Annotated in this window: 51 protein-coding genes, 2 tRNA genes and 3 pseudogenes (1 of these 56 running past the window's edge); 38 read left to right on the top strand and 18 right to left on the bottom strand. The window is 59.4% G+C overall.

Features of this window, described 5'->3' with window-relative positions; genetic code table 11:
- Window positions 1-161 precede the first annotated feature (161 nt).
- The 3 genes from KUV45_RS07740 to KUV45_RS07730 all read left to right on the top strand — a co-directional run bounded on the left by KUV45_RS07740 (window position 162) and on the right by KUV45_RS07730 (window position 4,778).
- On the top strand, window positions 162-1,649 hold the full coding sequence (locus tag KUV45_RS07740; protein ID WP_222162624.1) for an aldehyde dehydrogenase: 1,488 nt from the start codon (window positions 162-164) through the stop codon (window positions 1,647-1,649).
- Window positions 1,650-1,885: 236 nt separating this feature from the next.
- Complete coding sequence (locus tag KUV45_RS07735; protein ID WP_222162623.1) at window positions 1,886-3,298, top strand: APC family permease; 1,413 nt, start codon at window positions 1,886-1,888, stop codon at window positions 3,296-3,298.
- A 70-nt stretch (window positions 3,299-3,368) separates the two neighbouring features.
- Window positions 3,369-4,778 carry an aminotransferase gene (locus tag KUV45_RS07730; protein ID WP_222162622.1) on the top strand — a complete coding sequence of 470 codons (1,410 nt, stop codon included), beginning with the start codon at window positions 3,369-3,371 and terminating at the stop codon, window positions 4,776-4,778.
- A 941-nt stretch (window positions 4,779-5,719) separates the two neighbouring features.
- Here the strand turns inward: KUV45_RS07730 and KUV45_RS07725 are convergent.
- Window positions 5,720-6,589 (bottom strand): SDR family oxidoreductase, encoded by an 870-nt coding sequence (locus tag KUV45_RS07725; protein ID WP_222162621.1) that lies wholly within the window; start codon window positions 6,587-6,589, stop codon window positions 5,720-5,722.
- Window positions 6,590-6,991: 402 nt separating this feature from the next.
- Between KUV45_RS07725 and KUV45_RS07720 the strand changes: the two genes are divergently transcribed.
- Window positions 6,992-8,155: a metallophosphoesterase gene (locus KUV45_RS07720; RefSeq protein ID WP_222162620.1), complete on the top strand. Its 1,164-nt coding sequence runs from the start codon at window positions 6,992-6,994 to the stop codon at window positions 8,153-8,155.
- Window positions 8,156-8,617: 462 nt separating this feature from the next.
- On the opposite strand, the gene KUV45_RS07715 is transcribed toward KUV45_RS07720, so the two are convergent.
- Complete coding sequence (locus KUV45_RS07715) at window positions 8,618-9,508, bottom strand: LysR family transcriptional regulator (protein ID WP_222162619.1); 891 nt, start codon at window positions 9,506-9,508, stop codon at window positions 8,618-8,620.
- Between the two features lie 291 nt (window positions 9,509-9,799).
- On the opposite strand from KUV45_RS07715, the gene KUV45_RS07710 reads away from it, so the two are divergent.
- The 3 genes and pseudogenes from KUV45_RS07710 to KUV45_RS20455 form a co-directional block, all read left to right on the top strand.
- Window positions 9,800-10,594 (top strand): SDR family oxidoreductase, encoded by a 795-nt coding sequence (locus tag KUV45_RS07710; protein ID WP_222162618.1) that lies wholly within the window; start codon window positions 9,800-9,802, stop codon window positions 10,592-10,594.
- Window positions 10,595-10,714: 120 nt separating this feature from the next.
- Window positions 10,715-11,461: an SDR family oxidoreductase gene (locus tag KUV45_RS07705; RefSeq protein WP_222162617.1), complete on the top strand. Its 747-nt coding sequence runs from the start codon at window positions 10,715-10,717 to the stop codon at window positions 11,459-11,461.
- 101 nt (window positions 11,462-11,562) lie between these two features.
- Window positions 11,563-11,832, top strand: a pseudogene (locus KUV45_RS20455) (tyrosine-type recombinase/integrase); the annotation flags it as partial.
- 135 nt (window positions 11,833-11,967) lie between these two features.
- Here the strand turns inward: KUV45_RS20455 and KUV45_RS07695 are convergent.
- Together KUV45_RS07695 and KUV45_RS07690 are read right to left on the bottom strand one after the other, a co-directional pair.
- A tRNA-OTHER gene (locus tag KUV45_RS07695) sits at window positions 11,968-12,045 on the bottom strand.
- A 938-nt stretch (window positions 12,046-12,983) separates the two neighbouring features.
- Window positions 12,984-14,195: a site-specific DNA-methyltransferase gene (locus KUV45_RS07690; RefSeq protein WP_222162616.1), complete on the bottom strand. Its 1,212-nt coding sequence runs from the start codon at window positions 14,193-14,195 to the stop codon at window positions 12,984-12,986.
- A 4-nt stretch (window positions 14,196-14,199) separates the two neighbouring features.
- Here KUV45_RS07690 and KUV45_RS20450 point away from each other — a divergent pair.
- Window positions 14,200-14,508, top strand: a pseudogene (locus KUV45_RS20450) (DNA adenine methylase); the annotation flags it as partial.
- 834 nt (window positions 14,509-15,342) lie between these two features.
- On the opposite strand, the gene KUV45_RS20445 reads toward KUV45_RS20450, so the two are convergent.
- Window positions 15,343-15,405 (bottom strand): hypothetical protein, encoded by a 63-nt coding sequence (locus KUV45_RS20445; protein ID WP_224851975.1) that lies wholly within the window; start codon window positions 15,403-15,405, stop codon window positions 15,343-15,345.
- A 228-nt stretch (window positions 15,406-15,633) separates the two neighbouring features.
- A complete protein-coding gene (locus KUV45_RS07680) occupies window positions 15,634-16,794 on the bottom strand; it encodes a phospholipase D family protein (RefSeq protein WP_222162614.1) in 1,161 nt (386 codons plus the stop codon).
- A 970-nt stretch (window positions 16,795-17,764) separates the two neighbouring features.
- On the opposite strand from KUV45_RS07680, the gene KUV45_RS07675 reads away from it, so the two are divergent.
- Window positions 17,765-18,040: a hypothetical protein gene (locus KUV45_RS07675; RefSeq protein ID WP_222162613.1), complete on the top strand. Its 276-nt coding sequence runs from the start codon at window positions 17,765-17,767 to the stop codon at window positions 18,038-18,040.
- 93 nt (window positions 18,041-18,133) lie between these two features.
- Here KUV45_RS07675 and KUV45_RS07670 read toward each other — a convergent pair whose 3' ends face one another.
- The 6 genes from KUV45_RS07670 to KUV45_RS07645 form a co-directional block, all read right to left on the bottom strand.
- Complete coding sequence (locus tag KUV45_RS07670; protein ID WP_222162612.1) at window positions 18,134-18,631, bottom strand: RadC family protein; 498 nt, start codon at window positions 18,629-18,631, stop codon at window positions 18,134-18,136.
- An 11-nt stretch (window positions 18,632-18,642) separates the two neighbouring features.
- Window positions 18,643-19,254, bottom strand: a complete 612-nt coding sequence (locus KUV45_RS07665; protein WP_222162611.1) for a lambda exonuclease family protein — start codon at window positions 19,252-19,254, stop codon at window positions 18,643-18,645.
- Between the two features lie 45 nt (window positions 19,255-19,299).
- Window positions 19,300-20,058: an ERF family protein gene (locus KUV45_RS07660; protein ID WP_222162610.1), complete on the bottom strand. Its 759-nt coding sequence runs from the start codon at window positions 20,056-20,058 to the stop codon at window positions 19,300-19,302.
- A 10-nt stretch (window positions 20,059-20,068) separates the two neighbouring features.
- A complete protein-coding gene (locus KUV45_RS07655) occupies window positions 20,069-20,254 on the bottom strand; it encodes a hypothetical protein (protein WP_222162609.1) in 186 nt (61 codons plus the stop codon).
- Window positions 20,255-20,366: 112 nt separating this feature from the next.
- Window positions 20,367-21,335 carry a DUF932 domain-containing protein gene (locus KUV45_RS07650; RefSeq protein WP_222162608.1) on the bottom strand — a complete coding sequence of 323 codons (969 nt, stop codon included), beginning with the start codon at window positions 21,333-21,335 and terminating at the stop codon, window positions 20,367-20,369.
- A gap of 134 nt (window positions 21,336-21,469) precedes the next feature.
- Complete coding sequence (locus KUV45_RS07645) at window positions 21,470-21,802, bottom strand: hypothetical protein (protein WP_222162607.1); 333 nt, start codon at window positions 21,800-21,802, stop codon at window positions 21,470-21,472.
- 611 nt (window positions 21,803-22,413) lie between these two features.
- Here KUV45_RS07645 and KUV45_RS07640 point away from each other — a divergent pair.
- From KUV45_RS07640 to KUV45_RS07630, 3 genes are all read left to right on the top strand, one after another.
- Window positions 22,414-23,559 (top strand): inovirus-type Gp2 protein, encoded by a 1,146-nt coding sequence (locus KUV45_RS07640; RefSeq protein ID WP_222162606.1) that lies wholly within the window; start codon window positions 22,414-22,416, stop codon window positions 23,557-23,559.
- Window positions 23,560-23,715: 156 nt separating this feature from the next.
- Window positions 23,716-24,051 carry a DNA-binding transcriptional regulator gene (locus KUV45_RS07635; protein WP_222162605.1) on the top strand — a complete coding sequence of 112 codons (336 nt, stop codon included), beginning with the start codon at window positions 23,716-23,718 and terminating at the stop codon, window positions 24,049-24,051.
- A gap of 411 nt (window positions 24,052-24,462) precedes the next feature.
- Window positions 24,463-25,917: a YfjI family protein gene (locus KUV45_RS07630; protein ID WP_222162604.1), complete on the top strand. Its 1,455-nt coding sequence runs from the start codon at window positions 24,463-24,465 to the stop codon at window positions 25,915-25,917.
- 48 nt (window positions 25,918-25,965) lie between these two features.
- Here the strand turns inward: KUV45_RS07630 and KUV45_RS07625 are convergent, their stop codons facing one another.
- Window positions 25,966-27,021: a hypothetical protein gene (locus KUV45_RS07625; RefSeq protein WP_222162603.1), complete on the bottom strand. Its 1,056-nt coding sequence runs from the start codon at window positions 27,019-27,021 to the stop codon at window positions 25,966-25,968.
- 300 nt (window positions 27,022-27,321) lie between these two features.
- Here KUV45_RS07625 and KUV45_RS20440 point away from each other — a divergent pair, with 300 nt between their 5' ends.
- A complete protein-coding gene (locus KUV45_RS20440) occupies window positions 27,322-27,699 on the top strand; it encodes a helix-turn-helix domain-containing protein (RefSeq protein WP_374107024.1) in 378 nt (125 codons plus the stop codon).
- A 26-nt stretch (window positions 27,700-27,725) separates the two neighbouring features.
- Window positions 27,726-28,565 carry a site-specific integrase gene (locus KUV45_RS07615; protein ID WP_222162601.1) on the top strand — a complete coding sequence of 280 codons (840 nt, stop codon included), beginning with the start codon at window positions 27,726-27,728 and terminating at the stop codon, window positions 28,563-28,565.
- A gap of 53 nt (window positions 28,566-28,618) precedes the next feature.
- On the opposite strand, the gene KUV45_RS07610 is transcribed toward KUV45_RS07615, so the two are convergent.
- Window positions 28,619-28,705 (bottom strand) — tRNA-Leu (locus tag KUV45_RS07610).
- Between the two features lie 473 nt (window positions 28,706-29,178).
- Here KUV45_RS07610 and KUV45_RS07605 point away from each other — a divergent pair.
- The 8 genes from KUV45_RS07605 to KUV45_RS07570 all read left to right on the top strand — a co-directional run bounded on the left by KUV45_RS07605 (window position 29,179) and on the right by KUV45_RS07570 (window position 38,652).
- A complete protein-coding gene (locus KUV45_RS07605) occupies window positions 29,179-30,633 on the top strand; it encodes a DASS family sodium-coupled anion symporter (protein ID WP_222162600.1) in 1,455 nt (484 codons plus the stop codon).
- A gap of 114 nt (window positions 30,634-30,747) precedes the next feature.
- Complete coding sequence (queA, locus tag KUV45_RS07600) at window positions 30,748-31,797, top strand: tRNA preQ1(34) S-adenosylmethionine ribosyltransferase-isomerase QueA (protein ID WP_222162599.1); 1,050 nt, start codon at window positions 30,748-30,750, stop codon at window positions 31,795-31,797.
- 58 nt (window positions 31,798-31,855) lie between these two features.
- Complete coding sequence (gene tgt / locus KUV45_RS07595) at window positions 31,856-32,992, top strand: tRNA guanosine(34) transglycosylase Tgt (protein ID WP_374107023.1); 1,137 nt, start codon at window positions 31,856-31,858, stop codon at window positions 32,990-32,992.
- A gap of 66 nt (window positions 32,993-33,058) precedes the next feature.
- Window positions 33,059-33,397, top strand: coding sequence for a preprotein translocase subunit YajC (gene yajC, locus KUV45_RS07590; RefSeq protein WP_206941545.1), 339 nt, complete (start codon window positions 33,059-33,061; stop codon window positions 33,395-33,397).
- 191 nt (window positions 33,398-33,588) lie between these two features.
- A complete protein-coding gene (gene secD, locus KUV45_RS07585) occupies window positions 33,589-35,439 on the top strand; it encodes a protein translocase subunit SecD (protein ID WP_222162598.1) in 1,851 nt (616 codons plus the stop codon).
- A 34-nt stretch (window positions 35,440-35,473) separates the two neighbouring features.
- Window positions 35,474-36,397: a protein translocase subunit SecF gene (gene secF / locus KUV45_RS07580; RefSeq protein WP_206941549.1), complete on the top strand. Its 924-nt coding sequence runs from the start codon at window positions 35,474-35,476 to the stop codon at window positions 36,395-36,397.
- A gap of 247 nt (window positions 36,398-36,644) precedes the next feature.
- Window positions 36,645-37,694: a CNNM domain-containing protein gene (locus KUV45_RS07575; protein ID WP_222162597.1), complete on the top strand. Its 1,050-nt coding sequence runs from the start codon at window positions 36,645-36,647 to the stop codon at window positions 37,692-37,694.
- Window positions 37,695-37,806: 112 nt separating this feature from the next.
- Entirely contained in the window at window positions 37,807-38,652 is an 846-nt protein-coding gene (locus KUV45_RS07570) for an ABC transporter substrate-binding protein (RefSeq protein ID WP_222162596.1), read from the top strand.
- 186 nt (window positions 38,653-38,838) lie between these two features.
- Here the strand turns inward: KUV45_RS07570 and KUV45_RS07565 are convergent, their stop codons facing one another.
- On the bottom strand, window positions 38,839-39,663 hold the full coding sequence (locus tag KUV45_RS07565; RefSeq protein ID WP_206941561.1) for an inositol monophosphatase family protein: 825 nt from the start codon (window positions 39,661-39,663) through the stop codon (window positions 38,839-38,841).
- Window positions 39,664-39,912: 249 nt separating this feature from the next.
- Between KUV45_RS07565 and trmJ the strand changes: the two are divergent.
- The 14 genes and pseudogenes from trmJ to der form a co-directional block, all read left to right on the top strand.
- Window positions 39,913-40,641: pseudogene (gene trmJ / locus KUV45_RS07560) on the top strand (tRNA (cytosine(32)/uridine(32)-2'-O)-methyltransferase TrmJ); the annotation flags it as partial.
- Between the two features lie 264 nt (window positions 40,642-40,905).
- A complete protein-coding gene (gene cysE / locus KUV45_RS07555; protein WP_222162594.1) occupies window positions 40,906-41,868 on the top strand; it encodes a serine O-acetyltransferase in 963 nt (320 codons plus the stop codon).
- Between the two features lie 187 nt (window positions 41,869-42,055).
- Window positions 42,056-42,526, top strand: coding sequence for a Fe-S cluster assembly transcription factor (locus KUV45_RS07550; RefSeq protein ID WP_206941566.1), 471 nt, complete (start codon window positions 42,056-42,058; stop codon window positions 42,524-42,526).
- 43 nt (window positions 42,527-42,569) lie between these two features.
- Window positions 42,570-43,730 (top strand): aminotransferase class V-fold PLP-dependent enzyme, encoded by a 1,161-nt coding sequence (locus KUV45_RS07545; protein WP_206941569.1) that lies wholly within the window; start codon window positions 42,570-42,572, stop codon window positions 43,728-43,730.
- An 86-nt stretch (window positions 43,731-43,816) separates the two neighbouring features.
- On the top strand, window positions 43,817-44,143 hold the full coding sequence (locus KUV45_RS07540) for an iron-sulfur cluster assembly accessory protein (protein ID WP_206941571.1): 327 nt from the start codon (window positions 43,817-43,819) through the stop codon (window positions 44,141-44,143).
- 207 nt (window positions 44,144-44,350) lie between these two features.
- A complete protein-coding gene (gene ndk, locus KUV45_RS07535) occupies window positions 44,351-44,776 on the top strand; it encodes a nucleoside-diphosphate kinase (RefSeq protein WP_206941573.1) in 426 nt (141 codons plus the stop codon).
- A gap of 97 nt (window positions 44,777-44,873) precedes the next feature.
- A complete protein-coding gene (gene rlmN, locus KUV45_RS07530; RefSeq protein WP_206941575.1) occupies window positions 44,874-46,001 on the top strand; it encodes a 23S rRNA (adenine(2503)-C(2))-methyltransferase RlmN in 1,128 nt (375 codons plus the stop codon).
- A gap of 119 nt (window positions 46,002-46,120) precedes the next feature.
- Window positions 46,121-46,861, top strand: coding sequence for a tetratricopeptide repeat protein (locus KUV45_RS07525; RefSeq protein WP_224851965.1), 741 nt, complete (start codon window positions 46,121-46,123; stop codon window positions 46,859-46,861).
- Window positions 46,862-46,892: 31 nt separating this feature from the next.
- Window positions 46,893-47,939, top strand: a complete 1,047-nt coding sequence (locus tag KUV45_RS07520) for a RodZ domain-containing protein (protein WP_222162593.1) — start codon at window positions 46,893-46,895, stop codon at window positions 47,937-47,939.
- A 9-nt stretch (window positions 47,940-47,948) separates the two neighbouring features.
- Window positions 47,949-49,064, top strand: coding sequence for a flavodoxin-dependent (E)-4-hydroxy-3-methylbut-2-enyl-diphosphate synthase (gene ispG / locus KUV45_RS07515; RefSeq protein WP_206941579.1), 1,116 nt, complete (start codon window positions 47,949-47,951; stop codon window positions 49,062-49,064).
- 81 nt (window positions 49,065-49,145) lie between these two features.
- Window positions 49,146-50,429, top strand: coding sequence for a histidine--tRNA ligase (hisS, locus tag KUV45_RS07510; protein WP_261315890.1), 1,284 nt, complete (start codon window positions 49,146-49,148; stop codon window positions 50,427-50,429).
- A gap of 27 nt (window positions 50,430-50,456) precedes the next feature.
- A complete protein-coding gene (locus KUV45_RS07505; protein WP_206941583.1) occupies window positions 50,457-51,116 on the top strand; it encodes a tetratricopeptide repeat protein in 660 nt (219 codons plus the stop codon).
- A complete protein-coding gene (gene bamB / locus KUV45_RS07500) occupies window positions 51,113-52,279 on the top strand; it encodes an outer membrane protein assembly factor BamB (protein WP_222162592.1) in 1,167 nt (388 codons plus the stop codon). Before KUV45_RS07505 ends, bamB begins: the two co-directional genes overlap by 4 nt.
- On the top strand, window positions 52,276-53,679 hold the full coding sequence (gene der, locus KUV45_RS07495; RefSeq protein ID WP_206941587.1) for a ribosome biogenesis GTPase Der: 1,404 nt from the start codon (window positions 52,276-52,278) through the stop codon (window positions 53,677-53,679). The genes bamB and der overlap by 4 nt, the downstream gene beginning before the upstream one ends.
- Window positions 53,680-53,737: 58 nt before the next feature.
- On the opposite strand, the gene KUV45_RS07490 is transcribed toward der, so the two are convergent.
- On the bottom strand, window positions 53,738-54,613 hold the full coding sequence (locus tag KUV45_RS07490; protein WP_222162591.1) for an ATP-binding protein: 876 nt from the start codon (window positions 54,611-54,613) through the stop codon (window positions 53,738-53,740).
- A 179-nt stretch (window positions 54,614-54,792) separates the two neighbouring features.
- Between KUV45_RS07490 and KUV45_RS07485 the strand changes: the two genes are divergently transcribed.
- Window positions 54,793-55,596 carry a M48 family metallopeptidase gene (locus tag KUV45_RS07485; RefSeq protein ID WP_222162590.1) on the top strand — a complete coding sequence of 268 codons (804 nt, stop codon included), beginning with the start codon at window positions 54,793-54,795 and terminating at the stop codon, window positions 55,594-55,596.
- A 26-nt stretch (window positions 55,597-55,622) separates the two neighbouring features.
- Window positions 55,623-55,889 carry a hypothetical protein gene (locus KUV45_RS07480; RefSeq protein ID WP_206941592.1) on the top strand — a complete coding sequence of 89 codons (267 nt, stop codon included), beginning with the start codon at window positions 55,623-55,625 and terminating at the stop codon, window positions 55,887-55,889.
- A 197-nt stretch (window positions 55,890-56,086) separates the two neighbouring features.
- On the opposite strand, the gene aroE is transcribed toward KUV45_RS07480, so the two are convergent.
- On the bottom strand, window positions 56,087-56,908 hold the full coding sequence (aroE, locus tag KUV45_RS07475) for a shikimate dehydrogenase (protein WP_222162589.1): 822 nt from the start codon (window positions 56,906-56,908) through the stop codon (window positions 56,087-56,089).
- 78 nt (window positions 56,909-56,986) lie between these two features.
- On the bottom strand, window positions 56,987-57,118 hold the 3' end of the coding sequence (gene hemF, locus KUV45_RS07470; RefSeq protein ID WP_222162588.1) for an oxygen-dependent coproporphyrinogen oxidase. Its footprint extends 810 nt past the window's final position; 132 of the gene's 942 nt are visible here — the last part of the coding sequence; its start codon lies off the right edge, out of view; the stop codon is at window positions 56,987-56,989.

Raw genomic sequence — 57,118 nt, 5'->3', positions numbered from 1 at the left:
AGGCCCCTTTCTCTAACGCTCTTTTGGATAGGAAAAACTGAAGCTGTCGTTAATTTAATAGTATTTTAATTGATCAACAGCCTGGGGATATGGTGCTTGTACAGCCGGGTAGCGGAGTTGCACGGCCAAGATAACAACACTCCGACCGAGGTACCTTCCCCATGACGGAACATGATCTTTCCTATTGGCGTGACTTGAGCGCAAAGCTTGTCCTGCCCCACGATGCGTTCATCGACGGCGCGGCCACCGCTGCCAGTGATGGCGCGACGCTGGTCACCTCCAACCCTGCCACCGGCCACCCCTTGACGGCGGTTGCAGCCTGTAGCGTCGACGATGTGGATCGGGCGGTCGCAGCCGCTCGCACAAGTTTCGAGTCAGGGGTCTGGTCACGCCTCGCCCCGGCACAGCGCAAGGCCACGCTGCAACGCCTGGCGGCGCTGATTCGGCAACACCGAGAGGAGTTGGCGCTGCTCGAAACGCTGGATACCGGCAAGCCCATCCGTGACGCCTATGAACTGGATATTCCAGGCGCAGCCGGGTGTTTCGAGTGGTACGCCGAAGCGACCGACAAGCTCTACGGTGAAGTCGCACCGACCGACGGTGACAACCTGGCGACCATTACTCGAGAGCCCATCGGTGTGGTGGCGGCGGTAATTCCCTGGAATTTTCCCCTCGATATCACCGCCTGGAAGCTGGCCCCAGCGCTGGCGGCGGGGAATAGCGTAATTCTCAAGCCGGCGGAGCAGTCTCCGTTGACCGCACTGCGCCTGGCACAACTGGCCAAGGAGGCAGGCTTTCCTGACGGCGTCATCAACGTGCTGCCCGGTCATGGTCATGTCACCGGACAGGCCCTTGGACTTCACCCTGACGTGGACTGCCTGACCTTTACCGGATCCACCGCTACCGGCAAACGCTTTCTCGACTACGCCTCCCGCTCCAACATGAAGCAGGTCTGGCTGGAGTGTGGCGGCAAGAGCCCCAACCTGATCTTTGCCGACAGCGATATTGACGCTGCGGCGAGAGCCGCCGTGCAAGGCATCTACTTCAATCAAGGGGAAGTCTGCTCTGCCAATTCGAGGATTCTCGTCCAACGTGATATCAGGCCAGCCTTCGTCGACGCCTTCGTGGCCGCCGCCTCGCGGTTGGTGGTGGGGGATCCCCTGGACCCTGCGACAGATGTAGGAGCGCTGATCGACAGCGAGCACGCCGCCAAGGTCCGTGGCTATATTGCTCGCGGTATCGAAGAAGGTGCATCCCTCGCCATGGGCACCGCGCCGAGCGGAGACGAACAAGGCGCCTTCGTCGCCCCTACGCTGTTCGTCGATGTGGCGCCCAAGATGACCATCGCCCATGAGGAGATCTTCGGGCCCGTGGCTGCGCTGATCGACTTCACTGATGAAGACGAGGCCGTGGCCATCGCCAACGACTCCATCTACGGTCTGGCCGCCTCCGTCTGGACGACCGATCTATCCCGCGCCCACCGCGTCTCGCGCCGCCTGCGAGCAGGCACCGTCTCGGTCAACACCGTGGATGCCATCGACTTCACCACGCCCTTCGGCGGCTACAAGCAATCAGGGTTCGGGCGAGACCTGTCGCTGCATGCCCTGGACAAGTTCACCCAGCTGAAAACGACCTGGATTCGCCTGTAGCGGGTGTCTTGAGCAAAGGTCTAAAGCAGAGGCCTTGAGCCAGGGTCTTCGCTCCTTCCCATCCACCGCGGGAGGGCCCTGCGGCTTGCTGGGTGCTCGTCACGGGCGAGCGCCTGCCGAACCATCCACGCTGCGCTCGCCAGCACTCAAATATCTATTCCGAACAAAGGCTTGAAGAACCCTTCTGAAAAACAGCTCCGAATCACAATGTCGAACAACAACAAGAGGATGTAGTGATGCAAACACACTCCCCCACCTCCCACCAGGCAGCGCCATCTGCCTCGGGCTCCTGCCGCAAGGCGCTGGGCCTGAAGTCGTTGATGGCGATCGCGGTGGGCCTGGTCGTCTCCCAGGGCGTCATGGTGATCATGCTCCAGGGCGTCGGCATTGCCGGGGCAGCGTTCCTGCTCCCCCTGGCTATCGCCTGGATACTGGCCATGTGCTACGCCGCCTCGTTCTCGGAACTGTCGCTGATGATTCCCCGAGCCGGTAGCCTCAGTACCTATACCGAGGTCGCGCTCGGTCACTTTCCCGCCATTCTGTCGGTGTTCTCGGGCTACGTGGTCGTCGCCATGTTCGCTCTATCTGCAGAGCTATTACTGGTCGACTACCTGCTCGGTGTGCTCTACCCCGCCCTAGACAGCACTCACTTCATTGCCTTCGGCATTCTTGGCGCCTTTACCCTGCTCAACCTGATGGGTATCGATGTCTTTGCCAAGCTGCAGAACGTACTCGCCTTCGCCATGGTGGTGGCACTCACGCTGCTGGGCATCAGTGCGCTGTCCGGCGGCGTCGCACCCCATGCCTTCAGTGCCAGCCACATCTTCGCCGATCTTGACCTGGGCAGTGGCGCCTTCAGCCTCATGGCACTGGCGATCTGGGGCTACGTTGGGGTCGAGTTTGTCTGTCCGCTCGTATCTGAAACGCGTGATCCGGTTCGTCATATCCCCCGCTCCATGTACCTGGGATTGACGGTTATCTTTGTGGTCTTCTCCCTCTACTGTCTCGGCGTCCTGTTCTACTTGCCGCAGGAAGCCCTGCTGGCGGCCGAACTTCCCCACTTGGAATATGCACGCGCTGTCTTCGGTGACGCCGGGCATCTTGTGCTTGCCGTCGCCGCTGTTACCGCCACCTGCAGCACCGTCAACACGTCCTTGGCATCCATACCCCGTATGCTGCAAGGCATGGCGGAGCAGGGCCAAGCCTTTCCCGCCCTTGGCTGGCTGACGAGCTCCACCAGGGTTCCCTGGGTTGCGGTCCTGTTCATTGCAGCCGTCACGGGGCTACCTCTGCTGGTCTGGGGAAATGACCCTGGCACCGTCGGGCTACTGCTGACGGCGGCGGCGATTGCCTGGCTGATCGCCTACATCATCGCCCACGTCAATGTCATCGCCCTGCGCCGTCGCCATCCCGATGCACAGCGCCCCTACCGCACGCCCTTCTACCCCTTGCCTCAGCTCGTCGGCATTGCGGGCATGGTCTACGCGATCGTCTATGCATCCCCTTCCCCCGACATGACCCAGCAGATCTTCACCAGCGCAGGGGTGGTGCTCGGGCTGGTCAGCCTTGTGGCCTTGGTCTGGATCAAGGTCGTGATGAAAAAACCCCTCTTCAAGCCGGAACCGCTTGACCGAGTCATCAGCCGCTAGAAATAACACCAGAACAGGCCAGGAATGGGGCCAATGCCCTGCCCGGATAGCATCATAAAGGAGAACGACGATGAACAGTTTTCAAGGCTCCCCCTCCCTCGACAAGCAGGACATCTGGGAGAAGGATCGCGATCATTTCACCCACCCATGGACCGACTTTTCCACCTTCAAGGAAAACGGCTCCATGGTCTTTACAAAGGCCGATGGCGTCAGCATCGAAGATGCCGATGGGCGGCGCTATCTGGATGGCATTGGAGGACTCTGGTGCGTCAACATTGGCTACGGCCGGGATGAGATCGCCGACGCGGTGGCGGATCAGATCCGCGCCATTCCTTACTTCTCGACCTTTGGCCACCACACCACGGCACCCGCCGCTCAGCTGGCGGCCAAGCTTGCCGAGCTCGCCCCCGGGGACCTCAACCACGTCTTCTATGGCTGCGGCGGATCGGTGGCCAACGATACCGCGGTAAGGATGATCCACTTCTATTTCAATCAGCTTGGCAAGACCAGCAAGAAACAGATCATCTCTCGTATCGATGGCTACCATGGCAGCACCTACATGGCGATGTCGATTACCGGCGTCAAGTTCGACCATATCGGCTTTGATATCGACGACACCCTGGTACATCACATCAGCTGTCCGAATCCTTACCGGCGCCCTGCGGGCCAAAGCCTGGAGGACTTTTGCGACGACAAGGTCGCGGAACTGGAAGGCAAGATTCTCGAATTAGGGCCGGACAATGTCGCCGCCTTCTTCGCTGAGCCCATCATGGGCGCGGGCGGTGTCATTGTTCCCCCTGAGGGCTATCACCGCAGAACGCTGGAGGTGTGCCGCAAGTATGACGTCCTGTACGTCTCGGACGAAGTGGTCACCGCCTTCGGCCGTCTAGGCCACATGTTCGCCTCGGAGGACGAATTCGGTATCGTCCCGGACATCATTACCTGCGCCAAAGGGCTGACCTCGGGCTACCTGCCGCTAGGGGCCACGATCTTCTCCGACCGCATCTATGAGGTGATCAGCAAGCCCCAGGCGGACGGCGCCCTGTTCACCCACGGTTTCACCTATTCAGGCCACCCGGTGAGCTGTGCGGCAGGCCTCAAGAACCTGGAGATCATGGAGCGCGAAGGGCTGTGTGAGCACGTACAGGACGTGGGGGCCTACTTTGAACGCCGTATCCGCGAATTGTCAGACCTCCAGATTGTTGGCGATATCAGAGGACGCAAGTTCATGATGTGTCTGGAAAACGTCGCGGACAAACAAACCAAGGCACTGATCGACCCCGAGGCCAAGATCGGTAATCGCATCGCCGATGAATGTCAGCAGCGAGGCCTGATCGTTCGGCCCTTGGCGCATATGAACATCCTGTCACCAACGTTGATCCTGACCCGAGAGCACGTCGACTTTGTCGCCACCACCCTGCGCGACAGCATCGAAGCCGCCACCGAGTCCCTCAAGGCCGACGGCTACCTGCCCCGCTAGTCCCGGCACCAACCGATAGGCCCAGCATCGCCCCTCTCCGACGTTGATAGCAGCCCCGTCACAGGCAGCGCTATCGATAACCGAGAGGGGCGATGCCGTTGGACCGGTTTAGGGGGGAAAGGTCAGGCCCACGAAAGTAACTTTCAGATCCACCAGCAACTGGCTCCCCGCGCCCGTAGGCATTTCCGTGTCCGCAGCTCAGCAATACGCTGGCAGATGATTCTGTTAAGCTCCAACAAATGGTCGATGCTCATGTCGCTATGCACATAGACGGAGGCCTTCTGCTAGATGTTCTTCCGATACGGATGGTGCGGATCGATCAGTGGCCGAAATGGATTGTCAGCGAACCGGATTTTCCAGAGTCGTGGGGGCAGGTCCGCTACTTCGCTCTCCAAATGCTGATCAGGCTCTGGTTGATACCCAAATATTCAGTCTCCAGTTCGTTCCAACAGGACCTCCTGTTTTTCTTGCCAAGGAGGATAAGGCAAAAGCTCCGTTACAGGTGATTGAAGCCCGGCTAAACATTCTGGCTTTTGAGAAACACGGCAAGGTTGGCTTTACGGCGAAGTACTTAGTTTAGGGCACTGATCAACAGGTCACTGGGCAGCAAGTCTCCATGCTCCAAATGATCTCGGCACCACAGATAAAAGTAGCTGCCCATCGGCTTCGAGTCGTCGCGCCGGTACTGGCGCTTCTTTTCGGCCCTCGGTCCTTGTCCTTGCGCTTTGATGACCTCTTCGTTCTGGTACAGCTTGGCGGTACGTTGAAGGAATTCGGTGTCCTTCTCTAGATAGTTATTTTAACGATCACGGTGCAACCTGTATTAGGCTTGGGTGTTGCGGTTTTGAGTCTCGGAATAGCGGGTATAGGAGGCATAACCGTCACTGATGAGTTTGCCGATGAACTGCCTATCCAGCGCCTGCTCGATGCATTTCCAGAACTTATTCAGAATGGTCCCAGGACTCGGCGGAGCGAGCGTACGCTTTAAATTTGTCGGCATAGTCTGGATGCCAGCGAGACAGCGCTGGACGATTCTGGATCATGTCGTTGGCCGCCCACTCGATACGCTTAGCATCCATCTTGCTGGTCACAGCATTGTCAGGACAGATGATGTAGAACTCGCCTTTATTGAGCCCTGCCAGGGCATATTGAATGACTTGCTCGGCGGTCCACGCCTCATCGGGCTTGCTGTCGGATTCGGTACGCTGTTCCGCGCCGTTCATGGGCGTCCAAGTGTAACCCGGCACGAGAAGATGCGCGCTCACACGGTCTTGTACAACATTGCGCAGTTCATAAGCGAGCTGCTCGGTAAGTACTTTCACGCCCGCCTTGGACACTGAATAACCGGCAAATCCTGGAGGCGTGGTGATGCCCTCCTTCGATCCGAGATTAACGATCATCGCTGGCTTATCGGCGACTATCAGCTCCGGCACGAAGACGTGATGCATGGCCAGCATGCCGCCGAAGTTCACATCCATCTGCTTCTGCCAGGTATGTGGGGAGTCCCAGGGTCCGGCTTCAACCTTGATCGCCGCGTTGTTCATGACCAGTGCGATATCGCCAAAACGCTCGAGGATCTGATCCTTGAAGCGACGCAAGACATCCACTTCAGATACGTCGCCAACGACGCTCAGCGTTTCTACATCGAGCGTTTTGGCGAACACTTCGAGTGAGGCCTTGTCGCTGTCGAGCAGCGCGAGCTTCATTCCTTTCTGCGCCAATATTCGAGCGGCCGCCGCACCGATCCCTTTTGCTGCACCGGTGATGACAGCGACGCGACCTTGCGTGATAACAGCGTCTCTCTTCGGCATCGTGACTTACCTCCATTCTTAAAACGTTTACCCGCAGCCTTGTTCGATCATGCCAGCACCGACCAGTGTCGTGTCCATAGAGCCAAAGTGAACACAACGTTGACTGAAACTTTACGCATCAAAAGAACGCTCAGGCAGCACTACGCCGACGTTTTATTCAAGCGTTACGAATTATCAACTTAAACAGACACTGCCAAGTTCGACCAATTACAGCCCACCATCGCTTTCATTCGGATAAATCACCTAGGCGTCAAATAGAACTCATCTCCAGGTTGAAAATAAATACTCAGAACAACATTACCGAGACGCTATGATCGGGGGCAGTCGACAACGCCTTGATTGACACCTCCGGGGCGACATCGAACAAGCTGTTCCATGCATGCAAGCTAGTGAGAGACAACCGTGTTCCACGTCTACCTATTCATCGCTTTTCTCTACGTCCTATGGCGTGTCGTTGTTCCTCTGCCACTCTCCAGTACGTGGCGTGTCGTCGTCGCCTTAGTTCTGCTCCTAGTCAGCAAGCATCATCTGATCACGCAGCTGACGACCGGTAACATGTTCTCTCCCGAAATTCCCTTCTGGGCAGTCGCACTGTTGGGCTGGGGGTTCTGCGCTTTCGCCATCCTGCTGGTCATGAGCCTAGCGCTGGATGCCGCCCTGATGCTCCGCTGGCTTCTTAACAAGATACTTCGTGCGAAAAGACCAGCTCGACAATCGCTCACGACAGTGCGCTACGTGATGACCACCGTCGCGCTGACGCTCTCCGGGTTCGGGGTCCATCAGGCAGCGCAGGTGCCGGAGGTGAAGCGCGTCGAGCTAGATATTCCCGGGCTGCCAGCAGGATTAGAGGGACTAAAAGTGGTGCAGCTGACGGATCTGCACATCAGTCGCTTCTTTCAGCATGATTGGGTAACCGAAGTCGTCGCGCGCACTAATGCGCTGGAACCCGATCTAATCCTAATCACGGGTGATCTCATCGACGGCACGCCTACCGCGCGCCTGCACGACGTTGCCCCACTCAAGAATCTGCGTGCCCGTTACGGGGTGATCGCCTCGCCTGGCAATCACGAGTACTACTTCGGCGCCGAACGCTGGCGAGCCGTGTTCGAGAGCCTGGGCATGCAAATGCTCGAGAACACCCACATATCACTCTCCATCGTAGGCCAGCAGCTGGTCATTGCTGGTATTACCGACGAGAGCGCGGAGGATGTCGGCCTGGCGGGGCCCGATCTATCGGTTGCACTTCACGGATCTCCTAACGATGCTCCACTCATCCTGCTCGACCATCGCCCCTCCGGCGCCCGCCAGCACGCCGAAGCTGGCGTCGACCTACAGCTCTCCGGACACTCCCACGGCGGCATGGTGAAGGGGCTGGACTTAATCGCCGCCTACGCAAATGAAGGACATGTGTCCGGTTTTTATCCAATAGATGACATGGCGCTCTACGTCAGCAACGGTACCGGGCTCTGGAACGGCTTTCCCATCCGACTGGGTGTGCCGGGTGAAATCACCGAGTTGGTACTCGGCGTCAATAGCGAGGGATCACACGTCAAGATTCTGAAATAATTTCCACGTCATGGCGTTCCAAAAAGAGCTCGGTGGCGGGACCACGCCAGAAAGCAAGCCTAAAACTTTGCCAAAAGCCTCGAAGCGAAATAACTCACTCGTTCGAGATCTCATCGCGTTATTTTCTCCATAAGGCATAGCCTTAATACATGGCGACATCCAAACGTTAAGTAAAGCCTCAAGCACTCTACTGCCCAGCAAAGAAGTCTACTTCCAAAGTATATACACCCCAGCGCGCGTTTCCGTGATTTGCGGCTCACAGTCCGTCAAAGCTACTGTAGCAACAAATTAATTCTAGTTGGCGCCAAAGAGAGCCCCATCAAGTTCAAGTAGATGTGTAAATTTCTAAAAAACAACGCCTCGAATCGGTGACTGTCCGAACAATCCTCATTCCTGTTTAGTAAGCATCATGCTCATAATTGTCTTAGCGTGGCGCGACTACAGCGCCATAGATTAGAGGCATCACCTCTCCTTGATATGATCCAGAAAGACTCGGAGCACATGTGGAACTCGCTGGCCAACGGTGTAGTAGGCGTAGAAACCCGGCCCCGAAGAGGCCCACTCCGGGAGCACGACCTCGAGCTGCCCGGAGGCTAGCTCGTTGGCCACCCGCTTCTCGAGACAGTAGAACAGTCCGAAGCCCTGCTGGGCCAGCGCTATCGAAGCTTCAGAGTCGCCCAGTATCACACTTCCGGGCACATCGACCTCAACCATGTCGGCGCCGTTACCCAGCTCCCAAGAAAAGAGTTTCCCATCACCCGTTCGAATGCGAATACACTGATGACTCAGCAGATCCTCCGGCGTCCTCGGTCGACCCGCTTTTTCGAGATATGCTGGCGATCCCACAACGACCCAGTTCAACTCCTCTGTCAGCGGAGAGGCGGCCATGCCTTCAGGAACCCGGTCGCGATAGCGAATGCCCATATCGAACCCCGCCTGGGTGATCGCCACGAAGCGGTCGTCTAACGATATGTCGAGTTCAACATCGGGGAAACGCTCGACGAAAGAAGAGATACGATCCTCCAGCACGACGTGCATCGCATCCCGCAACGCGGTTATTCTCAAGCGACCCTGAGGTGCGTCATTTAACTCTGTCACCCCATCGAGCGCCGCGTCGATGCGTTCGAAATTCGGCATTAACTGATCGCACAGCCGATGACCCGCTTCCGTCAATTGCAGGCTATTGTTGAAACGGTGGAACAGGCGGATACCCAGCCGCGCTTCCAGATTCTTGAGACTATGACTGACAGCTGATCCGGTCACGTCCCGGGCCAAGGCCGCCTTGCGCACTCCGCCATATTTGGCGACAGCCAGAAAAACTTCCAGATCCGTGTAACTCGCCCGCTTCTTCATTTCGTTTTAAAAACCTCATCTCCATCATGATAAAAATGCAACACCATCGCCGTTGCGTGATTACAATTCTGTGAGAAACTTGGACACAGATTGAATTAGAGCACAGCTCTCAATCGCTTAATGGCGGATATTGTTGCCTTTTTTTTTCACTAGGTGTGGCCATGATCGTTTTACACAATTTTTTTTGCAATGATCGCCATCATTCTCTCAAATAGCAAGAAAATCATATAGGTAAAACGTTAAAAAACCACTCAATCCGATTAGTCCTAATCAACAAAGGAACACTAACTAATGTTTGATTTTTCCAAAAAATATGCCGTGATTTCTGGGGCTTCCAGCGGTATCGGCTTGGCAATCGCTGAAGGTCTGGCCGAAGGTGGTGCCAATCTGGTTCTGCTTTCTCGAAAGCAAAGCGACAACATCGAGTCAATGAAAAACCAGTACTCGCAACTGGATATCCAATGGCACGAGTGCGACGTAACCGATCATAGAATGATCAAGGACGTCGTTGACAAGCTGGTCGATGCCAATATCGAGGTTAGCTATCTTATCAACAACGTCGGTATCGCTCTGGGCGCGCCAAAGACTTTCTGGGGACAGGATATCGATACCGTCAAGAAAGTCGTTGATACCAACGTGTCGGGTTCCGTTCACCTGCTTCATGAATTTTTGGCGAGAATCTTTGTACCGCAGAACAAGGGGACGATTCTCAACCTCTCCACCATCACGGCGCTGGAACCGACCGTGCTGGGCTCAGGCGAGGTCACCTATCACTCCTCTAAGGCGTTCCTAGAGGGGATGGTCAACTCCATTCGGAATGAGCTGATGGGCACCGACATTCGTATCTTGACGCTGCGTCCAGGCTTCGTGAAGACGAAATTCCACCTGAACCGCGTCAACAATGATGACGATGCCTTCAACGATATCTTCAAGGGCATCGAGCCGCTTGATCCGCAGGACGTCGCGCTGGAGGCGCTTTGGATGATCAGCCGTCCAGACCGTATCAGCGTCAAGGCGCTGGACGTCGTGCCAACGGCCCAGAAGAGCCTGACCGAGGTTGATCGCAGCTGGAACGATCGTCACTGAGCGTCGCCAGACTCGACTGTCTACTTCCAATTCTCTCCAGCGACAAAACGACGGGCGGCATCAAGTGGCCGCCCCCTCCTGCGTCTTGCCAATCTTCATCTGTCAAATTAAGGACCAGTCATGTCAGACAGCTATCTGAAAGATAAAGTCATCGTTCTCACCGGCGCCTCCTCTGGTATTGGTGCCGCCACGGCGGAAAGGCTGGCACAAGAGGGCGCCAGACTCGTTCTAGTGGCAAGAAACTCCGGCAAGCTGATCTCCATCCAGGAACAGATCACGGATAACGGCGGTACGGCCATCTGGATGACAGCCAACGTCGGCGATGCTAGCGAGATGCAGCAGGTAGCGGACAAAGCCGTGGCGGAGTACGGTCAGGTCGATATCCTGATCAACAATGCAGGCGTGATGCTGTTTTCGGACTGGGTCGATACGGCGCTCGATGATTGGCACACAATGGTCAATACCAACATCGAGGGCTATCTCCACTCTATCGCCGCGATCCTGCCACTACTCCTCAAGAACGGTGGCGGCACGATTCTCAACATGAGTTCCGTTGCCGGCATCCATCCAGGTCCGTCGAGTGGCGTCTACAGCGCAACCAAGAGCTTTGTCCGAAGTATCTCCGAGAACTTGCGCATGGAACTGGCCGAAAAGGGCATTCGCGTAGGCATGGTGAGTCCGGGAGTCATTGATACCGGCTGGGCCGACAAGGTCAACGACGAAAAGGGCAAGAAGGTCGCCAAGGAGCTCAACGAGCAGGCTATCTCGCCGGAAAAGGTCGCTGACGCCATCGCCTATGCCCTGAATCAGCCCCACAACGTCGCCATCAGCGACGTCGTGATTCATCCGGTCTCTCAGACATGGTGACGTCGTAAGTCGGGCATCGATGTTACAGCCTTTCATTACCAATGATTACCCGAACATTATGTTCTCAAACAATTCAGTGAATTGGAGCTTTAGCAATAGCTATGCTGCTCCCCTACACGACAGGCGTCTTGGCGCAGAATGCGGCAGCAGAGGGCGCCAGACCAGACCTAGGCTCCAGAGCCTGCTGCTCGATACCACATATGCCACGCTGCAGTGCCTGGGAGAATGTGAGGGGCAATACCGGCCGATCCGACCTGCGTTTTCATAATCTACGCCACAGCTTTGCCGGCAGGCTGGTCCAGGCCGGAGAGAGCATGACCACGGTGAGGGATCTGCTAGGGCATCCCAGCCTGATCATTACCAGCCGCTACTTGCACATTTTGGATGCGGGTCTGGACGATATTGGCGCGCGCCTGCCGAGCTTAAGCGGGGCCTTCTGCGAGCACACACTAGAAAAAAGGAGGGTAAAAACGCAAACAGCCGCTCGTAAGCGACTGTTTTCTAAATGGTGCCGGTGGTCGGACTCGAACCGACACACTGTTTCCAGCGGCGGATTTTGAATCCGTATTTCGACAACACCAGGCCGCGCTTGCTACGGGCTTTTGTCGATAAATCAACAGCTTGTAATTTTACACTGGTTACGCACAACACCTGGATACGCTACGATCTGCGACCAAACTGCGACCACATCGCGCCAGCCACTGTAGCGGACGAGCGTCCGCTGCATAAGCGAGGGCACCCAATCAAGACATTCCAGCGCAGGGATGCGTTTCCAGCCGGCACTCGACCACGAAGTCCTAGACCGCGACAACGGCCGGCTCGTCCGGCTGTAGAGGGGCGGAAATCTCCGGGTCAAGGCCTGCGTCGAGGATATGGACTACCGCCCACCGCTGGCGTACGGATCGGACAAGTACTCAACCTGTATATCACCGGCCTCACGGGGTGAGACAAGACCTGGCAGGCCTGCCTGCTGGGCAACCAAGCCTGCCGGCAAAGGTACTAAGTGCGCTATCTGGGGGTGCCGCGCCTGTTCAAGCAGCTACGTATCGCCTAGGAGGATGGCTCCTACGCCAGGCTGACGGACCAGCTGAGAAAACCGTCCTGCTCATCCTCGGCGACTGGACATGCAGAAGATGACCGCCCCGCAGCGGCAAGACCTAATAGAGTTAATAGAGGACCGGTACGGCCAGGGCTCGAAACTAATCACCAGCAAGCTGACCATCGAGCACTAATTCAGAGGACGGTGGCCGACGCCATCCCGGATCAGCTACTTCACAGTGCTCCCCAGCTGACACTCAGAGGAGAATCAATAAGTCACGAGAATCGCGAGCCGCCCTGGCTGGCTGGCGGGCGGGCATCGGGAGAGTGCCTGCGTGAGGTACGACGTATTCAGGTTTAAGACGGAGAATTCGATACTTTACCTTACACTTGGGCCGATTGCATCAATTATAAAAAGGGAAACCAAACGCACTCAGTCATTTAAAAAGGGTTAATAATCGCGCTGGCCAAGACACTAGAGAGACTATTTTTTCAAAAAAGTAAAGCCTCCTCCTCCGGACCAACCAACATCCTTGGATATGCCTAAGCTTTCGCCCTCGATAACGGCTTTGAGTCGTTGAGCACAATAAGACATAGCGTGCTCACCATTCTCAATACCGATATACTTCCTTTTCATCTTATGCGCCACGGACGCTGTTGTGCCGGATCCTAAATAAGCATCCAAAACCAAATCACCGGGATTTGTGCTTATGTGAAGTATCCTTTTAATAAGACTTTCCGGCTTAGGAGTGTCAAAAGGTATTTTACAGTCAAATATTTTTTTTAAATGCTTTTTCGCATGATCTGTGGTTCCCACCTCATCCGCCAACCAAAGAGTAGATGGAGTTAATCCAGCACCAGCAGACTCACTTGTAAGAAACTTCTTTACACGAGGAACACCCGCCCCACTTCTACCAAACCAGATATTATTTTGGGAAATTTCAAATTCCATTTTTTCTTTAGAATAAATCCAGCATCTACCGGCTGGGGGGGTGTGAACTTTGCCAGTTGGGCCAACTATTTCATAGAACTGGCTGGCAGTAGCGTGCCCAGCTTGTACATTAGCTGACACGGATTGCCAAGGGCCTCGAGGATCGTTGTCTGGATTTTTATATCTTGACAACACCTCCTCTGTAAGCGGAAGCTTATTTCTGGCATTTTTAAATGCTGAATAATTTTTCGCATAAAGCAAAATATATTCGTGATTGCTAGATAATACTTTTCTATTTTCTCTCGTTGTGCGATGCTCCCATGCAATGGTGCTAACAAAATTTTCCCTGCCAAAAACCTCATCGAATGCAACTTTTAAATAATGCATCCCACCATCATCAATTGACACCCAGAAACTACCGTCCTCGGCTAATAGCCGTCGCACAATTTCAGCCCTTTTTTTTAATGAGGAAATCCATTCATCATGACTCATTCGGTCTGAGTAGTGAGTGAATATCTCCCCATTATTGTACGGGGGGTCAATATAGATACATTTTACTGCACATTCATAAACAGTGAGCAAAGACTCCATCACAGATAAATTGTCACCGTGAATGACCAGGTTGCCTGACTCCTGCTCACCGTGCGAGAATCCCGGCACCACATCCAAACCGTGAAGAGAGTGTGGAACAGGATCCTTGGCGGAGCTGGTCGTGCGCTCAGCAGCATCAACATCAGCAAAATCAATAGATTGGGCGAATTTCATAGTTATGACAGAGCAACTTGAGTTTGAGTGCGTAGAACCAAAGGCGAAGGTAGCGCCAGGCCTTTCCGAGGGTAGCACACCCATGCTTTGTAGGAAAGCCGAATCGAAAAAGAACGTTTTTCGCTCAATCCACTATCTCGGAAGTAAGCAGAGGTTACTGCCCGCAATCAGGGAAGCCGTAACCCAAATTGCCCCTGAAAGCTCAAGGATGATCGATTTGTTCTCGGGATCAGGCATAGTTTCACATGAGTTTTCTAGTGACAGACCGGTGACAGCAGTTGATATACAAGAATACTCGCGCGTCCTTTCCTCTACGATGCTAAACGGCCCTATTGAGTCGGATTTAGATATTACTCAGATTCCATACTTAATTCAAAGCTCAGAAATAACAAAAAAATTACTATGGGCATTCGAGCCTTTAATATCAATAGAAGAAGAGGTTATAAAAAACTCAGCTCTTGGCAATTTAAATGATTTGTGTTTCTTGCTAGAAAACGCCTGTTTTCTTGAATACCAACTGGGATTAAATAATCCTGATCACTTCGAATTTAGAGCCGCGCTAGAAAAAACTGAACAGCGCTTGGCTTTGGCAGACCTTCTTGAATCAAAAAGATCCGTAGTTACCAGATATTACGGAGGAATATATTTCTCCTACATGCAAGCAGTCTATATTGATGCGACCCGAACTATAATAAGCAATCACTTTCCGTCTTATGATCTCCCCATAGCAGCACTGTTAAGCACAGCTAGCGATATATCGAACACTGTTGGCAATCAATTTGCACAGCCTCTACGTCCGAGAGACAAAGAAGGAAGACCGAAAGCATCCCTAAGCAAAAAAGTAAAAACCGATAGAGAAAGGTCTGTGGTTGATACACTTGCAAAATGGTTAGTTAAGTATAGCAAAATCGGCAAGCCGGCTTTTAAACACAAAACAGTAAGAGCTGATTTTATCGAGGCACTGCAAAAAACTACCGACGAGATCGGTGTGATTTATGCTGACCCACCCTATACACGGGACCACTATAGCCGCTTTTACCATGTTTTAGAGACAATTGCTCTCCAAGACCGGCCATCTATAGTAAGATTTTCCACATCGCCTAACTCCAGGTTTAGCAGGGGAATCTATCGAGACGATCGGCATCAGTCACCTTTCTGTATTAGGTCTACTGCACCTGATGCGTTTCGCTCCTTGTTTAGTTTGTCTCAAAAGCTTTCTGCACCGCTCGTACTTTCTTATTCACCTTATGAAGCGACCGATGGAACTCATCCGAGGGTCGTATCAAGATCCCAACTAGTGAATATCGCATCGGAGTTTTTTGAAAACGTAGATTGTATTGAATTAGATAATTTCAATCACAGCATGCTCAACAAGTCAGATAGCAAATTAAAGACTAGAGCTCAGTCTGAAATACTCCTAATATGTCGGTAATTTTCACTAAACCTCCGGAAGCACCTCTTCTGAAGGTAGAAGTTCAAGAGGCACGGTGGACCACTGGGTTTTCAAATAATCAATAGATACGAAGGTTTGACGCATTAATATTCTGCCACTCTCACTACGAGGACCCAATATTGTAAGAACCTCTTGATACCCCTGCTCTCCCGGCATTAACAAACAATATCTAAAAGCCATAGCATCTATTCGAACAAAAACAACCACAGGCCTATCACCTAGTTCTGTTGTACTATAAGCAACTCCTCTTCCGGCTCCAAGCTCAACTCTGAAGTTTCTACTTTTTACAACTACAGGGCGACGAATTTCTACCTCACCAACCTCCCCGCTTGCTGTCACATGCTGAGTAACAACCTCTGCATCCTGTCCAGCTCTCGCTTCAAATCCAAAAAAATCTTCGAAATCATCTTTTCTAAAGTTTGCTTGATTCCACCTGCCTTTACCACTAGGAATTTCACTAATAAATACTACAGGAACTGATTTATCAGAAGCCATGGCTAGTTCTGCATGGGGCTCAGGCTCTACTTCGTCATCATTCTGTCCAGCTGCAGGACCAGGCTTCACTTGCCAATTAAAACGGCTATTCTGCATTGCCCTTGCGATCACATCTTGATCCCGCAGCAACCTCAAACGATGGGCCATTCTATGTGAACTTATCCAGTCATCCCAATTTTCTTCAAATTCCTGAGCTGCCTGACCGGATAGAGAAAAATCTCCAAAGGCTTCCCAGTTAAACGCGTTATTAGCACCCATGATAGTAGCACCGAGCCCAGCCGAGGTAAGGTTTCCAGAACCAGCTAGGACATGAATAGTGTCTTCTTTTTTGAACCAACAGAATTTGGGATGAAATATCCCTTTTCCACTACTATCCAAAAAAACAAAAGATTTTAATCTTCCTTCGTACTGATCAGATAATTCTACAAGCGTCTCTATTGCCTCTACATTCGTAAGAGCATCAACACCAACTATCAGCGTAAAGCTCCCCTTCGCAATTAGTCTTTGAATATTCGGCGAATTGATCAGGGCCTGAATTCCTGATTTTGAAGCAAACGCAAAAACGCCAACACCAATTTCTGCACCAGAGGAGATAGCATCAATTCGATACAGCAATTGTCCTACCCTTGGCTCCTGAATTCGAAAATGCATAGTGACCACTCTTGTAAATTAGAGGTTCGAATACACGGACCGCTTACATTTCTTTAAGCAAACCTTCTCTATCCTTGGAAGAAAATGCTTGTTTGAAATTATTGCCTTAATTGGTGTCCGAGCTGAGATACAAAACTTCGCATCCTAACTCCTGCAAGATACCAAGTAATAGGACGATGATTGTAACTAATTTCGAGGCTATAGAAAACCTGAATCCATGAAAACTGCGCTCTGAAAGTCATTTAACCCACTAACCTGCATGACAGGAGGCACCGGACCTACCCCTACGGGCTGCGTGGCCTGTCAATCGGCCTCAGCTATCTCCCGCTGCCCGCAAGTGTATCTGGTGGCCGTCACGAATTGGTAGAGCTGGCGCGTGCTGCCCTGGCGTGTCTACAACACACTGGGGGCGGACTTCTGATCTTACCAAGGGTTTGTAGTCAACACAGTTTCACGATTGAAGGCCCAGTAGCCTTCGAGGACACCGTGCAGTTGGTATTGCGGCGAGCCGTCAAGCAGTCGACGACCACCTCGAGTCCAATGCCGGACATGAAGGCTGACACTTAGCTCAGCGCTGCGACCTGATGCGTTGACGCTACTTGCCGGGCCAGATGATGGGTGATGGCCTGGCGGGTCTCGAACACAGTCTCTCCCATGATTCGCCGAGATGCCTGGGACGGTCAGCTGGGCATCAGTGAAATTGACATCGACGGAAACGGGATTGATGCATTATCTTGGACATCGGCCCCCTGTTGAGTGGGTGTTGTGAGGGGTTTTTCGCTCACGTACATCCCAAAAGGCTGCGCCTTTTTCGTTCACACCCTTGGTGAGCATCGCTGCTCATCCGGGATCAGGAATCACTTACATTGGCTGGATCAAACCTTTACTGTGGATTACTCTAGTTCGGTTGGAGGACTTCTCCTCTAGATCCTTTTTAATTGAGCTAACCGAGATAAGGAGCGCGAAAAAAATGCCGGTAGACGCAAAATACAAACATGAGCAAGCAATTGATATCGAAAAAGACCTGGATGGCGATATTATTTACCTCGAACTGAACCTATCAGATATTATATCGGACTATGTTTCTGATTATAGCGACATCGACAGTCTATTAAATAAAGTGCAAAGTCATAATAAAATCGCATTCGTGGCCGAGCATGCGGCTAAAGAGGCTTCAGAGAACGGAACAGGTGAACTGAATGAAAGGCTGATGGAGCATGGTTTCAAGATTGTCAAATGCGAATGATAGAGCCATAAAAAATAAATGCTAATGTTAAAGCCGATGTCACCCATCAGGGTGACATCGGCGCTATGACGTGACATCTGACGCCGAACAACACTACAGAAACCCTCGCTCCGCAAAGGACTCACATCCTTCGCTACCGACCACAATGTGATCGATGACCTTCACGTCGACCAGCCCCAGCGCTTCCTTAAGGTGCTGGGTAATGCGCCGGTCGGTGTCGCTGGGCTCCGGTTCACCCGAAGGATGATTGTGAACCAGGATCACAACGGCGGCGTTGTGAGCCAGCGCCTGCTTGACCACTTCCCGAGGATAGACGTTGGCCGCGTCGATGGTGCCGCGAAACAACTCCTCAAATTGGATCACCCGATGCTGGGTGTCGAGGAAAATGGCACTGAACACCTCGTGCTCGTAATCCTGTAGCAGTATCTGCAGATACTCGAAGGCCAGTGTCGGCTGAGTGATCTTGCGTCCCTTGGCCAGACGGCGACGGGCAAAGGCCTTGGCGATGCTCAAGAGCTCCGCTTCGGTCACTGTGTCGGTAATGCGATAGGTACCGGCGGTCTCGCCGGCACTCAGCTTTCGATGGTTCATGATTGTTCTCCTCAGGCCGCCATCACTTGCGCCATGCGGCGCTCCATTTCCTCATAGAACGCCTCGACCCGCTCGGTGATGGTGCGAATCAGCGTTTCGTCCCGATAGGCACGCTTAACGAACAGCGGCATGCCGGGCCAGTAGCTGATGAAGTCGATCCATTCCCGTTCGCTGACCCACAGGCCGCCCTGGCACTGGGCGATGTGCTCCTGGGGCAGCTCGCCATCCAGCAGCAGCTCGATCTGATATTTGGGCCACTTGGTCTTGATCTCGACCAGGCCATGGCTGTCCACCAGACAGTCGGGTGAGTAGCCCACGCCATGGTTGAGGATGATGCCAACCTGCTCCAGTCGGGGCAGGCCAGTGGCCTCGTGGTAGAGCTCGCGTGCCATGGGCTCCAGCTTGTGACCGCGCTGGGTGTGGGTATTGCCCTGGAAGGCATCCGAGGGCTCCCCCGTTATGCGCTCTCCGATCAGCTGATGCATGTAGCTGATGGCGCCGGTACCAAAGCCTCCCGGCCCCTTGCCCTTGACCAGAAGCGTCTTCAGCTCGGACATGGTGACGATGCCGAGACGGGCGGCATGCCACTCAGGCGTGCCCTGTTCCAGTGTCAGGATCTGCATGACGATCTCCTTGTGACCGGCGAGGGTGGTGCCCACGCCGCTCGCTTAGTGACGTTGATGGTTGGGTAAGGCGCGCTTCTGCAGGGAGGCGCGTAGCTTGTCGAAATCGCTGCGGGGGACACGCTCGACGTCGCCGTACTTGCCGACGAACCACTCCTGGGTGGTGACAGGGCAGGCGGTAATCAGCTGCTTGAGCTGAGCTGCCTGGAATGCGGTGACCACCTTCACAGGTGGCGCGGCACCGTGGCCGTTGTCGTCCTGCCCCCGGGTTGTGATATTGAGCAGGGCGCACAGTACGTAGCGCTTGCCGTAGCTGGTGGAGGAACCGAAGGCCTGCACGGCGTTCTTGCTGCCGCTGGTATCGGCCGGCAACAGCATGCTGGTCTCCTCGCGGTGGCCGTCCTTGTGCATCAGCACGCCAGTCACCTGAATGCCGCGCTCCTGGGTCTGAATTCGGAAGCTCACCGCGAAGCCGTGCTGCTTCATGATCGGCCGCACGGTGTCAACGATATCCTCCAGGGTGGCATAGGCACCGTTGTTGCCCTGGCCACGCTCGGCGATGCTCGGCAGCTCCGTCTGCATGGCCGCCATGGCGGCGCTGTAGGCCATCATTGCCTGGCGGTCGAGGACACGTTCCTGCATCTGCAGCAGGCGCTCCATCTTGTCGATATCCACGTCGGGATTGAGCGCTGCCCGCTCGATCACCTGGATGATCGCGGTGCTCTCCTGCAGTGGCTGGGGTGTCTGGTGGGTCGATAATGGAGAGCTTTTCTTGCCGTGCTCGGGATGAATGGGCGTTACCATGGTGATCTCCTTACAGGTAGCGGTTGATGACGTCATGGAGCTGGTCCGCCGGGACCTTCTCCAGCGACACAACCACGCGATAGACCTGGCCCTCGGCCAGCACGTGGGTGTGGGTTTCACGTTCACCAGCACCCAACAGCTGACGAGTCAGCTGAGTCAGGGCGCGGCACATCTCGAAGGTCATGGGGGGTTGCATAGGCACCTCCAGAAACACAAACGCCCGGCCTTCGAGGGGCCGGGCGCTATGCCGTGATGGGGATAGAAAATCGATAGGGGATGAAACAAGCCGCTAGAACCACCGACGGGGATCAGGCCACCAGTGCCATCGCCGTTTCCAGGGCCTTGTCCTTGAGGCTGGCCCCCTGGCCGAACCAGGCAGAGTCCATGCGGTAGTCGTTACTGCGTGCCCGCTTCTCGTGGTCGACGTACTCGGTGATGGCGTTGAGCAGGCCCCAGGCTGTGCCCTGTGCGGTGCACAGCTGAGAGCCTCGCCCTTCGCCGTGGTAGAGCTTCTGGACGCGGTTGAGGGCCCGGTAATTGGGTAGCTTGGAGGGATCGTCCAGCGGCGCATCGGTATTGCAGATCACCGACTGGAAGTAGGCCTGCATCTCCTCCTGGCTGACCTTGCGCTCGGCCAGGGTCTTGATGCGGTACATGAAGTCGTCCCACTGAGCGACCGAGATACCCAGCTGCTGCTTGACCCGCTGCGGATTGAACTCGGTGCTGTGTGGCACCTTCACGCCCTGGGTCATGCCATCCACAGCAATGGTCAGGGTGTTGTTGCACACCACGCGTACCGAGGTGGGCGTCGCCACCGTTGCCAGCGAGCCATCACAGGACGTCGCCAGTAGCAGGTAGGCATAGACCTGATCCTGGCCCTTCAGTGCCGTGCCCAGGCCGCTCCGAGCCAGGGCCCAGAACTTGCGCCCGCCCTTGAGTACCCCGGCGGTCTCCAGCTCATAGCCGGCGTACTCGGTCAGGTCGCGGTAGAACTCCAGCACCTCCTCCGGCTGGACCACCTTATAGCGCTGCGAGACCACTGACAGCGGGGCCCGGGTATCGGAGCGATAAAGCACCTTCTGCTCCGGGAAGGAGTGGATGCTGCCCAGGTGCCCGGCGCCATCGGCGATGAAGCGTACCGGGGATTCCTCGATGTGCCAGTCCATGCCGGCCTGCTGCCGCCAGACCTCCAGCGGTTGATGACGCGACAGTTGCTGGCCGAGGCCATGCCAGGGGGTATCGCCGACGTAGGCCATGTGTTCGATCAGATGAGCCATGGGTATTGCTCCTTGATTGTCGAGATCACGGCATAGCAGCCCGCCACCCATGGGCAGCGGGCTAGCCGTGATAGCGTGTGAAAGGAAAAGACGAGAGAAAGAGACGACCGGGAGCGGAGCGACACGCTCCATTGTTACTCGGCGTGGGGACGGAAGGCGTGACCACACTGACGGCACTCGACGTTATCCAGCACCTTGGTATCCAGCTCCTCGCCCAAGCGGGCTCCGGCGATCCCGCCAGCGGTGCCCCCAACCAGACCGCCAAAGACGGCCCCGGCTAGGCTGCCGATGGTGACCCCCAGGGGACCGCCCACCGCACCAACCAGGGCACCGGCCTTGGCCCCTGACAAAGCACCGGCAGCGCCTGACGCGGTGCCCGCCACCGCTCCGGTCGTGCCACCGACCTTTCGGCCGATGTTGCGCGTAATGACGTGATGCGAGCCGCAGCTCGGACAATGGATCGACATGCGCTTACCTCCTGAGTCGTGGTGTGAACGTTCATCGAAGCTATCGCCTGATAGCTTCATGGAGGTAATACAGGGCTGAGATTTATTTGAATCGAATCGGTAGGTGGGCAGCCAGCAACCCAGAGGCGAGCCCTGTCTTCGACACTAACTTTTTCAATTGCTTACGGCCCAACTTTCTGGTGGATACCGACCATAGGGGCTCTCTTCTCCCCGTAGTCTCTACCTGAATCAACCATGCCAATTTGGCTGTGTATGTTATTGGTTATAACCAGTAGTTCTAATAGGGATAATCAGTAGACTCAGAGAGTGCATTGAGCTCACGTAGTAAGAGCCTACAAGACAGAACAGTAGAAAGAGGAGAAAGGCTGGGAGGGTGATCCCCAAAAGGATCGCACCGACCTCCCTGACAGAGAGAAGGCACCGGAGAGAGCATCAAGAGAGTGACGGCGAAGCCGAATCACGACATGTCCTCAGGTAGGGAAGCTGCGGTAGCGATGGGCAGGTCTCTTTCCTGGTGGCCTGCCCCGTTTCCCGGTGTTGACGTAAATTTCTACAGGCCTCGGCGATGGTACGAGCAGAACGCTCCACGACCATTAAGAGAGGCCTTCCTCATGTACGATGATGTTTACGACGACACCCTGAACGAAACCGACATGCTGGCCATTTGCCAAGGCATGGACAATACAGTGTTGGAAACCACTGCCCTGGGCCAGGAGATCGCCACGCTGTCCCACCACCTTTGGCGACAGGACTTGATCGAGGTGGATCGCCAGCTCAAGGCGTTGGCGACGACAGAGGCCTTGCTGAACAGCCAGCAAATGATCCTGCCGGATGGCTTCGGCAGCGATATCGTGGTGCTAGCACCTGACGCGCTGCTGGACACGCTGACCACGCTCTACACAGTGCTGGTGACAATGTTCCAGGAGACCGATATCGGTCAGCACTATCGGCCGAGCCCCTACGCTCTGCGTTTTCTGTGGGCGTTTGGGAGCAGTGCGTACCTGCGCGAGGCAGGGTTTCATCAGCCTCCCACCATGAGCCGGCAAGTAGCAGAGCAAACGGTTTTGGAACTCAACCAACGACTGACGGCCTGGTATCAATGCCTGAAGCAGCCGGACTTTGCCTACGAGTGCAGCCGGAATCGCCGCAATAGCCGCAACAACTACCAGCGTCTCCGGGATTTGATGGATGCCCTGTTCGCTCGCCATAGCCGCCTGACGGTACTGAGAGTGGATCTAAGTTATAGCGAGCATGACGGCCCCTACATCGACTACGAGACAGCACGCTACCATCGTAAGCAGCTGTGTCAGGCATTCCACACGAACCCGCTCTTCAAGCACTTGCTCGGCTATGCCTGGAAGCTGGAGTGGAAGCCCAAGAAAGGCTTCCATTATCACTTCGTGTTCTTCTTCGATGGTCACCAGGTGCAGGAAGACATTACCCAGGCCCGGCGTATCGGCGAGCTGTGGGCGCGCTCGATCACCGGAGGGCAAGGGCATTACTTCAACTGCAATCGCAATGCTGAGAACGTCTATCACTACAACGCCTTGGGGCGCATCGACTATCACGACTTTGAGAAGCAGCGCGGGCTGGATTACATCGCCCGCTACCTGACCAAGGTCGACGAATACGCCGCCATGCTGGTGACAGGGCGCACGTTTCAGACCAGCCCCATGCCCCATGTACCTGAAGGGCCTCGCCCTGGACGTCCACGTCAGCCCCCCGCCACCTGGTGCTACGGCGAGCTCAGTTTCTGACCGCCCACCTGCCTATGCTATGTCACGTCCCGGCGGTCACGGGAAAACGTCGGGGATTCCGCCCGCCGACGACCAATGCCGGGTTTGATTTCACGACACACGGCCTGCCCCTGACTGGGGAGCAGACCTTCTTTGTTCAACCATAAGGAGTTCGCCATGTTCCCGTTCCGCTTCCGACAGGGCACCCAACAGAACGCCGCAGACGCCGCTGAACCACACGCAAGCCCGTCACTTGGCCCACTCGCTGCCGACGCGACAGAGGACGCTCAGCGGCGGCTCGATGCGATGGAGCGAGATGAACCCAAGCGACGGCTGATCCGGGATGCCAAGGCGCTGGCCAAGACCCGCAAGATCACCCAGGCACAGATGGCCGAGGAGATGGGCGTGCCGCATCGCACGCTTGAAGAGTGGCTACAGTTCCGGCGCATGCCGAAAGCACCGGGCACGACGCTACTCCAGCGGTGGGTAGCGGCGCATTCAAGGGCAGAGTAACGCGCCTTGCCGAGCGTCAGCGGCGTCGAGGATCGACGGAAGGGGGTGAATGGCGAATAGCGCTTAGCGAGAAACGGAATGGATAAATATAGGTTAATAACAAATTTGTCTTAGCTATTTTCGACCATCACCCTCGTCCAAGCGATCAAGGCAGGCGGCTCGAAGGCGTTGGGGACCCTGAAAGCGGTTATTTCGGCTATTAGTAGCCGAAATAACCACATCGGAGGGGCAGACAGCGCTCAAAACACCCTTTTGATAGATACCATTTTCCTATTACTGTCAATACACACTGCTTAGTAGCGCCTACCCCTGTAACCAGCGCTAATCCAATGCGAGCCGGACGACGGCACTCTCTGCCCAGTCATCGGACGAGATCTGGTGGCAACCCAACCCAAAAAGGAGAGAGTGACCATGAGCTATCCCTTCCAAGCCGTGCTGCCCGCCCCCGGCCACTTCCATGCCCAGCGACTCGCCCCCACCTTGCTGTGGCAGTCAAGCCATGAGCTCAGCCAGAACTGCCAGGTGTCGATGGAACTCACCGTCCTCACCCTACTGGCAGGCGTCAGCATGGTGGCTCAGGGCCGCTACGACCTGAAGATGCCCTACGGCGCGATCAAACCCACCTCGATCAACGTGCTGGGTGTGGCGGGTTCCGGCGAGGGCAAATCCCCCCTCTACGACAAAGTGCTGTATGTCATCCTGGAAGCGCAGCGCCAACAGCGCCGGGAGTGGCGCAAGCGATTGGACACTTACCAGGGGGAGCTGGAGGAGTGGCGTACCGAGGAGAAGGTGCTGACCCAGGCGATCTACCGCAAGCAAACCAAGGGCGGTACCGCGGAGCGTGAACGGCAATCGCTGCGTGAGCTGCATCGGCGTCGGCCCGAACCGCCCCGCGAGTTCCGGCTGCTGTATGAGGACACCACGCCGGAAGCACTCTTCTCGGGCCTGGAAACGGCGATCCCGAGTGCCGCTCTGGCTACCGACGAGGCGGAAGTCTTCTTCAAGGGCGCCATGAACCGGGCACGCAGTCACATCAACTCACTGTGGAGTGGCGGCAGCACGGTCATCACGCGAGCCACCAAGGACGATATCGTGCTGGATGATGCACGGCTGATGCTATTGCTGATGGTGCAGCCCGGCATCCTGCAACAGTACATGGAGGCACAGGGACAGCAGGCAAGGGATTCCGGCATGCTCGCCCGCTTCCTCGTCTGCGCACCGCCGTCGGTTCGCGGTCAGCGCTTCTACTCGCTGCATACCACCCCGGCGTGGGAGGCCTGGGAACAGGCCGAGGCGCGCCTGGCTAGCCTGACACGGGAAAACTTGATCCTGGCACAAGCGCCTGACATGCCGCGTGAGGTACTGGAGTTCACCGAGGAGGGAGCGGCCTGCTGGGTACAGGTGGCCAACGAGATCGAGCGGCAGATGGGGCCGGGCGGGTACTATGAAGCCTGCCCAGACCATGGCTCGAAGCTCGCGGAAAACGTGGCGCGTGTGGCCGCGTTGATACACCTGTTCGAGGGCCATGAGGGCGGGATCGTCGCCGAGACGGTGCTGATGGCCATGGATCTCTGCCTGTTCTACTCCGGCCAATTCCAGCAGGTGTTCATGCCGCCTCCCCAGGAGGAGCAGGATGCCTTCTGTTTGAACGAATGGTTCAATGAGCTCCGGCAATTCAACTGGCGTATCATTCGGTACAACGACGTGCGTCAGCGTGCACCGCGATCCCTGCGCGACAAGAAGCGCCTCAAGGCTGCTTTGGAGGTACTCATTGCCCAGCAGCAGGTCGTGGTATTTACGCACCATCGAACGCGCTATATCGACCTGATGCCCTGGCTGGGGCCGCCGGACATGAGCAACCTCTGATGCCTTCCTTTGCCTTGCTGCCCTCCGGGGCGGCAAGTGCTATCTACGTCATGTGACGGTTTCACGCGCCTGCAGCACGGCTTGCCACGACACCGCCTCGGGCAGCCAATCCAGGCAGGCTTGGAGGTCATCAACGTGGTGCGTCGCACGGATTGCCTCCACCGCCTCATCGGGTAGCTCTCCGAACCGATCCTCCAGCAAGTACACCAGAACACCCTGGACACCTTCACGGAAGCCACGCTCGTGGACCAGCTCGGCTTCCATGCGAGCAGCCCCGTCACTGCGGAAGGCATCGCGCCGTTGCCGCAGCTGACGGGCCATCACGCGCCGATGAATGTGTCGATCCCTGACGTCCTGACCGGCCTTCAAACGCTTCAGCAATAACGTGAGGATCTCGGCTTCAAGCTTGTCGCGAGTGATGATATCCAGGATATGGAAGTCGCGGTTAAGCTCATAAATCCTCACGGCCCATTCATGCGCGACGGCCTCGGCATTATGTTGGGCACGTTTGATCGCTCCGGGATCGTTGTACAGCATGCCCTTGATCATCACGGCCAACAGCGCCTGCTGATCCTGCTCCGACGCGGGCCGGGCGCGAGTGTGCCCGCCTTTGCGTGCCCGCTGGCTGTAGTGCTTGCCTTCGAGGTTCTTCAGGATGTCCAGCGCAGCCAGGTGCCGCTGCGCTTCCAGCAGGGACGACTGCATGCGCTGAAAGGCATGCTGCAGACTGCTGTCAAATGCTCCCATACCGGGGGCCGTCAGCGGAGACAGGCCTCTCTGGTACTCATACCTCACTGCCACCGCCTGGCGCAGCGCAAGGTCCGCATGCCGCTCGCGTTGTTCCTTGAGAGCCACCTTACCCTGGCTCAAGGCGATAGGCTCCACCGCCTCACTCGGCCGAAAGCCACCGCTTTCCATGTCGGCAAATAGCTCGTCGATCCGAGCATCTCGCTCCTGCGCACTCGACAGGCCCTGATGCTCAAAAACCCGCTCCACCACTTGCCAGGCGTGCCCGGTTAATTCGTTACCGGCCCACCGCATGGCCACGGCTGTATCCGCAAGCGCACGGCGCGAACGCTCGCCCCTGGGCGACTTGTCGCTCATGAGTGACTCTTCTGGCTTATCCGACATCACATTGATCTCTATCTATACCTCCCCTAAGGATACCATCTCGCACCCAGGGCCTTTCCAATCTCTAGGTCGACACACCAGAATTCAGCATTGCAAACCTCGATTCCTGCCCCCAACGCTTCTCCAAAAAACAACACCTGAAAATAAAGTACATAAAAACAACAGCTTGTACACATACACTCAAAAACACATACAAGCCAATAAATCAAGAAACCTGCTTAGATAGATTTTCTAACCTAGCAGGCGGCAGGATTCAGTCATGCCGCTCCGGCGATGATTTGGCCATCAAGCCAGCCAATGAGAGGAGCAGCGATGGCCGGAGCACTGTTACGACCCGATCAGGTAGCTGAATGGCTCGGCATGAGCCCGAGCTGGGTGTATGGCAACAAGCACCGCATCGGCTTCGTTCAGATCGGTAGCGCGGTTCGCTTTGAGCAGAGCGCAGTGGAGAGGTACGCTGAGAGCTGCAAGCGCGGCCCTCAGCCTGAGGAACGCAACACATGGGAATCACAGTCAGATACAGGGAAAAGAGGAACCGGTGGGTGGTCACGGAAACGTACCACGGTCACCGATATCAACGAACGTTTGCAGGGAATCGAGAGGGGGAGCGGCAGGCGCGGGAGTACGCAGCGAAGCGCCAGGCAGAGCTGAACGAAGCAGCTTTCCAGGGAGAGGCGATGGGGCGCCAACCGCGGCGCACCTTCATCGAGGGGCTCGAACGATGGATCGACGAGTACGACGTGGCCAGTCAGGCGAAGGCCATCCGCCCGGTGGCTCGCTACATGGGCGACCGGGTACTGCTCGGAATGGACAGCGTCGACAAGGCCCGCGAGATGGCCCGAGACCTTCGCAAGCAGGGGCGTGCGCAGAGCACCATCAACAATCATCTTCAGGTAGTCAAGCGGGTACTGAACCTTGCCTATCGGGAATGGGGATGGCTGGATCGCCCCCTGGGCGACAAGATCCGCAAGAAGATGCCGAAGAACGAACGGCACGTGTACCTGACCATCGAGCAGGTGGCTCAACTCCTGCAAGCCATCCCCGATCACTCGATTGTCGAGAAGCGGGTGATCGCCCTGGCAGCGCTCACCGGGCTGCGCCAGGGCGAGCTGCTGGCTCTGGATCCGCAGAACGTCCACGGTGGTCGCATTCTGCTGCGACCAGACCAGACGAAGAGCGGCAAGGCCCGAGTGGTGCCGGTACCGGAGGATGCCAGGCCCTGGCTGGAAGAGCTGCCATTCGCGACGACCTATCACCGGCTGCGAACGGTGTGGGAGCATGCCCGCCAGGCCGTGGGGCGGCCCGATCTGCGCTTTCACGACCTGCGCCACAGCTATGCCAGCATGTTGGCCCAGGCCGGCGAGAGCATGACCACGGTGCGCGATCTGCTGGGGCATTCCAGCCTGATCGTCACCAGCCGCTATGCGCACATGTTCGATGCGGGTCTCGACGATATTGGCTCACGCCTGCCGAGCTTGAGCACGGCCTTCTGCGACCAAACTGCGACCACACACTAGAAAGAGGGAGGGTAGAAACGCAAACAGCCGCTCGTAAGCGACTGTTTTCTAAATGGTGCCGGTGGTCGGACTCGAACCGACACACTGTTTCCAGCGGCGGATTTTGAATCCGCTGCGTCTACCAATTCCGCCACACCGGCAACGGGCGACGATTATACGTGGGTGACAGCGAACGTCAATTGCTTCAGCTACCTATGCGCGATTCAAGCGCGCATTTGTTGCCCTCTGCGGGTGGTCCTGGTCCCTTGCAGCTCGTCCTGGCCTGTTTTTTTTCGCCCGTGCCGCCTGCTGGACAGCGAGTGCACCCAGGGTGACCATCCACGTGAACGGCTGCAACGAAGCCGCCTTGCTATTGGACAAGCCCTGAGTGGACAAGCCCTGAGCTTGTCCAACAGCGACGTCTTGGCCAAAGATGGCTCGCCCCGGCGGCTTCGACCTTGGTAGACTGCCGCCGCCCTGCGTCAGGTTAACAATGCGTAAGTCTCCATCAACAACAGAACCGGCGCCGCTTGACCGCGCTGCTGATCCGTACCCCTGATCAGCCCCCTAGGCAGCGCTTCGCGAAGCATCTGTCGCGTCCTGCCGAGCGTATTTGAGGAGAAAGGAATCTGCCATGGCCGATACCCGCAACGATGCTGTTCCCCATCCGTCCGTCGCCAGCCGTATAGGCCTGGTGCTGGGCCCGCTGCTTCTGCTGCTCACGTTGATTCTGCCGCCTCCGGGCGATATGTCCCACGCTGCCTGGGGCTGTGTCGGCATGGCATTGCTCATGGCCAGCTGGTGGTCGACCGAGGCGATCCCCATTCCGGTGACATCACTGATTCCGCTGGTACTGGCACCGGCGCTGGGCATTGGTGGCATCAAGGATATCGCGGCTAGCTATGCCAATCCGATCATCTACCTCTTCTTGGGCGGCTTCCTGCTGGGCATCGCGATGCAGACCTGGAACCTGCACAAGCGCATCGCCCTGCATGTGCTCAAGGTGGTCGGCAGCGAGCCACGCCGCCAGATTGCCGGCTTCATGATCGCCACCGGCTTTCTCAGCATGTGGGTCTCCAATACCGCTACGGCCATCATGATGCTGCCGATCGGCATCTCGGTGCTCAGCCTGATGGAAGATTCCGATCCCAAGGAACTGCGGCGCTTTGCTACTGCGCTGCTGCTGGGCATCGCCTACTCCGCCAGCATCGGTGGCGTTGCAACGCTCATCGGAACTCCGCCCAACGCCCTGCTGGCCGGCTATCTGGCAGAAGACCGCGGCATCGATCTGGGCTTTGCACAGTGGATGCTGGTCGGCGTGCCGATCAGTGTGGTGATGATGGCTCTGGCCTGGTGGTGGCTGTCCCGCAAGGGCTTCGCGCTGAATATCGGCCAGGGAGACAGCGACAGTCTGATTCGTGATCAGCTCGCCGACATGGGCCCCATGAGCTCGGCCGAGCGCCGTGTGGGCCTGCTGTTTCTGGCCGCTGCCGCGCTGTGGATCGTTCGCCCGCTGCTCAATGACATGGGCGCGGACTGGCTGTCGGACACCACCATCGCCATCGTCGCCGGCATGGCCCTGTTCCTGATCCCGTCCAAGCGCCAGCCCGGCGAAACGCTGATGGTATGGGAAGATGCGGTGAAGCTCCCCTGGGGCATTCTGCTGCTGTTCGGCGGCGGCCTGGCGCTGGCCGGTGCCATCAGCAAGTCAGGACTTGCGGAGTGGATCGCCAACCAGCTGGCCATCCTCGGCGCCCTGCCTACGCTGGCGATCATCGGTGGCGTCGTACTGGTCATCATCTTCCTGACCGAGGTCACCTCCAATACCGCCACCGCAGCGGCGTTCCTGCCGCTTCTGGGCGCATTGGCCATGTCGCTGGACATTCCCGTCATGCTGATCACCGTGCCGGCCGCCATCGCCGCCAGCTGTGCCTTCATGATGCCTGTGGCGACGCCTCCCAATGCCATCGTGTTCGGTACCGGCCACATGCAGATTCAGTCAATGATTCGCGCCGGTTTTGCACTGAACCTGATCAGCACCGTACTGGTGACGCTGATGGCCTACGGCTTGATTCTGCTGCTCTGGTAACACAGAGATGATCACCGTTTCCTGACGTGGCGGTCAGGAAACGGTATCCTTGTGCGCCTTTGGCATTCGATCTTCCTGCCTGACGACTTGCGAACCTCCATCTTGTGAATCCCCATGCAGCGCGCTGACTTTCACTTCGAGCTCCCCGAGGAGCTGATCGCCCGTTACCCCTCCGACATCCGCAGCGACTGTCGGCTGCTTTGCGTCGATGGCGCCAGTGGCCAGCTTGACCATCGTCGCTTCCCCGACCTTGAGCAGTTGCTCGAGCCAGGGGACCTGCTGGTGTTCAACGATACCCGCGTTATCCCCGCGCGGCTGCACGGCCACAAGGCCAGCGGCGGCAAGGTCGAGATGCTGCTCGAACGCCCGCTGGATGCCCATCGCGGGCTGGTGCACCTGCGCTCCAGCAAGTCGCCGAAGCCGGGCACGGAATTGATCTTCGAAGGTGACATCAAGGCCGTGGTAGAGGGACGCCACGACGCTCTGTTTGAGCTGCGCTTCCTCGGTGATACGCCGATGATCGCGCTGCTGGAGCAGCATGGACACATGCCGCTGCCACCCTACATCACTCGCGAGGATGAGCTGTCCGACCGGGAGCGCTATCAGACCGTCTACGCACGTCGCGACGGCGCTGTCGCGGCGCCGACCGCAGGCCTGCACTTCGACGAGCCACTGCTCGAGCGTCTCGCAAGCCGTGGCATCGAATCGGCCTACGTGACCTTGCACGTCGGTGCCGGCACCTTCCAGCCGGTGCGCGTCGACAATATTCACGAACACCACATGCACAGCGAGTGGATCGACGTCAGTGACGAGACCTGTGCCAAGGTGCGCGCAGCCAAGGCAAGAGGCAACAAGGTGGTGGCGGTGGGTACCACCAGCGTTCGTTGCCTGGAAACCGCCAGCGCCTCGGGCGAGATCGCGCCGCTGTCAGGCGACACGGATATCTTCATCTACCCGGGTTATCAATGGCGTTGCGTCGATGCCCTGATCACCAACTTCCACCTGCCTGAATCGACCCTGCTGATGCTGGTGTCTTCCTTCGCTGGCTACGATACCGTCATGGCGGCCTATCGAGAGGCGGTCAAGCAAGGCTACGCCTTTTTCAGCTACGGCGACGCCATGCTGCTGACGCCGGCACCCGCGGCACTGAAAGCGCAAGACTGATACAGCACAACGGATACGGCAGAACCGCGTTACGCCCCACAGGGGCACGGAGAGACCCATGCGAGAGCAATGTTTCATGCACTTCGACCACCTGGCCAGCGATGGCCGGGCACGCCGAGGCCGCATCACCTTTCCCCGTGGCACCATCGAGACACCGGCCTTCATGCCGGTAGGCACGTATGGCACGGTCAAAGGCATGACCCCCTCTTCGGTGGAAGAGATCGGCGCCGAGATCATCCTTGGCAATACCTTTCACCTGTGGCTGCGCCCGGGTACCGAGGTCATCGAAGCCCACGGCGACCTGCATGACTTTGCCCAGTGGGACAAGCCGATCCTGACGGACTCCGGCGGCTTTCAGGTCTTCTCCCTGGGAGAAATGCGCAAGATCACCGAGCAAGGCGTGCACTTTCGCTCGCCGGTAGACGGTGCCAAGGTCTTCATGGGACCGGAAGAGTCGATGGCAGTGCAGCGCTCGCTAGGCTCTGACATCGTGATGATCTTCGATGAGTGCACGCCCTACCCGGCCACCCATGCCGAAGCCAAGGCCTCCATGGAGATGTCGCTGCGCTGGGCCCAGCGCTCCAAGGATGCTCACGGCGAGTCACCGTCGGCGCTGTTCGGCATCATCCAGGGCGGCATGTACCCGGACCTGCGTGAGGCGTCGCTGAAAGGCCTCAACGACATTGGTTTCGACGGCTATGCCATCGGCGGCCTGTCAGTGGGTGAGCCCAAGGAAGAGATGATCGAGGTCCTCGATTATCTGCCCGACTGGATGCCGGCAGACAAGCCGCGCTATCTGATGGGCGTCGGCAAGCCCGAAGACCTTGTCGAAGGCGTTCGCCGCGGGGTAGACATGTTCGACTGCGTGATGCCAACCCGCAATGCGCGCAATGGTCACCTGTTCACCAGCGAAGGCACAGTGAAGATCCGCAACGCCAAGCATCGCCATGACACTCGTCCGCTGGAAGACGACTGCGACTGCTACACCTGCCAGAACTTCTCACGGGCCTACCTGCATCACCTGGACCGTTGTGGAGAGATGCTCGGTTCGATGCTCAACACCATCCATAATCTGCGTCACTATCAGCGCCTCATGGCTGGTTTGCGCGGTGCTATCGAAGCGGGTACATTGGCTGACTTCGTGGAAGGGTTCTACGCCAGGCGTGGCCTGCCGGTTCCCCCCGCCCCGAATTGATACATCGGTCGGCAGTTGCCGGCCGCTTGCTCCTGCTTTTCCCACGACTTACGGAGACCGTCGTACATGTTGGACTTCTTCATCTCCCCGGCCCAGGCCCAGGATGCCGGCGCCGCTGCCGGTGGCGGCATCGCCCAGATTGTGATGCTGGTCGGCTTCGTGCTGATCTTCTACTTCCTGCTGTGGCGTCCCCAGGCCAAGCGGGCAAAGCAGCACAAGCAGCTGATCGGCGGCCTCTCCAAGGGTGACGAGATCGTCATCGGCGGCGGCCTGATGGGCCGCATCACCCGGGTCAGCGAAGACAGCGAATTCCTGGCCATGGAAATCAGCGAAGGCACCGAGGTCAGCGTTCAGAAGAATGCCGTGGCCGCCGTGCTGCCCAAGGGCACGCTCAAGTCCATCTGATTGGTGCTCGTCCCCACCCCGGATCCCATCCGGTCGGTGGGGATGCCCCATGCTGACGCGGGGCGAGCCGATCGGTCGGCTGTCGCGCGTTGGCGAGGCAGCCGCACCCGTCGCCTCGGAACCTTGCAGTCCCATCTTGTTTGATCCTGCGATGTTCCCTCATTTGTCAGCAACCTGAGGGCAGAGCCCCGATGCTCAATCGTTACCCTTTGTGGAAGTACCTGCTGATTCTAGTGGTGCTTCTCGTCGGCCTGGTCTACTCCCTTCCCAATCTGTTTCCTGAAGATCCCGCGGTACAGATCAGCAGTGATCGCGGCGACCTGAGCCTTTCCGAGTCCCAGCAGCGAAGCCTGGAGCAGGCGCTTGCCGACGCCGATATCGAGATCAAGCAGGTCGAGCAGGAGCCCAACAGCCTGCTGATTCGCCTGCGTGATGCCGAAGACCAGATTCCCGCCCGCGACCTGATCAGCCAAGAGCTCGGCGAAGATTTTGTGGTCGCCCTGAACCTGGCAGAGTCCACCCCGGATTGGCTCGCCTCGCTGGCAGCCTCCCCGATGACCCTGGGCCTCGACCTGCGAGGCGGCGTGCACTTCCTGCTCGAAGTCGACATGGATGCCGCGGTCAGCCAGCGGCTGGAAGTGAATGCCAGCGCGATGCGCGAAACCCTGCGTGACGAGCGCATTCGCTATCGCAATACCGAGATCGACGGTCGCACCATTTCGCTGGACTTCATGAACGCCGAAGACCGCGATGCTGCCGAGACGCTGATTCGTCAGGAATTCCCCAACCTGCAGTATCAGGATGTCGATCGCGAGCGCGGCGCCGCCCTGGCCATGACCCTGACCGATGCCGCCGTCGATGAAATCCAGGACTATGCGATCAATCAGAACCTGACCACGCTGCGCAACCGCGTCAATGAGCTGGGCGTGGCGGAGCCCCTGGTCCAGCGCCAGGGCCCGGATCGCATCGTGGTTGAGCTGCCCGGCGTCCAGGATACCGCCGCGGCCAAGCGCATCGTCGGCGCCACCGCCAACCTCGAGTTCCGTCTGGAGGCACGTACCGACACCCCCTCCAACGAAACCGAAGCACTGCCCTTCCGCAACGAACCGGCCCGCAGTGCAGACCTGATGCGTGACGTCATCATCACCGGCGACAGCGTCTCCAGCGCCAGCCGTGGTTTTGATGAAAACGGTCGCCCCCAGGTCAATATCAACCTGGACGGCACCGGCGGCACACTGATGAACCGCGCCACTCGCACCAATATCGGGCGCAACATGGCGGTGGTGTTCATCGAACACAAGACCCGCGACCGCACGGTGATGGAAGATGGCGAGCGGGTCACCGTCCGCGACCCGTACACCGAGCGCGGTATCATCAGCCTGGCCACCATCCAGAGTGCCCTGGGCAACAGCTTCCGCATCACCGGGCTGGACAGCCCCACGGAAGCCGGGGAACTGGCCCTGCTGCTGCGCTCCGGCTCGCTGGCCGCCCCGATCTACTTCGCTCAGGAACGCACCATCGGGCCGAGCCTAGGCGCCGACAACATCGAACGCGGCATGCTGTCGGTCCAGATCGGTCTGTTGCTGGTCGTGCTGTTCATGCTGATTCGCTACAAGGTGTTCGGCATCATTGCCAACATCGCCCTGGCGCTCAACCTGACCATGCTGGTGGCCGCCATGTCGATGCTCGGCGCCACTCTGACGCTGCCGGGTATCGCCGGTATCGTGTTGACCCTGGGTATGGCCGTCGATGCCAACGTGCTGATCTTCGAACGTATTCGCGAGGAATTGCGTAACGGACTGTCGGTCCAGCAAGCCATCCACGCCGGCTACGAGCGCGCGTTCAGCTCCATCGTCGACGCCAACATCACGACGCTGCTGGTGGCACTGATCCTGTTCTCCATTGGCACCGGGCCGGTCAAGGGCTTTGCCGTGACCCTGTCACTCGGCATCCTGACCTCGATGTTCACCGCACTGCTGGTCACCCGCGCCATGGTCAACCTGATCTACGGCGGCAAGGCGGTGAAGAAGCTATGGATCTAAGCCCATGTCCACTCGCACACAACGGGGAGAGGGTATGAATCGCCTCACCAACCTCCAACTCGACTTCATGGGTCAGCGCAAGATCGCCTTCAGCCTGTCGGCGATCCTGATCCTGGTGTCACTGGTATCACTGGTGGTTCAGGGCCTTGCCCTGGGCCTCGACTTTACCGGCGGCACCCTGGTCGAAGTCCGCTATGCCAGCGCCCCGGCCCTGGACAGCGTGCGCGCAGCGCTGGAAGGCGCTGGTTTCAACGACGTCTCGGTGCAAACCTTCGGCGCCGCCAATGAAGTGCTGATCCGTCTGCAGCAGACCTTTGAAGCCAATGTGGGTGAGCAGGTCGTTGGCCTGCTCGCCCAGGGCGGCACCCAGGTGGATCTGGTGCGCGCGGAATTTGTCGGCGCCCAGGTGGGCGACCAGCTGCGTGACCAGAGCGGCCTTGGCATGCTCGTCGCTCTTGGCGTGGTCATGCTCTACGTGGCCTTTCGCTTCCAGTACAAGTTTGCGATCGGCGCGCTGCTGGCCCTGGTCCACGATGTCATCATCGTGATTGGCGCCTTCTCGCTGTTCCAGCTGGAATTTGACCTGACCGTGCTGGCCGCCGTGCTGGCCGTCATCGGCTACTCGCTGAACGACACCATCGTGGTCTACGACCGCATTCGCGAAAACATTCGCAAATCGCGGATCGACGACATGCCGGCGATCTTCAACGAAGCCATCAACCAGACCCTGGCGCGCACCCTGGCCACGTCCGGCACGACCCTGCTGGTGCTGATCGCCCTGGCCTGGCTGGGCGGCGACATGATCCACAACTTCTCCGTTGCCCTGCTGATCGGCATCGGTGTCGGTACCTTCTCATCGATCTACGTGGCAGCAGCACTGTTGCTTAAGCTGAAGCTCCAGCGTCGCGATCTGATCCCCGAGAAGAAAGAAGACGCCGAGGAAGAGCAGCTGCCCTGACTGTGGCTTCCTGGCAGCCTCTATCAGGCAACTCTGCCAGGCAGCTCTTTCACGCAGTTCTTTCACGCAGTTCTGGCTGGCCCCGCCGTGTTTCACGGCGGGGCTTTTTCATGTCTGCGGTGTTTCCGCAACAGCTCCCCTACAGGGCTGCGATACGTCAGGAAACATGAAAATATGCGGTATCGCTTGCCCTGCAGACGACCACCTTTCATGCTTAGCCCCTACCCTTTCGCCTTGATGAGGCCGCATGTTCCTGCTGATCGCCTTTGCCGTACTCTCCATTGGTGCGTCCTTCCTGTGCTCCGTGCTGGAGGCAGCACTGCTGTCACTGACACCGAGCTACATTGCACGGGTGCAGGAAACCAATGAACGGCTGCACCTGAAGCTGAATGCCCTGAAGCGCGACATTGACCGCCCCTTGGCTGCCATCCTGACCCTCAACACCATCGCTCACACCGTCGGCGCTACCGGCGTCGGCGCTCAGGTGACCGTGGTCTTCGGTGAAGCCTGGCTGGGTATCGCCTCGGCCCTGATGACGCTGGCCATCCTGATCCTCTCGGAAATTATTCCGAAGACGATTGGCGCCAACTACTGGCGCCAGCTGTCCCCCTGGCTGCCTCCTATCCTCAACACCATGATCCTGGTGCTGAAGCCCTTCATCTGGCTATCCGAGCAGATTACCCAACGCATTGGCGGCAACGCTGCCGATACCGATATGCGCGGTGAAATCAAGGCGCTGGCCCGCATCGGCCTGGATGAAAAGGCCCTCGATCCGGATGAAGCCCGCACCATCACCAACATCCTTAACCTGCACGAAATTGCGGTCAGCAAGGTCATGACGCCACGCACCGTGTGCGTGACGGTTCGTCCAGGGCTTACTGTGGCGGAGTTCGAGGAAGAGCTGGTGCGCTCTCCGTTCACTCGCTTCCCGGTGATGGATGGCGGCGAACAGGCCATCGGCTATGTGCACAAGGCTGACGCCTACCGCGCAGACGAAGACCACAGCATGAAGGACATCATGCAGGATGCCCCTTCGGTACAGGCAGATGACAGTGTCGAAACCGTCTTCACGATGATGCTGAAAGACCGTCAGCACCTGGCGGTGGTCTACGATGACCATGGTACCTGGGTGGGACTGATCACCATGGAAGACGTGCTCGAGACAGTGCTTGGACAGGACATCGTCGATGAAACCGATGATGTCACCAATATGCGCAAGTACGCCAAGCAGCGCTGGACCCAACGACGTCAGGCGGACTCTGAGAGACACCGGCAGGTCGACCCCAACCCCTCCTGATGCCACCAGGGGTGTTCATCGTTGCGCAACATGCCGTGCCATCGATGCCACCCCACTTCGGTCACTATTTGCGATAACATCTCCATTGAAAATGATTATCAATGGAGATTTCATGTACAAGCCCCTCGCCATCGCCGCCCTGCTCAGCGTGACCGCCCAAGCCTGGGCGCACGACGCCCCGGAACGGGTCGCCGCGCTGGACTACGCTACTCTCGATATTCTCGACAACCTCGACCAGGACGAGCACATCGCCGGCGTCGCACAGTCGACCCTGCCTGAACACCTGTCTGCCTTTGCCAGTGAGGAATATGCCGACGTCGGGACCCTCAAGGAGGCCGACATGGCAGCCCTTGGCGCCATTGAGCCGGACGAGATTCTGATCAGCGGCCGCCTGGAAGCACAGCGCGATGCCCTTGAGCAAATCGCTCCGGTCTACAGCTCGGCCAATGCCGGCGACACCACCTGGGACCAGCTGGAAACTCGCGTCGACCAACTGGCGGAACGTTTTCATATCAGTGATGAGGGCGACCAGGCGCTGGAGGATCTGCGCCACTTCCTGGATCAGCGCCTGGCCACTATCGACGGCTCCCCCAGCGTGCTGGTAGTGACCCATAACGACGGCCACTTCTCAGCGCAGAACAATGCCATCGTGCACGACCTCATGGGACTTGCTGCCCCCAGCCTGCCAGACGATGTCACCCCGGTCACTCGCGGTGAGCGCACCTTTCTGCCCATGACACCGGCCCAGATACAGGCCACTGGCGCCGACCTGGTATGGATCGTGGATCGCAGCGCCGCCATTGGGGAAGCGGGTCTCGACCTCGCCACGCTGCAGCAGGACATCGGCGCTGACACGCCTCTGGCAGTGGGCTCACCACGACTGTGGTACCTCGCCGGCCAAGGCCTGGCCAGCACTCGCCTGCAAGTCGAGGAAGTGATGACCGCCCTGGCGCGCTGATCCTCCGCGGCGGGTTCGTCACCCCCGGTGATCTTCGCCGTATCGGCTTCACGTCACTGACATATCGGCAACCCGCCCTATAACGACAATGCCCCCGCAGCACGGCTGCGGGGGCATTGCGTTACAGGCCCTGAGGCAGAGACGTCAAACGCCGTTGGCGCTGACTCTTACTGCCGTCCAGACGACTCAGTCTTGATCTTCCAAGCTCGGCGCCGTCTGCACATGGGGGGCCAGCTGCTTGATCAGCGCCTTGAACAGGCGAGGATTGGCGGCCATCAGTGCGCCTTCCACCGCTACCGAAGGCTTACCGTCAGGGGTTCCGATCAGCGCACCAGACTCCTTGAGCAACAGCGAGCCGATATCGAGATCCTGCTCTTCAACGCCAAGCACAAAGGCTGCGTCGGCGCGACCGGCCGCCAGCCGGGCCATGTCCAGAAGGCCACAGGCGCTGGACTGAAGCTGCTCAGCCTGCGGGCCAAGCTGCTGTACCAGAGTCAGGTAGGTCGGCAGGAAACGCGACCGCAGGTAGGTGTCCGGAAGACTCAGGGACAGACGTGCGCCACCGGCTCCCTTGATCTTGGAGACACGCAGGCGCTTGCCGTTCAGCTGGGCGCCACGCCCACGGCTTGCCAGGTACTCATCATCGCTGAACGGACAGATCACCACCGCATGCTCCGCTCGGCCCTTGATCAGGCAGACCACGGACAGCGCAAACTCGGGAGAAGCGACGCTCAGGTTGGAATACCCGTGGAAAGGCTCGATGCGCCACAGTACATCAGCGCCTTCGCCCTCACCCGCGCGATGCGGAGTGTAGCGACCCACCACGCCGTGCTGCGGGTAGCCGCGGGTCAGCTGACGGGTGATCAGGGATTCGGCGTTGCGTGCCGTGTCCTCGAGCAAGCGATCGAGGTTGTGCTCTTCGTGGGCATTCTCGATACGTTCGCGAATGCGCAAAAACTGTTCGCCGGCGCTGCGGGCAGCGCGCAGGGCGTACTGGACCATCGGATGCATGATCAGGCCTTGGGAGTCGGTGGTGTTAAAGAACGGAGTCGACGAAGGGAACGGACTCGGCGCGAATCCTAGCAGAAGGCACGCATGAATGCCACGGACTTTGCCGTGTCTAGCATGCTAAACTGGTCGACCGGCTGGTCTCCAGCGGCACGTCGGCAGCGTCAACGTGCACCCTCGATGGCTTGCTCGACCAGTACACCGCACCCGCCCACTCTCGAACCCACTCGCCGCGTCGCAACAGGATCTTTCATGCTCGAGCGTATTCGCATCGTTCTCATCGGCACCAGCCATCCCGGCAATATTGGCGCTACCGCCCGCGCCATGCACAACATGGGGCTGGCCGATCTGGCCTTGGTAGCACCTCGCTGCGAGGTCATCACCGCCGACAGTGTGTCTCGGGCATCCGGCGCTGACCGTCTGATCCAACAGGCCCAGGTGGTCGATACCATCGAACAGGCGGTGGCAGATTGCAGCCTGGTGGTTGGCGCCAGCGCTCGTTCACGCACCTTGCCCTGGCCGATGATCACGCCTCGGGAGCTTGGCGAGCGCCTGCCGACAGAGCTCGCCAGCGGCGACGCCCGCGTGGCACTGGTGTTCGGCCGTGAGGACAGCGGCCTGTCCAATGCTGAGCTACAGCGTTGCCATGCCCACGTGCATATCCCGACCAATCCCGATTTCAGCTCGCTCAACCTTGCGGCGGCCGTTCAGGTACTGGCCTACGAGTGCCGGCTCAGCTGGCTGGCCCAGGACGCTACCCCTGCACAGCCCGACGAGGATCTTCAGCCCCTCGCCACCCACGACGAGCTGGAGCACTACTTCGCGCACCTCGAGCGCACCCTGATTGCCATCGGCTTCCACGATCCAGCCAAGCCAAGACAGCTGATGGCTCGACTGCGTCGCGTCACCCTGCGTTCGCGCCCAGAGCGTATGGAGCTCAATATCCTGCGGGGCATTCTTAGTGCCACCGAGAAAGCCGCAGGAGCGCCGGCGCTAGGCGGTAGAATGACGGTGAGTGAGGCTGACAGAACGACGACTGAAACGGCTGCACGTCATGCAGACATGGTAGCGGATGCCAGCACTGACCAGGACACCCAAGAGGCCGGACCAGAGGATCACCAGACGCCCTCCCGTTAACCCCGGGTACGCCTCTGCCACAGCCTGGCACCCAGCTGCGTTGCCTGGGCTTGAATGGCGTCACGTCTGTCCCCACTATGACCTTCTTAGCCGACCAAGGACCGCCGCATGTTTCAACGCCTACGCGAAGATATCAACAGCGTATTTGCCAGGGATCCGGCGGCGCGCAACTTTCTTGAGGTCCTGACCAACTACCCTGGACTTCATGCGCTGCTGCTCCACCGTATCTCCCACGCACTATGGAAGCGCAACCTGAAGTGGATCGCGCGTACGCTGTCGACGCTAGGACGCTGGTTCACAGGCATCGAGATTCATCCCGGTGCCACCATCGGTCGTCGCTTTTTCATCGACCATGGCATGGGCGTGGTGATCGGCGAAACCACGGTGGTGGGCGATGATGTCACGCTGTATCAGGGGGTCACCCTGGGTGGCACCAGCTGGAACAAGGGTAAGCGCCACCCGACGCTGGAGGATGGCGTCATCGTCGGGGCGGGGGCCAAGATTCTCGGACCCTTCACCGTCGGGGCCGGTGCCAAGGTGGGCTCCAACGCGGTCGTGACCAAGGCCGTCCCCGCAGGGGCCACGGTGGTCGGTATCCCCGGCAAGATCGTTCAGCGTGCCGACCCGGACAGCGACCCTGCACTGGAGGTCGACCCCGCTCGGCGCGAGGCGATGTGCCAGAAGTTTGGCTTTGATGCCTACGGCATGAGCCAGGACATGCCGGACCCCGTGGCCAAGTCGATGCAAGCCATGCTCGACCACATGCACGCGGTGGATGAGCGTATCGGCAACATGTGCCAGACGCTACGTCGCCTCGACCACAGCTATCGTGCTGGGCAGATGCCTGGCATCAAGGACGAGGACTTCGCCGGGATTCTGGAGGACGTCGACAAGGCCTGCGAGCCGGTGGTCGGCAGCCGCCACACTGCCACTCCCCCGCGCGACACCGCAGCAGACGATTCCGGCAGCCCAGACTCCGATGAACACTCTGCTGACAGTCAGCTGTCGACGACCGCCCCCGATGACGCCAGCGCTCACCGTGAGAGCTCCCGCCACCGGCAGGAAGGTTGATGTACCGCAACAGCCAAACGTTCGAGCGTTGGCACACTGACCCGGACACGCAAGCGCTGCATGCGCCAAATAGTTGACCGTGATGGTCGGTCTTTCTCATAATGACGGATTGCCAGTGGCGTCCCCCTCAGTGGTGGCGCCATAACGTCAAGATTGCCGGCACCACTTGGCATCGAGGGTCCACCCCATGCGCCTGACCACCAAGGGACGCTACGCCGTCACCGCCATGCTCGACATGGCCGTCAATGCCGAACGAGGCCCCATTTGCCTCGCCGACATCGCCCAGCGTCAACAAATATCACTGTCCTACCTTGAGCAGCTCTTCGCGCGACTGCGGCGCGCCGGGCTGGTGGAGAGTGTGCGTGGCCCGGGGGGCGGTTACCTGCTGGCAGCGCCAGCTGAGGCGATTACGGTGGCCCGGGTGATCGACGCGGTCAAGGAGTCCGTGGACACCACTCGCTGTGGCGGCCTGTCGGATTGCCAGAAGGGCGATACGTGCCTGACCCATCACCTGTGGTTCGAACTGTCCGAGCAGATCCAGACGTTTCTCGACGGCGTGACGCTCGGGGAACTGGCCCAACGCCAGGAAGTGGCAGAAATCGCCGGTCGCCAACGCCGCCGCCAGCACAGCGACAGCATTGTGACGTCAGCCCCCTAAACTAGACTGTCGCCCTCGACGCTCGCCAACGATGACATTGCCCATGACTGCTCCCGTCTACCTTGATTACGCCGCCACCACCCCCGTCGACCCCCGTGTCGCCGAGGTCATGAGCCGGCACCTGACGCTCGAAGGCACCTACGCCAACCCCGCGTCGCGCAGCCACATGCCCGGCTGGCTGGCCGAGCAGGCCGTGGAGAACGCCCGCCGCCAGGTCGCTGACCTGATCAAGGCAGACCCTCGCGAGATCGTCTGGACCAGCGGCGCCACCGAGGCCGACAACCTGGCCATTACCGGCTACCTGCGGGCCAATCGCGACAAGGGCCGCCACCTGGTGACCTCGATCATCGAGCACAAGGCGGTCATCGACACCGCCAAGGCGGCGGAGCGTGAAGGCTTCGACGTGACCTGGCTGACGCCAACCCCCGATGGCCGCATCACCCCGGAACAACTGGCCGATGCCATGCGTCCCGATACCGTGCTGGTGTCACTGATGGCGGTCAACAACGAGCTGGGCAGCATCAATGACGTTGCGGCGCTCGCCGAGGTGGCCCACGCACACGGCGCCATGCTGCACGTCGATGCCGCCCAGGCCGTCGGGCGCATCGATCTGGACGTGACCGCCAGTGCCGTGGACATGATGTCTCTGTCTGCCCACAAGGCCTACGGCCCCAAGGGGATTGGCGCCCTCTTCGTGCGCCGCAGCCCAGATCTCAAGGTGGAAGCGCTGATTCACGGCGGCGGCCACGAAAGAGGCATGCGCTCAGGCACCCTGGCAACCCACCAGATTGCCGGCATGGGTGAAGCCTTCGCCCTGGCAGCAGCACAAGGTGACAGCGACCAAGCGCGTATCACCACGCTTCGTGATCGACTGTTGGCAGGAATCGACGACCTGGATGGGGTTCATCTGAACACCCAGCTGGAAACCGCAGTCCCCAATATTCTCAACCTCGGTTTCGACGGCGTCGATGGCGAGTCCCTGTTGATGGCGCTGCGTGACATCGCCTTGTCCACGGGCTCCGCCTGTAATTCGGCCAGCGTCGAGCCCTCCTATGTGCTGAAAGGGATCGGCGTGCCGAGACGTCTGGCGCTGTCTTCCCTGCGCCTGAGCATTGGACGCTTTACCAGTAACGACGACATAGACCGCGCTGGCCAGGCACTGCGCACTGCGCTGATTGCTCTGCGCCAGCGCGCCATGACCTGACCGCCGCCACGCGAGTTCGCGGCATGGTCATCAAGACCACGCAGGCTGCTGCCTCTTCAGGCGGCGCCCGACCCAGGAGTAAACAGATGGCACACCTGACGATCACCCCTGCTGCAGCCAACCAGATCCGGCGCGTTCTGGAGGAGCGAGGCCAAGGCCTCGGACTGCGGGTAGCGGTCAAGCCAAGTGGCTGTTCCGGCTACAGCTACGTGCTGGACTTCGCCGACGAAGCCCAGGCCGAGGACGCCCTGTTCGAGGAGCATGACGCACGGGTCTACGTCGCCCCCGACGCTCTCGAGATGCTGGACGGCAGCGAAGTCGACTACGTCAACGAAGGCTTGAACCGGTTCTTCCGCTTCAACAATCCGAACGTCAAGGACCAGTGTGGCTGCGGCGAAAGCTTTACTGTCTAGCCGCCGAGCCGATCCCTCCAAGGGCTCGCGTACCCGCTGACGAACACTGTGTTCAAGACGCCATGAGAACGCTATAATCGGCGCTCTTCGGCGCAAGGCGCCACATCGCTTCGTTTTCCGCGTCGCGCCGCCCCGGTCTCCGGGGCGGCGCGACGCCATCTACCTGGCACCATGCCCATGTCCTGGGCTCAACTACTGGAGAGTTTCATGGCTACAGAGCGCACTCTGTCTATCATCAAGCCCGACGCCGTCGCCAAGAATGTCATCGGCGAGATCATCACGCGTTTTGAAAAGGCTGACCTGAAGGTCGTTGCCGCCAAGATGATCCACCTGTCCCAGGAACAGGCGGAAGGCTTCTACGCCGAGCACAAGGAACGCCCCTTCTTCGGCGACCTGGTGTCCTTCATGACCTCTGGCCCGGTCGTGGTTCAAGTACTGGAAGGTGATAACGCCATCCTGAAGAACCGTGAACTGATGGGTGCCACCAACCCGAAGGAAGCAGACGCTGGCACCATCCGTGCCGACTTCGCTTCTTCCATCGACGCCAACGCCGTCCACGGCTCTGACTCTGCCGAGTCTGCCGAGCGCGAAGTGACCTACTTCTTCAGCGCTGACGAGATCTGCCCGCGCTAAGGGCGTCGGGGGCTGTCACTATCGACGCCCCACCGGCGAGCGGATGCCCCGGGCATCCGCTCCCTCATATTCTGCCCACCGACTCGCTGATCCGATCATGACCACCACCGCCTCCCCCGAACGCACCAATCTCCTTGGCATGGCCCGAGAGGACATGGAAGCCTTCTTTCTCTCCATTGGTGAGAAGAAGTTTCGTGCCGCCCAGGTAATGAAGTGGATCCACCACGAAGGTGTCAGCAACTTTGCCGACATGACCAACCTGTCCAAGTCGCTGCGCGCTCGCCTCGAGGAAACCGCAGAAATACGCGGACCCAAGGTCGTCTACGAAGGCACCTCCAATGACGGAACGCGTAAGTGGGTGGTCGAGGTCGAAGACGGCAGCTATGTCGAAACCGTCTTGATTCCTGCTGACAACGGCAAGCGTCGCACTCTGTGCGTCTCTTCCCAGGTCGGCTGCTCACTGGACTGCAGCTTTTGCTCCACCGGCAAGCAAGGCTTCCAGCGCAATCTGACCAGCGCCGAGATCATCGGTCAGGTCTGGGTAGCCGCCAACAGCGACGGCGCCCGCAAGGACAGCAGCCAACGCCCTGTCACCAATGTGGTGATGATGGGCATGGGCGAACCGCTACTGAATTACGATAACGTCGTGCCGGCGATGAAGCTGATGCTCGACGATCAAGGCTATGGCCTGTCGAAGCGCAGGGTCACCCTGTCCACCTCTGGCGTGGTGCCCATGCTCGATCGTCTCGGCGATGAGCTCGACGTCAGCCTGGCTATCTCGCTGCACGCCGCCAACGATGAGCTGCGCAACGAGCTGGTACCGCTTAACCGCAAGTACAACATCCGCACCCTGCTGGATGCCTGTCACCGCTATCTGGCCAAGTGCGACGATACGCGTCAGGTGACCATCGAATACACGGTCATCAAGGATATCAACGATCAGCAGGAGCACGCTCGGGAACTGGCCGAGCTGTTGAAGGAGCTGCCCTGCAAGATCAACCTGATCCCGTTCAATCCGTTCCCGCACTCCGGGTACGAGAAGCCCTCGCGCAATCAGGTCGTTCGTTTCCAGCGCTGGTTATATGAACTGGGCCACACCGCTCCGATTCGCTCGACCCGTGGCGATGACATTGACGCTGCCTGCGGTCAGCTGGTGGGCCGGGTCAAGGACCGTACACGCCGTCACGAACGTTATATCCAGTCGATCCAGATCGACGCCGACTGATCCCGTCATCTTGACTTCGTTGAGGCACGGCGCTTTGATATTCGGGCCTTTTCCAGCCCTCCAGAGGGTGTCGACGACACCCCTCTGGCGGGGCCATGCAGCGGGAGAACGATAACGCCATGATGAGCCATGCAGACCGCCTGCCCCACTGCCTGCGCATTGTCGTCATGAGCCTGGCCATCGTGTTACCCGCCGCCTCCCTGTCAGGATGTGCCGTACCAGTCACTGATACCGAACACACTCCCGCCACCGCCTATCGCGACCTGGGAGAGGCCTATCTGCGCCAGGACAACCTGCCTCGGGCCCTGGCGGCGCTGGACAAGGCCTATCAGCTCGACGACGCGGATCCGGTGACCCTGCAGGCCCTTGCCCTGGCTCATCAACGCCAGGGGGAGACCCACCTCGCCGCACAGTTTTTCCAAGATGCCCTTGAAAAGGACCCCAACTTTACCCGGGCACGCAACAATTACGCTGCCTTCCTGTATGATCGGGGGCAAACACGTGAGGCTTGCGATCAACTCGACCAAGCCAGTCACGACATACACTACGCTCACCGGGCCCAGCTGTTTGCCAACCTGGGACGCTGCCGGTGGGATCTCGGCCAGATCGAGGAGGCAAGAGCAGCACTACAGCGGTCACAGCAGATCGATGACCAGCTGGCTGCCAGCCACCTGATTCTGGCCGACCTGGAATACGCACAGGGCAACCTTATGCGCGCCCGTTCACAGCTGGATCGCTTCGTCAGTCTGGCGGGATGGAACTCCGCCGCCCGACGGCTTGCCGCGGACCTGGGGAACGCCGAGGGCTATCGTTCTCCGGCAGTCCAGAGCGAAGCCCTCCAGCCTTCACGCGCGCTTTGACCACTGTTTTCACGATGAAGGATGCTCAGCCATGAGCGACAGTCAGTACACCGACTCAGAGGTTTTCTCGTCTCAACCGTCTGCCGGAGATGACTCACCCGGCGCCCTGCTGTTGCGTGAGCGGGAGCGCCAGGGCCTGACCCGAGAGGAAGTCGGGGCAGCCCTGAACCTCCGACCCGCCGTCATCGAAGGGTTGGAGAACGACAATTACGACGAAGTCCCGGTCGTTACCTATCGACGCGGCTATCTGCGCAGCTATGCCCAGCTGCTGGGCGTCGACGTAGGCCGTGTGATGACGCTGTACAGCACGCGCATGGGCAACGAAGAAGTCGAACGCAAGGTGACCCCGGTCTACATCAACAAGCCCCCTTCGCGCCTGGGGGCCTGGCTGTTCCGCCTGATGACGCTGATCGTCATCGCCGGCTTGATCGGTCTGACCCTGATGTGGTGGCAGAGCCGTGGCGGCAGCCAACCGCCGGAAGTCAGCGACAATGGCCCGGTATCGGTGGATACCATCGACGGCAACGCTGCGGTCAGCGAAGACAGTGCCAGTAGTGACGAAAACCTGCCGCCGCTGCCTTCGGAAGACAGCGAGATGGGGCTGGTCGACGAGCAGGCGGAAGAAGCCAGCGCCGAAGTGGCCGAGAGCAGTGCCGACGCCACTCCGAGCACCGTGGCCGCCACCGAGGCAGCTGCCGCCAATGACGCAGCAAGCTCCGACAGTGACGACGCCGCACAGGACCTGGCCAGCGCGGATGAAGCCTCCGAGCAAGACGCCGAGACTGACAGTGCCAGCGCTGCCGACGAGCAGAGCGCCAGCGAGGCGACGACCAGTCGGCGTATCCTCAAGCTGACCTTCAACGAGCAGTCCTGGACGGAAATCTTCGACAGCACCAACACCCGTGTCTTCGTCGGCCTGCAGTCACCGGGCACCGAAGCCACCGTGGAGGGCGAGCCGCCCTTCCGCATGACTGTCGGCAACGCCACCGGTGTCGAGCTCACGTGGGGCGGCGAACCCGTCGACCTGCAGCAACGCGCCGGCAGAAACAATGTCGCCCGCTTTACCCTGGGAGAGTGATTGATCGCCATGCATTCGCACTCACCGATCATCAGACGCAAGTCACGCCAGATTCATGTCGGCTCCGTGCCGGTTGGGGGCGACGCCCCTATCTCGGTCCAGAGCATGACCAACACCGATACGCTGGACGTCGAGGCCACCCTCGCGCAGATTCGCGCGCTGGAGCAGGCCGGTGCCGATATCGTGCGCGTATCCGTGCCGACCATGGAGGCCGCCGAGGCCTTCGGTCGCATCAAGAAAGGCACCCAGGTACCCCTGGTCGCAGACATCCACTTCGACTATCGCATCGCGCTGAGGGTGGCTGAGCTTGGGGTCGATTGCCTGCGTATCAACCCAGGCAATATCGGCCGCGAGGATCGCGTCCAGGCGGTGGTATCGGCAGCTCGTGACAACGGCATCCCGATTCGCATCGGCGTCAACGCCGGCTCGCTGGAAAAGGATCTGCAGAAGAAGTACGGGGAACCGACACCGGCCGCTCTGGTCGAATCGGCGATGCGTCACATTGACCACCTGGACCGTCTCGACTTCCCTGACTTCAAGGTCAGCGTGAAGGCTTCAGACGTGTTCATGGCGGTGGCGGCCTATCGCGATCTGGCCGCTCGCATCGAGCAGCCGCTGCACCTGGGCATCACCGAAGCGGGCGGTTTGAGGTCTGGCACCGTCAAGTCGTCGATCGGCCTTGGCATGCTCCTGATGGACGGCATCGGCGATACGATCAGGGTCTCCCTGGCCGCCGACCCGGTCGAGGAAATCAAGGTCGGCTTCGACATGCTGAAGAGCCTGCGGCTGCGCGCCAAGGGCATCAACTTCATCGCCTGTCCCAGCTGCTCGCGCCAGAACTTCGACGTCATCAGCACCATGAACGCCCTCGAGGAACGCCTTGAAGACGTCATGACACCGCTGGATGTGGCGGTCATCGGGTGTGTGGTCAATGGCCCCGGCGAAGCCAAGGAAGTCGACCTGGGCCTGACTGGCGGCTCCCCCGCCAACTTGGTCTACATCGATGGCAAGCCTGCCAGCAAGCTGCGCAACGACCACCTGGTCGACGATCTCGAGGCGCTGATTCGCCAGAAGGTCGCCGAGAAGGAAGCTACCGAACAGAACGTCATCGCTCGCCAGCTGTGACCCCGTCCCGGCGAACAGGCGCCGGCTAAACGTCACAGTCAGCCTACGAGAAGCAAGAGCGGCGAGACCAAGGAGCAAGTTTTGAGCAAGAAGATCCAGGCCATCCGTGGCATGAACGACCTGCTGCCGGATGCATCGCCCGTGTGGCAGTACTTCGAGGCCCAGGTACAGGCGCTGATGAAGCGCTACGGCTACAACGAGATTCGTACCCCGATCGTCGAGCAGACCGCACTGTTTGCCCGCTCCATCGGCGAGGTCACCGACATCGTCGAGAAGGAGATGTACACCTTCGACGATCGCAATGGGGACAGCCTGACCTTGCGTCCAGAGGGCACCGCCAGCGCCGTTCGCGCGGCGATGGAGCACGGTCTGCTCTACAACCAGACGCAGCGCCTCTGGTACACCGGCCCGATGTTTCGCCACGAGCGCCCTCAGAAGGGTCGCTATCGCCAGTTCCATCAGGTCGGCGTCGAGACCTATGGCCTGGAAGGCCCTGATATCGACGCAGAAGTCATCCTGCTGTCGGCGCGGCTGTGGAAGCAGCTCGGACTGTTCGAGCACGTCACCCTGGAGCTCAACTCGCTTGGCTCCAATGAAGCCCGCGCCGCCTATCGTGACACGCTGGTGGCCTACTTCGACGCTCACCGAGAGGTGCTGGACGAGGACTCTGTCCGCCGCCTGACCAGCAACCCGCTGCGGATTCTCGATTCGAAGAATCCGGCCATGGCCGAGATGCTCAGCGGTGCGCCGCAGCTGATGGATCATCTCGACCAGGAATCTCGCGATCACTTCAACGCGCTCACCGCGCGTCTTGATGCCGCAGGTATCGACTACGTGATCAACCCGCGCCTGGTGCGTGGGCTCGACTACTACTGTCGCACCGTGTTCGAGTGGACGACCGATGCACTGGGCAGCCAGGGCACCGTGTGCGCTGGAGGCCGCTATGATGGCCTGGTCGAGCAGCTTGGTGGCAAGCCGACCCCGGCGGTCGGCTTCGCCATGGGTATCGAGCGCCTGATCCTGCTGCTGGAGACGCTGGATATTGTCCCTGAAGAGGCCCGCGCGCCGCTGGACGTCTACGTCCTCGGCATGGACAGCGCCACCGATGGCGATGCCATGGCGCTCGCTGAAACACTGCGCGACCAGCTGCCGGAGCTTGGCGTGCAGCTGCATTGTGGCGGCGGCAGCTTCAAGAGCCGGATCAAGAAAGCGGATCGCAGCGGCGCCAGACTGGCCCTGCTGATCGGCGAGAACGAACGTGACACGGGCCAGGTGGCCATCAAGTTCCTGCGCGACGACCGCGAGCAGCAGCTGGTCGAGCAGGCCTCGCTCGAGACGACGCTAGAGCGCCTGCTGTCCGAGTGATAGCCCCATTTCAGAAGGAGACCGCCCGTGGCGGAGCTGAGAACGGAAGAAGAGCAGCTTGAGGCGATCAAGCGCTGGTGGAAAGAAAACGGCACCTCGCTGATCGCGGGCGCCGTGCTGGCTGCCGCCGGCGTGTTCGGCTGGAATGCCTGGCAGGACTATCAGGAAGGCCAGTCCGTGGCCGCTTCCAGCAGCTATCAGCAGCTGCTGGACCTGGCCAGCCGTGATGAGCTGAGCGACAACGCTCTAACCCAGGCCGAGTCGCTGGTCGCATCGCTGCGGGAAGACCACGGTGACACGCTCTACAGCGAGCTTGCGCTGCTGATGGAGGCGCGTCTGGAGGTCGACGGCGGCGATCTGGAAGCGGCCAGGGAAGCGCTCGAGTCGCTGATCGAAAGCAGTGACGACGGTTATCTGGTCGGTATCGCGCGTCTGCGCCTGGCTCGCCTGCAGAGTGCCGAGGGCCAGCACGACACGGCGCTGGCTACGCTGGATGGCGATATTCCTGCTGCGCTTGCAGCACAGCGCGACAACATCCGCGGCGACATCTACCACGCGACAGGTCAACGCGACCAGGCCGCCAAGGCCTGGCAAAGCGCCCAGACCCTGGCCGACGAGAACGGCCAACCGCTCTACGGCATTTCGCTCAAGCTCGATGACCTTGGCGACCAGGAGGCCACACTATGAAGCAGCGCACCAACAAGACCCGGATCGCCATCGCCACCGCCGTGACCATGGCCGCTTTGCTGGCGGGTTGCGCGAGCAAGTCCGAGCCACAATATCCGCCGAAGGAACTCAAGGACTTCGCTGAATCGACCCAGGTGGATACGCGCTGGAGCGAAGGCGTTGGCGCCGGCCTGGGCGAGGCGACCTATCCCATTGAGCCCGCGCTGTCCGGGTCGACGCTGTTCGCCGCCGATGAGGAAGGCCTGGTCGAGGCGTTCAACACCGCCAATGGCGACACCCGCTGGGAAGTGGAGCTGGAATCTCCGATTTCCAGCGGCATCACCGCTGTAGACGGCGACGTCTTCCTGGCTACCCGCAATGGTGAAGTGGTGGCACTCGACCAGGACAATGGACGCGTCAAGTGGCGCACCAAGGTCCCCAGCGAAGTGCTGGCAGCACCGCAACCGACGTCGCAACTGCTGATCGTCCAGGCGGTGGATGGCACGGTGACGGCTCTGGACCGCCTGTCAGGCGACCGCCAGTGGGTCTTCACCGCCAATATGCCGTCCTTGACCCTGCGCAGTACCGGCACTCCGACCGCCATTGACCAGGTCACCTTTGCCGGCTTCGCCAATGGCCGCCTGTCGATCATCGACAATCGCTCCGGCCAGCAGATCTCAGAACGGACCATCGCCGTCGCTACCGGCATGAACGACATCGATCGCCTGGTGGACCTGGCCGGTCAACCGGTGCTGACGCCGGACGGTCGACTGTATGTCACCAGCTTCAACGGCCGCGTGGTGGCGCTCAACGCCCAGAGCGGTGAGACCCTGTGGTCAACGCCAATGTCCAGCTACCACACCCCGGTGCTGGTAGGCGACACCCTGTACGTCGTCGATGAAGCCAGCCGCCTGGTGGCCTTCGACGCCAACAACGGCAATGAGCTGTGGCGCCAGGAAGACCTCTACGGTCGCTCTGTCACTGCCCCGGCCTTCGCCGATGGCCGCATCGTGCTCGGTGATGCCGAGGGCTATGTGCACTTTATCGACGCCAGCAGCGGCCGCATGGTTGGCCGCACCCACATCGACGGCTCCGGCGTCAGCGTGCGCCCGCTCACCGATGGCAAGCGCGTCTACGCCCTGGCCAATGACGGAAGCCTGGAGGCTCTGGACATCCGCCCATGACCCCCGTTATCGCTCTAGTCGGCCGCCCCAACGTGGGCAAGTCGACCCTGTTCAATCGCCTCACCCGCTCGCGTGATGCGCTGGTCGCCGACTTCCCGGGACTGACCCGGGATCGCAAGTACGGCAACGGCATGCTCGGCAACAAGGCCTACACCGTCATCGACACCGGTGGTATCAGCGGTGACGAGGAAGGTATCGATGCCGCGATGGCCGAGCAGTCGCTGCAAGCCATCGACGAAGCCGATATCGTACTGTTCCTGGTGGACGCACGGGCCGGCCTCAACGTCGCTGACGAGGCCATTGCCAACCACCTGCGGGTCAACCAGAAGAAGACCTGGCTGGTGGTCAACAAGACCGACGGCCTGGAAGAGCATTCGGCCATGGCCGACTTCTGGCAGCTCGGTCTGGGCGATCCACGCCCGATCGCGGCTGCCCATGGCCGCAATGTCACGGCCCTGATCGACGAGGTGCTGTCGCCGTTCCCTGAGCGCGACATGGACATTCCCGCCGACACCGGCAGCAAGGGCATCCGTATCGGCGTCATCGGTCGTCCCAACGTCGGCAAGTCGACGCTGGTCAATCGCCTGCTCGGCGAGGATCGTGTCGTCGTCTTCGATGAAGCGGGCACCACCCGAGACGCGATCGAGATCCCCTTCGAGCGCCGGGGCAAGCCCTACGTGCTGGTCGACACCGCCGGTGTACGCCGGCGCAAGAACGTGACCGAAATCGCCGAGAAGTTCTCCATCATCAAGACCCTCGACGCGATCAAGGAATGTCACGTCGCGATCATGGTGCTGGATGCCCGTAGCGGCCTGGTGGAGCAGGACCTGCACCTTCTCGACTATGTGCTGACCTCGGGTCGCGCCCTGGTGCTGGCGGTCAACAAGTGGGATGGCCTGGAAAGTGAAGCCAAGGACAAGATGCGCGCCGAAATCAAGCGTCGCCTGGGCTTTGCCGATTATGCAGAGCTGCATTTCATTTCGGCGTTGCATGGCACCGCGGTGGGTGACCTCTATCCTTCGTTGGAGCGCGCCTTCGCTTCGGCCAATAGCCACTGGTCGACCAACCGCTTGACGACCCTGCTGCAGGACGCGGTGGAGCAGCACCAACCGCCGATGATCCACGGCCGCCGCATCAAGCTGCGGATGGCCCACCAGGGTGGCAGCAATCCGCCCATCATCGTGGTGCACGGCAACCAGACCGACAAGTTGCCCGACGCCTACAAGCGCTATCTGACCAACACTTTCCGCAAGGTGCTCAAGGTCCGGGGCACCCCCATGCGTTTCGAGTTCCGCTCCGGCAAGAACCCGTACGACCGCATGGCCGACGCCTCGGATAAGGTCAAGGCCAAGCAGCGCGAGCTGGGACGTACCAAGGAAGCGCGCAAGAACCGCAGGTAATCCGGCTCAAGCCACACGCCAACGCCCGGCCACCGTGAGGTGGCCGGGCGTTTTGCTTCTATGGCTGTTCCGCCAGGCGGTGTCGACCCACCCAGTCCGCCGCAAACTGATAGGCACAGCGTCCACTGCGCCCGCCGCGAAGTGTCGCGAAGCGAACTGCTGCCGTGTCGGCCTCATCTGTCCAGTCGCCCGCATGCCCTAGCCGCGAGACCCAGTGGCGGCAGGTCTCCAGGTAGGTGTCGCGGTTGAAGGGATGAAAGGCCAGCCACAGGCCGAAGCGGTCGGACAGCGAGATCTTTTCCTCCACCGCATCACCGTGATGCAGCTCCTCGCCGTCCGCGGTCAGCCGGCTCTCCAGATTGTCGCTCATATGCTCGGGCATCAGATGCCTGCGGTTGGAGGTCGCATAAATCAGCACGTTGTCGGGAGGCCCTGTCAGGGTGCCATCCAGCACGCTCTTCAGCGCCTTGTAGGCGTCATCCGAACCTTCGAAGGACAGATCATCGCAGTACACCACAAAGCGCTCGGGCTGGTGCCGTAGCTGCTCCACCAGTATCGGCAGTCCGGACAGATCGTGCCGGTCTACCTGGATCAAGCGCAGTCCCTCGTCGGACAAGGTATTCAGCAAGGCGCGGACCATGGAAGACTTGCCGCTGCCACGGGAACCCCACAGCAACGCGTGATTGGCCGGGAGTCCCTGCAGAAACGCTCGTGTGTTGGCCACCAGTTCGCGTTTCTGGCGCTCGACGCCCACCAGGTCATCGAGCCCGAGGGCGTCCCTGGGGGGCACTGGCACCAGCTGGCCGCCGAGGGCATGACGCTGCCATAGCGCCGCCACATCACGGCGCCAGTCAACAGGCGTAGGTGGCTCAGGCAGCCAGGGGTCGACACGGTCGAGAAGGTTGAGCAAGCGCTGCGCTAGTTGGGTATCCATGGGGTGAGTGTCCTTGTCGCGTGTTAAAGCCGCCGGTCAGGGTCAGTGTCGCCTCGCGGAGACCCAGGTTGCACCACCTTTGCGGTTGACCCTTCCAGCAGTCCGGGTATCTTTGGCCAAACGCTTCTGATTCTACACGGGCAAGCGATGCCCGCTGTACCACGACAAGGAGACTCACCATGCGCTGGATGAAGGCTGTTGGCGCCTGCGCCATCATGGCGACCGTAGCTGCCTGTGCGACCTCACCGACGGGCCGCTCCCAGATGCTGTTGCTGGACGAGCAGCAGCTTAATCAGATGGGAGCCCAGGCCTTTGCCCAGTACCAGCAGCAGCTGCCTACCGTAGGCGGCAGCACCCTGGAGTACGTGCAGTGCGTGACGCGCAATGTGGTGCAGGCGCTGCCGAATGATCAGCGCAACCAGAACTGGCAGGTCAAGGTGTTCGAGTCGGAAGACGCCAATGCCTTCGCCTTGCCGGGTGGCTATGTAGGGGTCAACACCGGCCTGCTCGACGTCGCCACCAACCAGGACCAGCTGGCCACCGTGATCGGCCATGAAATTGGCCATGTGCTGGCTCATCATGCCAACGAGCGCGCCTCCACCGAGAGCGCGACGCAGCTGGGACTATCCGTGGTCGGCTCGGCGCTGGGCACCCAGGGAGTCACCGGCAGCGATCAGCTGATGGCCGCCATGGGCATGGGCGCCCAGTACGGCATCCTGCTGCCGTTCTCGCGCAGCCACGAAAGTGAGGCCGATACCATTGGCCTCGAGCTGATGGCCCAGGCCGGGTTCGACCCACGCGCCAGCGTCCAGCTGTGGCAGAACATGAGCGCTGCAGGGGGTGGCCAGCCGCCGGAATGGATGTCGACTCACCCGGCACATGGCAACCGCATCGCGGGTCTGGAAGCCGCCATGGGTGATGCCATGGCCCGCTACGAGCAGGCCCAGGCGAATGGCCTCAGGCCTAACTGCAAGGCACCCTGAGCCGTTCATCAAGGAGCGCCGTCGTCATGACCCTCAATCGCCTCGGACTGCTGTTGCTGGTCCTGCCCATCCTGCTACTGCTGGGGTTCTACTTCGCGGAATGGGGCGATATTCGCCAATGTGAGATGATCGACCAAGGACATTGGAACTATCTGACGGGTCAATGCAGCGAGAGCCCTTCACCCTTTGTACCGTGGATCGTCCGCAGCCCGTGGTTGGTCAACGGGGGTCTGTTGGTGTCGGTCATCGGCCTGGGCTGCTGCATGGTGGGGCTCTATCGGCGACGCCGCTAAGGCGCCAGTGCTGGTCTCTCAATACCGGGGCTCTATATCGGACGCGAATGCCGGGCGCCATGCCAGCCCCGTTGCCGGTCCCGCAGCCCTGACCCTTTCCCTGTACAACGCCCCCGTACACCGCCCCAGTCCAACACACAGCAGGCGCCCTGGTGGCGCCTGCTGTGTGTTGTGGATAGCGGCCATGACCACGGTGGTCAGGCACCCGCCGATAACGCCTGTCGCAACGTCGACAGCACCGGCGCCGTCTCCGGAACGACGCCTCGCCAACGGGCGAAGGACGCGGCGGCCTGCTCGACCAGCATGCCCAATCCATCGACACTGCGTGCACCACGCTCTGCTGCCCACGCCATGAACACGGTCGGCTCGGCGCCATACATCATGTCGTAGGCCAGCGCGCCCTCGGCGAAGAGATCGTCCGGCAGGGGTGGCAGCTCTCCCGAGAGGCTTGCGCTGGTGCCATTGATGACCAGATCGAAGGGCCCCGCCACACTGTCGAAGCCGCCCCCCCGGATAGTGCCAAGATCGGCAAAATCCTGCGCCAGGGCGCTCGCCTTGGCCGCAGTGCGGTTGGCCACGGTCAAGCCAGCAGGGTCATGGGCCAGCAACGGCGCCAATACCCCACGTACCGCGCCTCCAGCCCCCAGGACCAGGATATTGGCGCCCTGCAAGCGTGCGCCCTGACGCTTCAGATCCGCGACCAGGCCCACACCGTCCGTGGTATCCCCTTCCAGATTGCCGTCAGGCAGCAGACGAAGGGTGTTGACGGCTCCTGCGCGACGGGCCTGCTCGGTCAGCTGAGTGCACAGTCGATACGCTTCCTCCTTGAAGGGGACAGTGACATTGGCCCCCTGTCCCCCGGATGCCACGAACGTCTGCCAAGCGCCGGCAAAGTCATCCAGCGGCGCCTCGATGGCCACGTATTCGATGTTCTCACCTGTCTGGGCGGCAAAGGCCGCATGGATGGCGGGTGATTTGGAGTGACCGATGGGATGGCCGAACACACAATAGCGAGTCATTTCTGCTCCTGAGCAAACACTGCATCAATATCGCGACGGGGGGGCACCGTCCTGCCCACGGCGGGCACCGGAAGCCGCTCACGGGGAAGCGCTGGTGGCCTGCTCTTGCTCTTCGGCCAGCCAGTCACGAGGGCGCAGGTAATCCTGCAAGGCCGCCTCGGCGCTTCCCTCTGCGGGTCGATAGTCGTATTCCCAGCGCGCCAGCGGCGG

It is taken from the genome of Halomonas sp. DP3Y7-2 (assembly GCF_019800795.1).
Lineage (GTDB): Bacteria > Pseudomonadota > Gammaproteobacteria > Pseudomonadales > Halomonadaceae > Halomonas > Halomonas litopenaei_A.
The sequence above is the reverse complement of the archived record's forward strand: the minus strand, read 5'-3'. Positions and strand labels throughout refer to the sequence as shown.

Excerpts from the sequence above, each read along its gene's own strand:
- tgt (WP_374107023.1), top strand. The coding sequence starts at position 31,856 with ATGCGAGAGCAATGTTTCATGCACTTCGACCACCTGGCCAGCGATGGC.
- KUV45_RS07645 (WP_222162607.1), bottom strand. The coding sequence starts at position 21,802 with ATGTCGATCCATTGTCCGAGCTGCGGCTCGCATCACGTCATTACGCGC.
- KUV45_RS07690 (WP_222162616.1), bottom strand. The coding sequence starts at position 14,195 with ATGAAATTCGCCCAATCTATTGATTTTGCTGATGTTGATGCTGCTGAG.
- KUV45_RS07705 (WP_222162617.1), top strand. The coding sequence starts at position 10,715 with ATGTCAGACAGCTATCTGAAAGATAAAGTCATCGTTCTCACCGGCGCC.
- queA (WP_222162599.1), top strand. The coding sequence starts at position 30,748 with ATGCAGCGCGCTGACTTTCACTTCGAGCTCCCCGAGGAGCTGATCGCC.
- KUV45_RS07655 (WP_222162609.1), bottom strand. The coding sequence starts at position 20,254 with ATGCAACCCCCCATGACCTTCGAGATGTGCCGCGCCCTGACTCAGCTG.
- der (WP_206941587.1), top strand. The coding sequence starts at position 52,276 with ATGACCCCCGTTATCGCTCTAGTCGGCCGCCCCAACGTGGGCAAGTCG.
- KUV45_RS07550 (WP_206941566.1), top strand. The coding sequence starts at position 42,056 with ATGCGCCTGACCACCAAGGGACGCTACGCCGTCACCGCCATGCTCGAC.
- cysE (WP_222162594.1), top strand. The coding sequence starts at position 40,906 with ATGTTTCAACGCCTACGCGAAGATATCAACAGCGTATTTGCCAGGGAT.
- KUV45_RS07635 (WP_222162605.1), top strand. The coding sequence starts at position 23,716 with ATGTTCCCGTTCCGCTTCCGACAGGGCACCCAACAGAACGCCGCAGAC.
- rlmN (WP_206941575.1), top strand. The coding sequence starts at position 44,874 with ATGACCACCACCGCCTCCCCCGAACGCACCAATCTCCTTGGCATGGCC.
- KUV45_RS07740 (WP_222162624.1), top strand. The coding sequence starts at position 162 with ATGACGGAACATGATCTTTCCTATTGGCGTGACTTGAGCGCAAAGCTT.
- KUV45_RS07625 (WP_222162603.1), bottom strand. The coding sequence starts at position 27,021 with ATGAGCGACAAGTCGCCCAGGGGCGAGCGTTCGCGCCGTGCGCTTGCG.
- KUV45_RS07545 (WP_206941569.1), top strand. The coding sequence starts at position 42,570 with ATGACTGCTCCCGTCTACCTTGATTACGCCGCCACCACCCCCGTCGAC.
- KUV45_RS07570 (WP_222162596.1), top strand. The coding sequence starts at position 37,807 with ATGTACAAGCCCCTCGCCATCGCCGCCCTGCTCAGCGTGACCGCCCAA.
- KUV45_RS07725 (WP_222162621.1), bottom strand. The coding sequence starts at position 6,589 with ATGCCGAAGAGAGACGCTGTTATCACGCAAGGTCGCGTCGCTGTCATC.
- aroE (WP_222162589.1), bottom strand. The coding sequence starts at position 56,908 with ATGACTCGCTATTGTGTGTTCGGCCATCCCATCGGTCACTCCAAATCA.
- KUV45_RS07480 (WP_206941592.1), top strand. The coding sequence starts at position 55,623 with ATGACCCTCAATCGCCTCGGACTGCTGTTGCTGGTCCTGCCCATCCTG.
- secF (WP_206941549.1), top strand. The coding sequence starts at position 35,474 with ATGAATCGCCTCACCAACCTCCAACTCGACTTCATGGGTCAGCGCAAG.
- yajC (WP_206941545.1), top strand. The coding sequence starts at position 33,059 with ATGTTGGACTTCTTCATCTCCCCGGCCCAGGCCCAGGATGCCGGCGCC.
- KUV45_RS07710 (WP_222162618.1), top strand. The coding sequence starts at position 9,800 with ATGTTTGATTTTTCCAAAAAATATGCCGTGATTTCTGGGGCTTCCAGC.
- KUV45_RS07525 (WP_224851965.1), top strand. The coding sequence starts at position 46,121 with ATGATGAGCCATGCAGACCGCCTGCCCCACTGCCTGCGCATTGTCGTC.
- KUV45_RS20440 (WP_374107024.1), top strand. The coding sequence starts at position 27,322 with ATGATTTGGCCATCAAGCCAGCCAATGAGAGGAGCAGCGATGGCCGGA.
- KUV45_RS07650 (WP_222162608.1), bottom strand. The coding sequence starts at position 21,335 with ATGGCTCATCTGATCGAACACATGGCCTACGTCGGCGATACCCCCTGG.
- secD (WP_222162598.1), top strand. The coding sequence starts at position 33,589 with ATGCTCAATCGTTACCCTTTGTGGAAGTACCTGCTGATTCTAGTGGTG.
- KUV45_RS07630 (WP_222162604.1), top strand. The coding sequence starts at position 24,463 with ATGAGCTATCCCTTCCAAGCCGTGCTGCCCGCCCCCGGCCACTTCCAT.
- ispG (WP_206941579.1), top strand. The coding sequence starts at position 47,949 with ATGCATTCGCACTCACCGATCATCAGACGCAAGTCACGCCAGATTCAT.
- KUV45_RS07715 (WP_222162619.1), bottom strand. The coding sequence starts at position 9,508 with ATGAAGAAGCGGGCGAGTTACACGGATCTGGAAGTTTTTCTGGCTGTC.
- KUV45_RS07660 (WP_222162610.1), bottom strand. The coding sequence starts at position 20,058 with ATGGTAACGCCCATTCATCCCGAGCACGGCAAGAAAAGCTCTCCATTA.
- KUV45_RS07730 (WP_222162622.1), top strand. The coding sequence starts at position 3,369 with ATGAACAGTTTTCAAGGCTCCCCCTCCCTCGACAAGCAGGACATCTGG.
- KUV45_RS07665 (WP_222162611.1), bottom strand. The coding sequence starts at position 19,254 with ATGCAGATCCTGACACTGGAACAGGGCACGCCTGAGTGGCATGCCGCC.
- KUV45_RS07735 (WP_222162623.1), top strand. The coding sequence starts at position 1,886 with ATGCAAACACACTCCCCCACCTCCCACCAGGCAGCGCCATCTGCCTCG.
- ndk (WP_206941573.1), top strand. The coding sequence starts at position 44,351 with ATGGCTACAGAGCGCACTCTGTCTATCATCAAGCCCGACGCCGTCGCC.
- KUV45_RS07485 (WP_222162590.1), top strand. The coding sequence starts at position 54,793 with ATGCGCTGGATGAAGGCTGTTGGCGCCTGCGCCATCATGGCGACCGTA.
- bamB (WP_222162592.1), top strand. The coding sequence starts at position 51,113 with ATGAAGCAGCGCACCAACAAGACCCGGATCGCCATCGCCACCGCCGTG.
- KUV45_RS07605 (WP_222162600.1), top strand. The coding sequence starts at position 29,179 with ATGGCCGATACCCGCAACGATGCTGTTCCCCATCCGTCCGTCGCCAGC.
- KUV45_RS07575 (WP_222162597.1), top strand. The coding sequence starts at position 36,645 with ATGTTCCTGCTGATCGCCTTTGCCGTACTCTCCATTGGTGCGTCCTTC.
- KUV45_RS07540 (WP_206941571.1), top strand. The coding sequence starts at position 43,817 with ATGGCACACCTGACGATCACCCCTGCTGCAGCCAACCAGATCCGGCGC.
- KUV45_RS07565 (WP_206941561.1), bottom strand. The coding sequence starts at position 39,663 with ATGCATCCGATGGTCCAGTACGCCCTGCGCGCTGCCCGCAGCGCCGGC.
- KUV45_RS07680 (WP_222162614.1), bottom strand. The coding sequence starts at position 16,794 with ATGCATTTTCGAATTCAGGAGCCAAGGGTAGGACAATTGCTGTATCGA.
- KUV45_RS07675 (WP_222162613.1), top strand. The coding sequence starts at position 17,765 with ATGCCGGTAGACGCAAAATACAAACATGAGCAAGCAATTGATATCGAA.
- KUV45_RS07670 (WP_222162612.1), bottom strand. The coding sequence starts at position 18,631 with ATGAACCATCGAAAGCTGAGTGCCGGCGAGACCGCCGGTACCTATCGC.
- KUV45_RS07520 (WP_222162593.1), top strand. The coding sequence starts at position 46,893 with ATGAGCGACAGTCAGTACACCGACTCAGAGGTTTTCTCGTCTCAACCG.
- KUV45_RS07640 (WP_222162606.1), top strand. The coding sequence starts at position 22,414 with ATGTACGATGATGTTTACGACGACACCCTGAACGAAACCGACATGCTG.
- KUV45_RS07615 (WP_222162601.1), top strand. The coding sequence starts at position 27,726 with ATGGGGCGCCAACCGCGGCGCACCTTCATCGAGGGGCTCGAACGATGG.
- KUV45_RS07490 (WP_222162591.1), bottom strand. The coding sequence starts at position 54,613 with ATGGATACCCAACTAGCGCAGCGCTTGCTCAACCTTCTCGACCGTGTC.